Raw genomic sequence first — 54,570 nt, 5'->3', positions numbered from 1 at the left:
TGGTGCATCCGGGAGGATTCGAACCTCCGACCGCTCGGTTCGTAGCCGAGTACTCTATCCAGCTGAGCTACGGATGCAAAATGGCGGTGAGGCGGGGATTCGAACCCCGGATGCAGCTTTTGACCGCATACTCCCTTAGCAGGGGAGCGCCTTCAGCCTCTCGGCCACCTCACCACACAACGCCTCTTTCGAGTGCTTCGAGTTACTCGTTAAGAGCTTCTCGTCGCTGCGTGGCGCATATATTACTTTCTGGGACTTATAAGTCAAACAATTTTCCAAAAGCTTTTATCGTTTGCACAAATCACACGCAATTCGCATGTAAAAGCCGCAAAGAGGGTGTTTTATAAGCGGATTTTGCAGGCATCTTCACAGAAAACCTTTGCAGAAATAGCGGCGTAAGGGCGAGTTTAGGGCAACGGAGTGGTTAAAAAGAGAGCGTTTGAAATTAAACGGTAACGTTGAGCAGGAAAAATGACAGGAGGGTTGCGTCTCGCCCGACAGCGAGACGCGACAATATCAGTAACTGGACTGCTGGGATTTTTCAGCCTGGATACGCTGGTAGATCTCTTCACGGTGGACAGATACTTCTTTAGGAGCGTTAACACCAATACGTACCTGGTTACCCTTTACCCCTAAAACTGTCACGGTGACCTCATCCCCAATCATGAGGGTCTCACCAACTCGACGAGTCAGAATCAGCATTCTTTGCTCCTTGAAAGATTAAAAGAGTCGGGTCTCTTGTATCCCGGCATTATCCATCATATAACGCCAAAAAGTAAGCGATGACAAACACGTAAAGTGTAAGCAGTCACGGCATCACATTCTGTTAAACGTAAGTTTAGCCGATATACACAAACTCAACCTGACTTTATCGTTATCGATAGCACAGTGAACAAGACGCCATAACGTTACCGCTATGGCGTCTGCTTGTGCTTTGTAGTTATTACAGTTTCGCGCTTACCCAGCTTTCAACGCTGGCCAAAGCTTGCGGAAGTGCCGCTGCATCCGTACCACCGGCTTGCGCCATGTCCGGACGACCGCCACCCTTGCCGCCCACCTGCTGAGCGACCATACCAATCAGTTCCCCTGCTTTAACGCGGTCGGTCACATCCTTAGAGACGCCCGCAATCAGAGAAACCTTACCTTCTGCCACTGTCGCCAGCACGATAACGGTAGAACCAAGCTGGTTCTTGAGATCGTCGACCATAGTACGCAGCATCTTAGGCTCAACGCCCGCCAGATCGCTGACCAGCAGTTTGACGCCCTTAATGTCTACAGCCTTGCTGGAGAGGTTTGCACTCTCCTGCGCCGCAGCCTGCTCTTTCAGCTGCTGCAGCTCTTTTTCCAGCTGACGCGTGCGATCCAGCGCAACGCGCACTTTCTCGCCCAGGTTCTGGCTATCGCCTTTCAGCAGCTGCGCGATGTCGTGCAGCTGATCGCTCTGCGCATGCAGGCTGGCGATTGCGCCTTCACCGGTCACCGCTTCAATACGACGCACGCCTGCCGCCGTACCGGATTCGGAAACAATGCGGAACAGGCCGATGTCACCGGTGCGCGATGCGTGCGTACCGCCGCACAGCTCGGTAGAAAAGTCGCCCATGCTCAGCACGCGAACGCGGTCGTCATATTTCTCGCCAAACAGCGCCATCGCACCTTTTTTCTTCGCGTCCTCGAGCTCCATGATGTGGGTCTCGATTGGCAGGTTACGACGGATCTGCGCGTTCACCAGATCTTCCACCGCGCGGATCTCAGACGGTTTCATCGCTTCAAAATGCGAGAAGTCGAAACGCAGCACTTTGTCGTTAACCAGAGAACCTTTCTGTGCAACGTGGGTACCGAGCACGTCGCGCAGGGCAGCGTGCATCAGGTGGGTTGCAGAGTGGTTCAGACGAATGCGCGCGCGGCGAGCTTCATCCACGTTAGCCTGTACGCCCTCGCCCACTTTCAGAGAACCGGAAACCAGTTTGCCCTGGTGACCAATCGCCTGACCGTATTTCTGGGTGTCGCTGACGCTAAAGCTAAAGCCGTTGCCTTTCAGCTCGCCCTTATCGCCAACCTGACCGCCGGATTCCGCGTAGAACGGCGTTTTGTCCAGAATGACAACCGCATCCTGGCCCGCGCTGATGCTGTCCACGGCTTTACCGTCAACAAACAGGGCGGTCACTTTGCCGGTCAGTTCCAGCGCGTCATAACCTTTGAATTCAGACGCGCTATCAACGCGAATCATCGCGTTGTAGTCCGCACCGAAACCGCTGGACTCACGCGCACGACGACGCTGCTCTTCCATCGCGGCTTCGAAGCCAGCTTCGTCAACTTTGATATTGCGCTCGCGGCAAACGTCCGCCGTCAGGTCAACCGGGAAGCCGTAGGTGTCGTACAGGCGGAAAGCGGTTTCGCCATCCAGCGTGTCGCCCTTAAGTTTCGCCAGCTCTTCGTCCAGCAGCGCCAGGCCGCGCTCAAGCGTACGCGCAAACTGCTCTTCTTCGGTTTTCAGAACCTGCTCTACCTGCGCCTGCTGGCGTTTCAGCTCATCACCGGCAGCACCCATCACGCCAATCAGTGGCCCAACGAGTTTATAGAAGAAGGTGTCCTTCGCGCCCAGCATGTTGCCGTGACGGATGGCACGACGAATGATACGACGCAGCACGTAGCCACGGTTTTCATTCGACGGGATAACGCCGTCGGCAATCAGGAACGCACAGGAACGAATGTGGTCCGCGATAACGCGCAGCGATTTGTTGTTCAGATCGGTCGCGCCGGTAACGTTCGCAACGGCTTTGATCAGGGTGCTGAACAGATCAATTTCGTAGTTGGAGTTAACGTGCTGCAGAACCGCTGCAATACGCTCCAGGCCCATACCGGTATCGACGGAAGGCTTCGGCAGCGGCTCCATCGTACCGTCGGCCTGACGGTTGAACTGCATGAACACGATGTTCCAGATCTCAATGTAGCGATCGCCGTCTTCTTCCGGGCTGCCCGGAGGCCCACCCCAGATGTGGTCGCCGTGATCGTAGAAGATCTCGGTGCACGGACCGCAAGGGCCGGTATCACCCATCTGCCAGAAGTTGTCAGACGCGTATGGCGCGCCTTTGTTATCACCGATGCGAATGATACGCTCGCGCGGGATCCCGACTTCTTTTTCCCAGATTTCGTAGGCTTCGTCATCGGTTTCATAGACGGTAACCCACAGACGCTCTTTTGGCAGGTTGAACCAGTTTTCACCGGTCAGCAGTTCCCACGCATATTGAATAGCATCGTGTTTGAAGTAGTCGCCGAAGCTGAAGTTACCCAGCATTTCGAAGAACGTATGGTGACGCGCGGTGTAACCGACGTTTTCCAGGTCGTTGTGTTTACCGCCCGCACGCACGCAACGCTGTGAGGTTGTGGCGCGGGAATAATTACGCTTGTCGAGACCAAGGAACACATCCTTGAACTGGTTCATCCCGGCGTTGGTAAACAGCAGAGTCGGATCGTTGTTCGGTACCAGGGAGCTGCTGGCAACAACCTGGTGTCCCTTACTATGGAAAAAATCGAGAAACGCCTGACGGATCTCAGCGGTGCTCTTGCTCATAATTATCCTGAAATCAAGCTAACGAAATGTCGTAGCCAGCCTGTATCGGTAAACCGTTGGACAGACCAGCTACTGGAAAAAGTGGGAATAAGATAAGTTTTCTTTAGTGGGAAGTAAAATCCCGCATGCGTTCAATCGGCAAAATTACGCCAGATATCCTGAATATCTTCCATCAGAAAGCCGCGGTAGAGCAAAAAGCGCTGGATTTTAACTTTTTCTGAAAACTCACGCGGCAGCGGTTCGCCGTATTTACGAATCGCCTGTTCTCTGGCCAGCTCGCACCAGTCAGTATCGCATTCGCGCATCGCTTTTTCGATGGACTCCCTGGCCACCCCTTTCTGGTTCAGCTCCTGCCGGATGCGCGCGGGCCCATATCCTTTACGGCCGCGGCTGGCGAGAAACCGTGAGGCAAAGCGCTCGTCATCAAGATAACGATGCTCATAGCACCAGGCAATCACGCGGTCATAATCTTCAGCGGTGGCATCAATCTCTTCCGGCCCGTTTTTACTCATCACCGGAGCCGACAGTTTTCGCCGCAGCTCCTGTTCACTGTGGTCACGAACGGCCAGGATGCGCACCGCGCGGTCCAGTAAGCGTGCATACGCGGGTCGACGTGTTGTCGGTTCACTCATAAAAAACCTGCTGATTCAGAAATGCAAAAAGGGCCGCATCAGCAGCCCTTCATTTTTAAACGAAACAATTAAAAGTCTTCGTTAGTTTCTTCAGCATCCGCGGCATCGACCACGAAATCAGGTTTGGAGTCCTGGTTGTTCAGCAGAAGCTCACGCACCTTCTTCTCAATCTCTTTCGCCGCAGCCGGGTTCTCTTTCAGCCAGGAGATCGCGTTCGCTTTACCCTGACCAATCTTGTCACCGTTGTAGCTGTACCAGGCGCCCGCTTTTTCAATCAGCTTCTCTTTCACGCCCAGGTCAACCAGCTCGCCGAGGAAGTTGATCCCTTCGCCGTAGAGGATCTGGAACTCAGCCTGTTTGAACGGCGCAGCAATTTTGTTCTTCACAACCTTCACGCGGGTTTCGCTACCGACTACGTTTTCGCCCTCTTTCACCGCGCCGATACGACGGATATCCAGACGGACAGAGGCGTAGAATTTCAGTGCGTTACCACCGGTAGTGGTTTCCGGGTTACCGAACATCACACCAATTTTCATACGAATCTGGTTGATGAAGATCAGCAGCGTGTTGGACTGCTTCAGGTTACCCGCCAGCTTACGCATCGCCTGGCTCATCATACGTGCCGCGAGGCCCATATGAGAGTCACCGATTTCACCTTCGATTTCGGCTTTTGGCGTCAGTGCGGCTACGGAGTCGACCACGATAACGTCAACGGCACCAGAACGCGCCAGCGCGTCACAAATTTCCAGCGCCTGCTCACCGGTGTCCGGCTGAGAACACAGCAGGTTGTCGATATCCACGCCCAGCTTGCGGGCATAAACAGGGTCCAGCGCGTGCTCGGCATCGATAAACGCACAGGTTTTACCTTCGCGCTGTGCCGCGGCAATCACCTGCAGCGTCAGGGTGGTTTTACCGGAGGACTCTGGCCCGTAGATTTCTACGATACGGCCCATAGGCAGACCGCCAGCGCCCAGCGCGATATCCAGAGAAAGCGAACCGGTGGAGATGGTTTCCACATCCATGGAACGGTCTTCACCCAGGCGCATGATGGAGCCTTTACCGAATTGCTTTTCGATCTGGCCCAGTGCTGCCGCCAACGCTTTCTGTTTGTTTTCGTCGATAGCCATTATTACTCCTGTCATGCCGGGAGAAGCGACTGTGCTTCACCGTGGATTTCTGTTCTGTTGGTGCAATTATACTGTATGGTCATACAGTATCAAGTGTTTTGTAGAAATTGTTGCCAGAGCGTTTTTAACGCATAAACGGTTGCCTGACGACGCACGCTTTCGCGATCGCCGCTGAAGCATTCCCGGCGGGTGATCCCTTCGCCTTTGGAGGTGGCGAACCCAAACCAGACGGTGCCGACAGGCTTCACGTCGCTGCCGCCGTCCGGGCCCGCAATGCCGCTAATGGAAATCGCGTAGTCTGCCCGCGCCTCTTTGAGCGCGCCAATGGCCATCTCGATCACCACCGGTTCGCTGACCGCGCCATGCTGTTCAAGCGTGGATTCACGCACGCCAATCATCTGAGCTTTAGCTTCGTTACTGTAGGTCACAAAACCGCGTTCAAACCAGGCGGAACTGCCGGCAATATCGGTAATCGCTTTCGCCACCCAGCCGCCGGTGCAGGATTCGGCGGTGGTGATTGTCGCGCCACGCTGCTTCAGCGCAAGGCCAACGATCTCGCTAAGCTGCATCAATTCATGGTCAGTCATTCTCGCTCCAGGCATCAGAAAAACGTGCTGCACAAGATAGCACTTTCTCGTCAGATGTGGGGATGGACTTCAGGTTTTACGAGGGGGCTTCAGAAAAAAGCCGGTACGGACGCACCGGCGGTGGAAAGGTTATTTCATGCTGTCAGCGAGAGTGTTCACATTGTGGCGAAACGCCTTAACGTAGGTGTCTGCCACCCCACCTTTTGCCGACAGCGCTTCGGGGTAAAGCTCACCCCCGGGCTGTGCGCCCGTCGCCGACGCAATCTGTTTCACCAGACGCGGATCGAGTTGATTCTCCATGAACCAGGTTTTCACGCCGTCGGCTTTAATCTGATTGATAATCTCAGCGACCTGCGCCGCGCTGGCTTCGCTCTCGGACGACAGCCCCTGCGGCGCCATAAACGTCACGCCGTAAGCGCGGCTGAAATAGCCGAACGCGTCATGGCTGGTCAGCACTTTACGCTTCGCCGGCGGGATCTGGCTAAAGCGCGTTTTGGCCCAGTTATCCAGTTGCGTCAGCTCCGCGATATACGGCTTACCGGTAGCCTCGAGCGCCGCTTTATCTTGCGGATCGGCTTTCACCAGCCCGTTCAGAATATTTTGCGCATAGAGCGCCCCGTTCGCCGCGCTGTTCCACGCATGGGGATCGGTCACAGTCTTTCCATCTTCCTCAAGCGTGTGGGTTTTCACCCCTGTTGAGGCGACAACCAGTTGCCCTTTGAACCCGGAGGCTTTCACCAGACGATCAAGCCAGCCTTCCAGCCCCAGGCCGTTCACCACCACCACATCAGCCTTGCTCAGGGCCGCGCTGTCTTTCGGCGACGGTTCGAAGGTATGCGGATCGCCGTCCGGCCCGACCAGCGTCGTCACGTTCACATGGTCGCCGCCCACCTCCTGCGTGATATCCCCCAGAATCGAAAAGCTGGTCACCACATTCAGCGTTTTCGCCATCACGCCGTGCGACATCATCCCCAGCGCGAGCGCCACTACAAATCCTGTACGTTTCATCGTTTCCCCTTGCGTTAAAAAAGCGCGCGCAGGCTGCCAGCGAGCCTGCTTCGCGTACCCAATAAAATGGAAATAAAGAACAGCGCGCTGGCGGTGAGCACGATGGACGGCCCGGCCGGTAGGCTCATCGCCCAGGAGAGGCTCAGCCCCAGCCATGCGCAGAAGCTACCGCTGATACCCGCCATCAGGAGTAAGGCAGGTAACGTGCGCACCCAGCAGCGTGCCGCCACGGCCGGAAGCATCATCAGCCCGACGGCCATCAGCGTGCCGAGCACCTGAAAACCGGCCACCAGGTTAAGCACCAGCAGCGCCAGAAACAGACCGTGCAGCAGGCCAGGCAGCCAGCGGGCGTTCACCTGCAGCCAGGCGGTATCAAACGCTTCTGTCACCAGCCCGCGATAAAACAGCGCCAGCGTGATAAGGGTGAACATGCAAACGCCCGTGACGAACAGCGCGGCGTCGTTGTCCACGGCGAGGATGGAGCCAAACAGCAGATGCAGCAGATCGACATTCGACCCGCGAAGCGACACCAGCGTGACCCCCAGCGCCAGCGAGCCAAGATAAAACCCGGCAAAGCTGGCATCTTCTTTCAGCGGCGTGCGTCGACTGACCAGACCGGCCAGCAGAGCCACGGTAATTCCCGCGATAAAACCGCCAATACTCATCGCCAGCAGCGACATACCGCTGAGCAGATACCCCACGGCGACACCCGGCAAAATGGCGTGAGAAAGGGCGTCGCCCATCAGGCTCATCCGACGCAGCTGAAGAAACACGCCGAGCGCGGTGGTGCTGACGGAGAGCGCCAGGCAAACCACCAGCGCGCGACGCATAAAGCCGTACTCAATGAACGGCTGAAAAAAGAGATGCCAGATCATGCCACCCTCACCCGCTCGGTTTTCCACTGGGGAACGTCAGCATCCAGCCGCAGCGTCTGCGGGAAATGGCGCGACACGCGCTCGCTGTCGTGCAGTACCGCGAGCAGCGTTTGCCCCTGCATATACATCTCCAGCATCAGATCCATCAGCACGCTGCAGGTGGCTTCATCGACCCCGGTAAAGGGTTCATCCAGCATCACCAGCGGCGCCTGCTGCACCAGGACGCGGGCAAACAGCATGCGCTGAAACTGACCGCCGGAGAGTTCATCAATGGTGGATAACGCCATGGACTCAAGCCCGACGCGCTCAAGCGCGCTGGCAATGCGCAGCCGCGTTTCGTGACGAAACCCGGAAAAAAGCGAAATGCCCGGCCAGCAGCCCATGCTTACCACGTCCTGTACGGTCAGCGGAAACTGCGCCTCCAGCGCGTGACGCTGTGCCAGCCAGCCGATTACCGGCGGCTTCCCCTGCCAGCGGAAGCCGCCGCTGACGGGAGGAATAAATCCCGCCAGCGTTTTCAGCAGCGTGGATTTCCCGCAGCCGTTAGCGCCGATAATGGCGGTCATGCTGCCGCGCTCAATCGTGCCCGAGAGGGGCCGCGTAACGGGCTGACGTTCATATCCCGCGACCAGTTCATTCATCACAATCATGGCAATGCCACCGCCCAGCGCACGGCCAGCCCGATAAAGGCAACAAGCACCAGCGCCAGCAAAAGCCGAACCAGAGCAGACAAAGAAAAAAGGGACGTTGACATTCTGACACCACATTAAATGTTATAACATAACAATAATGAAAGACGGTGAAGATGTAAATGGCGGGTTTGAAAAGGGAGTGTGCCGAAATGTTTCTGCAGGAAATAGGTGCGCGCGGGTGCCCTCACCCCAGCCCTCTCCCACAGGGAGAGGGGGAATAAGATGACTTACTGACTAAACGGAGACGCTGCCGGCACGCGGGCCTGCGATACCGCCAGCCCCAGCTGCCATACGGCCATCGCATAGTGGGTACTGTGGTTATAGCGGGTGATGGCGTAGAAGTTCGGCATGCCGTACCAGTACTGATAGCCCGTCCCGACATCCAGACGCAACAGACTTACCTGATCGACATTGCCCAACGGCTGAGTCGGTGTTAAGCCCGCCGCCGTCAGCTGCGCAACGCTGTATTTGGTTTTGAAGCCGTTTTCCAGCCCAGGCGCCTGACCGTTCGCCTGCACCGCCACCTGGCCGCCCGGCGTCCAGCCGTGCGCTTTGAAGTAGTTCGCCACGCTGCCGATGGCATCCACCGGATCCCACAGATTGATATGACCATCCCCGTTAAAGTCGACGGCATATTGTTTATAGGAGGACGGCATAAACTGGCCGTAGCCCATCGCGCCGGCAAACGACCCTTTCAGATCGAGCGGATCGTCCTGCTCGCTGCGTGCCATCAGCAGGAAGGTTTCCAGCTCGGAAGAGAAATACTCCGCGCGGCGCGGATAGTTAAAGGAGAGCGTCGCCAGCGCGTCCAGGATGCGGGTTTTACCCATCACGCGGCCCCAGCGGGTTTCCACGCCGATAATCCCGACGATGATTTCCGGCGGTACGCCGTACACCTGCCACGCGCGGTTGAGCGCGTCTTCATACTGATTCCAGAACACCACGCCGTTTTGCACGTTGTCCGGGGTAATAAACTGTTTGCGGTAGCGCAGCCACGCGCCGTTCGGCCCGCTCGGCACCTGGGCCGTCGGCGCCTGCCTGTCCATCAGGCGCAGCACGTAGTCCAGTCGCCTGGCCTGAGACAAAATTTCGTGCAGCTGCTGTCTGTCAAAGCCGTGCTTGCTCACCATTTTATCGATGAACTGCTCGGCCGCCGGGTTATTCGCGAAGTCGCCGCCCATCTGCATCATATTGTGCTGCGGCTCCAGCAGGAATCCTCCGGAAGGCGCGCCCGCCGTTTGCTGAACGGCTTCGGTCTTAGGTTTGCTACTACAGGCAGACAGCAGAATAAGCGCAGGCAACAGCGCTGCATAACGACGCTTGAACATGAGACATCCATTTAACGGGTTCGATAAGAACCCAGTATGGTAAAGCATCCGCAACACCTCAAGGAAGCGGTACGCGCCTCCCCCACGCAAATCCGCCCTTTTTTCCACCGAAAATCATTGACCCCATCAATAAACTTTCAAAATAATCCATTTTTCTTTCATTGTGAGATCTAACTAACACTTTAAAACCTTTCAAAGTGATTATTATTAGCCCCGCAAGACAAAAACAAAAAAGCCTTACAGGAGAGAAGAATGATAGAAACCATCACCCACGGCGCCGAGTGGTTCATCGGGCTGTTTCAGAAAGGCGGAGAAGTGTTCACCGGCATGGTGACCGGGATCCTGCCCCTGCTGATCAGCCTGCTGGTGATCATGAACGCGCTGATTAACTTTATCGGCCAGCAGCGCATTGAACGCTTCGCCCAGCGCTGTGCCGGGAATCCGCTGTCCCGCTACCTGGTACTGCCGTTCATCGGCACCTTCGTGTTCTGCAACCCGATGACCTTAAGCCTCGGCCGCTTCATGCCGGAAAAGTACAAGCCGAGCTACTACGCCGCCGCCTCCTACAGCTGCCATTCCATGAACGGCCTGTTCCCGCACATTAACCCTGGCGAGCTGTTTGTCTATCTCGGGATCGCCAGCGGTCTCACCACCCTTGGCCTGCCGCTCGGCCCGCTGGCGGTGAGCTACCTGCTGGTTGGCCTGGTCACCAACTTCTTCCGCGGTTGGGTGACCGACCTCACCACCGCCATTTTTGAGAAAAAAATGGGCATCCAGCTTGAACAGAAAGTCCATCTTTCAGGAGCCACAGCATGAACCGGATCCGCATTGAGAAAGGCACGGGCGGCTGGGGCGGCCCGCTGGAGTTCGACGCCACCGAAGGCAAAAAGATCGTCTACATCACCGCAGGCACGCGCCCGGCGATCGTCGACAGGCTGCGCGAGCTAACCGGCTGGGAAGCGGTCGACGGCTTCAAGGAGGGCGAGCCGCCGGAAGCGGAAATCGGCGTGGCGGTGATCGACTGCGGCGGCACGCTGCGCTGCGGTATCTATCCGAAGCGCCGCATTCCGACGGTGAATATTCACTCCACCGGAAAATCCGGCCCGCTGGCGCAGTACATCCTTGAGGACATTTATGTCTCAGGCGTGAAGGAGGACAACATCACTCTGGTGAATGGCACTGCCGCGCCGCAAAAAGCGACCCCGCGCGAGTACGACACCAGCAAGAAAATCACCGAGCAGAGCGACGGCCTGCTGGCGAAGGTCGGGATGGGCATGGGGTCCGCCGTAGCGGTGCTGTTCCAGTCAGGGCGCGACACCATCGACACGGTGCTGAAAACCATCCTGCCGTTTATGGCATTCGTTTCGGCGCTGATCGGCATCATCATGGCGTCCGGCCTGGGCGACTGGATTGCCCACGGCCTCGCCCCGCTCGCCAGCCACCCGCTCGGGCTGGTGACGCTGGCGCTGATCTGCTCCTTCCCGCTGCTGTCGCCGTTCCTCGGCCCGGGCGCGGTGATCGCTCAGGTGATCGGCGTGCTGATTGGCGTGCAGATTGGTCTGGGGAACATTCCCCCGCACCTCGCCCTGCCCGCCCTGTTCGCCATTAACGCCCAGGCGGCGTGCGATTTCATCCCCGTAGGGCTGTCGCTGGCCGAAGCGCGCCAGGACACCGTGCGCGTGGGCGTGCCGTCCGTGCTGGTGAGCCGCTTCCTGACGGGCGCGCCGACGGTGCTGATTGCCTGGTTTGTCTCCGGCTTTATTTATCAATAAGAGGTTCCTGCGATGACCGTGATTTACCAGACCACCATTACCCGCATCGGCCAGAGCGCGGCGGATGCGCTGAGTGACCAGATGCTGATCACCTTCCGCGAAGGCGCCCCGGCGGATATCGAAGAGTTTTGCTTTATCCACTGCCACGGCGAGCTGAAGGGCGAGCTGAAGGCCGGGAGCCAGCTGGAGCTGGGCGAGGCGCGCTATGCCGTGACCGCCGTCGGCGACGTGGCCGAGCAAAACCTGCGCGAGCTGGGCCACATCACCCTGCGTTTCGACGGCCAGCCGCAGGCCGAATATCCCGGCACGGTTCACGTGGCGGGCCCGGTTCCGCAGGCTGTCACCCCAGGCTGCACGTTAAAATTTGTTGCGTAATTAAGGAGAAACACATGAGTCAGGTTGCCGTTGTCATTGGTGGAGGACAAACCTTAGGCGAGTTCCTCTGCCGTGGGCTTGCCGCAGAGGGCTACCGCGTGGCGGTAGTGGACATTCAGAGTGAAAAAGCCGCCCGCGTGGCGGACACCATTAACACCGAGTTTGGTGAAGGGATGGCGTACGGGTTTGGCGCCGACGCCACCAGCGAACAGAGCGTGATGGCGCTGGCCCGCGGCGTGGACGAGATTTTTGGGCGTACCGACCTGCTGGTCTACAGCGCGGGGATTGCGAAAGCGGCCTTTATCAGCGATTTCGAGCTGGGGGATTTTGACCGCTCGCTGCAGGTGAATCTGGTGGGCTATTTCCTCTGCGCCCGCGAGTTTTCCCGTCTGATGATCCGCGACGGCGTTCAGGGGCGCATCATTCAGATCAACTCCAAATCAGGGAAAGTGGGCAGCAAGCATAACTCCGGCTACAGCGCGGCGAAGTTTGGCGGCGTGGGGCTGACGCAGTCTCTGGCGCTGGATCTGGCCGAGTACGGCATTACCGTGCACTCGCTGATGCTGGGCAACCTGCTGAAATCGCCGATGTTCCAGTCCCTGCTGCCGCAGTACGCCACCAAGCTCGGCATCAAGGCTGAGGAAGTTGAGCAGTACTACATCGATAAAGTGCCGCTGAAGCGCGGGTGCGATTATCAGGACGTGCTGAACATGCTGCTGTTTTACGCCAGCCCGAAAGCCTCGTACTGCACCGGACAGTCGATTAACGTCACCGGCGGGCAGGTGATGTTCTGATCGAGCGGCCTGATGCCCTCACCCTAACCCTCTCCCACCGGGAGAGGGAACAAAACAAGGAGCCGATATGGTCACCGCACTCATCACCGTCGCCGCCCTCGCCTGGATCTGCCAGATGGCGTTTGGCGGCTGGCAGATCCACCAGTTTAACCGCGCGTTTGACGCGCTGTGTCAGAAAGGTCGCGTCGGGGTCGGGCGTTCCGGTGGACGCTTCAAACCGCGCGTGGTCGTCGCCGTTGCACTGGATGAAAACAATCACGTCTGCGATTCCCTCATCATGCGCGGCATGACCGTCTTTGCCCGACCGGTGAAAATCCAGGCAATAAACGGCATTTCGCTGCAGGAATTACGGCCTGATGTGATCTTTCCCCATGATCCACTCTGTCAGAATGCACTATCATTAGCGCTTAATCTGAAACATGGATAATTTCGTTGTGAAAGCTATAGACTTGCGAAATTATCATTTCGCAACCTAAGGAACGAAGCGCCTATGAAACCTCGTCAGCGGCAGGCGGCCATTCTCGAGCATCTGCAAAAGCAGGGAAAATGCTCGGTAGAGGATCTGGCCCACTACTTTGACACCACCGGCACGACAATACGCAAGGACCTGGTATTGCTCGAAAACTCTGGCGCCGTCATTCGAACCTACGGCGGCGTGGTGCTCAATAAGGACGAAGCGGACCCGCCTATCGACCACAAAACGCTGATCAATACCCACCAGAAAGCGCTGATTGCCGAAGCCGCCGTCAAATTTATCCACGATGGCGATTCCATCATTCTGGATGCAGGCAGCACCGTCCTGCAGATGATCCCGCTGCTCAGCCGCTTTAACAACATCACGGTGATGACCAACAGCCTGCACATCGTCAACGCCCTGTCAGAGTTCGACAGCGAGCAGACCATCCTGATGCCCGGCGGCACCTTCCGCAAAAAATCGGCGTCGTTTCACGGCCAGCTGGCGGAGAATGCCTTCGACCACTTCAGCTTTGATAAACTCTTTATGGGCACCGACGGCATCGACCTGAACGCAGGCGTTACGACGTTCAACGAGGTGTTCAGCGTCAGTAAAGCGATGTGCAACGCCGCGCGGGAAGTGATTTTGATGGCCGACTCGTCGAAGTTTGGCCGCAAAAGCCCCAACATTGTCTGTAGCCTTGAAAGCGTTGATAAGCTGATTACCGACGCGGGTATCGACCCGGCGTTCAAGAAAGCGCTGGAAGAGAAAGGAATCGACGTGATCGTAACCGGAGAGAGAGATGAGTGATTTTCTGTTAGAAACGGGCCGCCAGACGCTGATGCTGGAACTGCAGGAAGCCAGCCGCCTGCCGGAACGTCTGGGCGAGGATTTTGTCCGCGCCGCCAACACCATTATCCACTGCGAAGGCAAAGTGATCGTGGCGGGCATCGGTAAATCCGGCCATATCGGCAAAAAGATTGCCGCGACGCTCGCCAGCACCGGCACCCCGGCGTTCTTCGTGCATCCGGCAGAGGCGCTGCACGGCGATCTGGGGATGATTGAAAGCCGCGACGTGATGCTGTTTATCTCCTACTCCGGTTCGGCCAAAGAGCTGGATCTGATTATTCCGCGCCTGCAGGAAAAATCGGTCGCCCTGCTGGCGATGACCGGGAAATCCCGCTCGCCGCTGGCGCTGGCCGCCAAGGCGACGCTGGATATTTCCGTTGAGCGTGAAGCCTGTCCGATGCACCTCGCCCCGACTTCCAGCACCGTTAACACCCTGATGATGGGCGACGCGCTGGCAATGGCGGTGATGCAGGCGCGCGGATTTAACGAAGAAGATTTCGCCCGTTCGCATCCGGCGGGCGCGCTCGGCGCACGCCTGCTCAACAAGGTTCACCACCTGATGCGCACCGACGATGCCATTCCGCAGGTCAAGCTCGATACCAGCGTCATGGACGCGATGCTGGAGCTCAGCCGCACCGGCCTTGGGCTGGTTGCGGTGTGCGATGACGGCGGGAGCGTTAAGGGCGTGTTCACCGACGGCGACCTGCGCCGCTGGCTGGTGGGCGGCGGCAGGCTGGAAACCAAAGTGTCGGACGCCATGACCAAAGGCGGGCTGACGCTGAACGCCGAGAGCCGCGCCATTGAAGCCAAAGAGGTGCTGATGAAGCGCAAAATTACCGCCGCACCGGTGGTGGATGACGCCGGCAGGCTGTGCGGCGCCATCAACCTGCAGGATTTCTATCAGGCCGGGATTATCTAACCCTTCAGTCCCAGACGCTTCGCCAGCCTGTGCAGGTTGGCGACGTCCATCTCCAGCGCCCGCGCGCACGCCGCCCAGCTGCGGTTATTCTGTTCCAGCGCGCGGGTAATCCTCTGACGCTGAAACGCCTCTGTAGCTTCACGCAGATTTTCATTCGCTATCTCTGGCACCGCCTGGGCGATAGCCGGTGCGGTTTCATCCTGCAGCGCAAAATGCCGCGCGTGGAGCACCACTTCATCACCCGAACGCGTCGCCCGCGCCAGCACCACCGCGCGGTGAATCGCATGCTCCAGCTCGCGCACGTTGCCCGGCCAGCCGTAGCTCAGCAGATGCGACCTCGCACCCGGGCTCAGCACCACGCGGGAAAGCCCCATCCTGAGACGGCACTGCTCGCAGAAAAAGCCCGCCAGCAGCAGCACGTCGTCCCCGCGCTCGCGCAGCGGCGGCACGGTAAGCGGGAACACGCTCAGGCGATGGAACAGGTCGGCGCGGAACTGCCCTGCCAGCACCGCTTCACGCAGGTCACGGTTGGTGGCCGCCAGCACACGAACGTCCACTCTGTGGCTGCGGTCATCCCCCACGCGCTGGATGTCGCCGTACTGCAGCACGCGCAGCAGCTTGGCCTGCAGCGACAGGGAGAGCTCGCCGATTTCATCCAGAAACAGCGTGCCGTTATCGGCCATTTCGAACTTGCCGCTGCGGTTGCTGATGGCCCCGGTAAACGCCCCTTTTACGTGACCAAACAGCTCGCTTTCCGCCACGCTTTCCGGCAGCGCGGCGCAGTTGAGGTACACCAGCGGGTTCACCGCGCGCGGCGACGCTTCGTGAATGGCCTTCGCCACCAGCTCCTTGCCGGTGCCGGTTTCCCCGAAGATCAGCACGTTCAAATCTGAGGCGGCGACAATCTCAATCTCTTTTTTGAGCTGCGCCATGCCCGGAGAGAGGCCGATCATCTCCGTGTGCGTCACCTGCTCAAACGCCGCCGGGCTGCCGGGAAGAATGTTCTGGCTCTCCAGCTGTTCAATCAGCAGGGCATTGTTCAGCGCCCCGGCGGCCAGGGCGGCAATCAGGCGCAGCTCTTCGTCGCTAAAGGTGTCGAACTGGTCCGGCGACAGGCCGTCAAGGGTCAGTGCGCCAATCAGGTTTTGTCCGGCAAACAGCGGCAGGCCGATACAGGCATGCACCTTCAGGCTCTCCTGTCCGGGAATAAGCCCGTCGTACGGGTCGGGCAAGTCGCTGTCCGCCGGGAAGCGCACCACGTCACCCGCGCGGGCGATGGTTTCCAGACGCGGATGCCCTTCGAGGGTAAAGCGCCGCCCGAGCACGTCCTTCGCCAGCCCGTCGATAGCCAGCGGAATAAACTGCCGCCCCTCGTAGCGCAGCAGCGCCGAGGCGTCGCACGCCAGCACGTGGCGCAGCGTGGAGATCAGCCGCTGAAAGCGGTCCTGATGGCCGATACCGGTCTGCAGTTCAATGGCGATCTTCGCCAGCACGTCTACGGAAAAGCTCATATTGACCTCGCTGTCATTTTGACAATGGATGTTGTCATATTGACACTGATTTTGATAGTCATAATGACTACCCACTACGGATCATAAAAATATTAATTAAGTTAAATCAATAAATTAAAAACTGGCACGCAACTTGATATAGGCAAACCATCTTATTTGAAAATGCTGTATTACGTAGAGGTTGCTATGTCTATTCTTGTTAAAAATAACATTCATTGGGTGGGTCAACGTGACTGGGAAGTGCGCGATTTCCACGGGACGGAATACAAAACGCTGCGCGGAAGCAGCTACAACAGCTATCTCATCCGCGAAGGAAAAAACGTGCTGATCGATACCGTCGATCACAAGTTCAGCCGCGAGTTCGTGCAGAACCTGCGCAGTGAAATCGACCTGGACGACATCGACTACATCATCATCAACCACGCGGAAGAGGACCACGCCGGCGCGCTGACCGAGCTGATGTCCTACATTCCGAACACGCCGATCTACTGCACCACCAACGCCATCGACTCGATCAACGGCCACCACCACCATCCGGAGTGGAACTTCCACACCGTGAAAACCGGCGACGCGCTGGATATCGGCAACGGCAAGCAGCTGATCTTCGTGGAAACCCCGATGCTGCACTGGCCGGACAGCATGATGACCTACATGACCGGCGACGCGGTGCTGTTCAGCAACGACGCCTTCGGCCAGCACTACTGCGACGAGCGCCTGTTCAACGACGAAGTGGACCAGACCGAGCTGTTCGAGCAGTGCCAGCGCTACTACGCCAACATCCTGACGCCGTTCAGCCGCCTGGTGACGCCGAAAATCACCGAGATCCTCGGCTTTAACCTGCCGGTGGATATGATTGCCACCTCCCACGGAGTGGTGTGGCGTGAAAATCCCACCCAGATTGTGGAGCTGTACCTGAAATGGGCGGCGGACTATCAGGAAGACCGCATCACTATTTTCTACGACACCATGTCCAACAACACCCGCATGATGGCGGACGCCATTGCCCAGGGCATCAACGAAGTGGACCCCAACGTGGCGGTGAAAATCTTCAACGTGGCGCGCAGCGATAAGAACGAGGTATTGACCAACGTCTTCCGCTCTAAGGGCGTGCTGGTGGGCACCTCCACCATGAACAACGTGATGATGCCGAAAATTGCCGGTCTGGTAGAAGAGATGACCGGCCTGCGTTTTCGCAACAAGCGCGCCAGCGCCTTTGGCTCCCACGGCTGGAGCGGCGGCGCGGTAGACCGTCTCTCCACCCGTTTACAGGATGCGGGCTTTGAAATGTCCCTCAGCCTGAAGGCGAAATGGCGTCCGGATATCGACGCCCTGGAGATCTGCCGCCAGCACGGTCGCGACATTGCCCGTCAGTGGGCGCTCGCCCCCCTTCCGCAAGCTGCACAACCATCCGAACAGCAGGAAACCTGCGCCTGCGCCGCCGCGGCAGCCGCCGATCCCGGACCGCGCATGCAGTGCAGCGTCTGCCAGTGGATTTACGATCCTGAACTGGGCGAGCCGCTGCAGGACGTTGCGCCAGGTACACCCTGGAGTGACGTGCCGGACAATTTCCTCTGCCCGGAATGTTCCCTCGGGAAAGACGTCTTTGACGAACTGGGTACGGAGGCAAAATGAGCAACGGGATCGTCATCATCGGCTCGGGCTTTGCCGCCCGCCAGCTGGTGAAAAATATCCGCAAGCAGGACGCCAGCGTGCCGCTGACGGTGATCGCCGCCGACAGCATGGACGAGTACAACAAGCCCGATCTGAGCCACGTCATTAGCCAGAATCAGCGCGCCGAGGACCTCACCCGCCAGACGGCGGGGGAGTTCGCGGAACAGTTTAACCTGCGTCTGTTTCCCTACACCTGGGTCACCGACATCGACGCCGCCGCCCACGTGGTAAAAGCAAAAGAGAAAACCTGGCAGTACGACAGGCTGGTGCTGGCCACGGGTGCCTCTGCGTTTGTGCCGCCGATTGAGGGCCGCGAGCTGACGATCACCCTCAACAGCCAGCAGGAGTATCAGGCCAGCGAAACGGCGCTTCGCGACGCGCAGCGGGTAATGATTGTTGGTGGCGGGCTGATAGGCACCGAGCTGGCGATGGATTTCTGCCGGGCGGGTAAATCCGTGACTCTGGTCGACCATGCGGCGAGCATTCTGTCGTCGCTGATGCCGGCAGAAGTAAGCAGTCGCTTACAGCATCGCCTGACCGACATGGGGGTGCATCTGCTGTTGAAATCGCAGCTGCAAAGCCTGAGCAAAACCGAAGGCGGCATTCGTGCCACGCTCGACCGCAGCCGCAGCGTTGAGGTGGATGTGGTAATCGCTGCAACGGGCCTGCGCCCGGAAACCGCGCTGGCGCATCGCGCAGGCGCCGAAATACAGCGTGGCGTGAAGGTAAATAGCTACCTGCAAACCACGCAACCTGATATTTACGCGTTAGGTGACTGCGCTGAAATTAACGGTCAGGTGCTGCCATTTTTACAGCCAATTCAATTAAGTGCGATGTATCTGGCGAAAAATATGCTCGGCGGCAGCGCGCCGCTGAAATTACCCGCCATGCTGATTAAAGTCAAAACGCCGGAATTACCGCTGCATCTTGCCGGTGAAACGCAGCGTCAGGATCTGAACTGGCAAATTACCCTCGAACCGCAGGGAATGGTCGCGCGCGGCGCGGATAACGAGGGTCAGATTCGCGCTTTTGTGGTTAGTGAAGACCGGATGAAGGAGGCTTTCGCTCTGCTAAAACTGTTACCTGCTTAACCCTCGCTTTGCCGGGCGGCGCTTCGTTTACCCGGCCAACAGCAAGTCTACGCTGTCTTAATCTTTGGATTTTATTATTCACCGCCCCGATATTCCGGGGCTTTTTTTTACGTATTCTATTCATCAAATAAATGCAAAGTAGATATATCATCGCTATCAATACCTTATTTATTATTTTCGTAAATACTTTAATCTGAAACAGATTAAAAACATCATCCAGCTTTATTATTGGCAGCCGACTCAGTCTGAAAAGACATCATCAGCAGGAGGCGAATCATGGCGAATTTTTATAAATAACTCAATTATCTTTCTCGTTATTTCACACAAGCGAAGAATGCGGAATATATTTATTCCGCAAAAGTTCTACATTTCAGCATCTTTTTTATCGGTATGCCGCTATGCGCCAGCCATTGACGAAGTCGCGGAGGTTGCGCCGTGCAGGAGCCGGTTCAGGAACGTACCACCAGCGCGTCGTAGCCACGCCAGCGGTAGTTGACCATGGAGATCAGCCAGCAGGCGACAAACAGCCCAACCACCACAAACCCGGCGTTGCCCAGATTGTCGTTTACCGTGCCAATCAGATCCCACACGCCGCCGCTGAGGGCAAATTTGTCCATCAGCAGACCCAGCGCTTCCAGCCCGCCGATAAACAGCGCCACCACCACGGAGGTGCCGGTGATGGTCATGTTGTAGTAGAGCTTGCGCTGCGGCTTGTTGAACGCCCAGCCGTAGGCGCCGACCATCAGCAGGTTATCGAGGGTATCCACCAGCGCCATGCCGCTGGCGAAGAGCGCCGGGAAGACCATGATTGACCACACCGACATCCCGCTTGACGCGCTGGCGGCAGAGATCCCCAGCACGCCAATCTCGGTGGCCGTGTCAAAGCCGAGGCCAAACAGGAAACCGACCAGGTACATCTGCCAGCTTTTATTCACCAGGCGGAAGGTTTTGCCAAACAGCCAGTTCATGACGCCGCCCTGGGCAGGAAGCGTGATGTCGCCCTGCGCGGGCCTGCCCTGTTTCAGCGCCTGAAAACTGCGCCAGACGCCGCGCAGGATCACCATGTTCAGCAGCGCCATCGCCAGCAGGAAGGTGGCGGAAACGGCGGTGCCAATCAGGCTGCCGGTTTCGTGGAACCATTCCATGTTTTTCTGAAACGCCGTCGCGGTCGCGGCGATAGCAATGGAGGCCAGCACCACGATGGTGGAGTGCCCCAGCGAGAACCACGCCCCCACGCCGGAAGGACGTTTGCCCTGCTGCATCATCTTACGCGTCACGGTATCAATCGCCGCGATGTGGTCAGCGTCCACCGCGTGACGCAGCCCGTAGCACCACGCCAGCAGGCTGGCGGCCATCAGCGCCGTGCTGCCGCTAAAAGCGTGCCATGCCCATCCCCAGGCCAGCAGGTTTGCCATTACCAGAGCCAGCAGCAGAAGCGCGGCGCGAGGTTCATTGCGTAAGAGTCGTAACATTTTAAGTCCTTTGTGAACATGACCGGGCAGCGGCGATCGCCGCCTGCCCGAAGGAGATCGCTCCGTCACCTGCGGGCAGGCGCGAAGGAAAAAGAAGCGTAAAGTCAGAGAGATAATGACGCAGCCGCGCGCGCAGCAGACGGTTGTGTAGCACGCCGCCGCTGAGACAGATTGTCGACAGCGACAGGCGTCGGGCATGGCGCGCGGCGAGTTCCGCCAGCCCTTTTGCCAGCGCGTCGTGAAACGCCCACGCGCGCCCGCAGGATTCCGCCTGCCAGCTCAGCCACTGCTGCCAGAACTGCGCGAGGTTATCCACGTCCAGCGTCACCGGATGGTCGACGCCCGCGCACTGCGCCGCCAGCGCTTCCAGCCGGCAGGCCGCTTCACCTTCCCAGGATTGGGTTTCAATGCCCAGCGCGCAGGCGACCGCATCAAACAGGCGACCACAGGACGAGGCCTGCGGCGCGTTGATGCCGCGCCGGATCGCCGTTGCCATCAGCGGCCAGCTGTGGCGCTGAACCGCGCGCGTTTCCGGGTACTGCTGCCAGTCAGGGACAAACGCCAGGCAGTGGGCGAGTAAATTGCGCCACGGCTGCCGCGCCGCCAGATCGCCCCCCGGCAGCGCAACGGCAGGCAGCCCGCCCAGACGCTCGCACGCGAGATAGCTCACCCGCAGGCACTCCCCGCCCCACAGCGCGCCGTCCTCGCCCATGCCGATCCCGTCCAGCGTCAGGGCAATCACGTCTCCGCCGTCGAGCGGCCAGCCGTTCTCCGCCAGGCACGCCGCCGCATGGGCGTGATGGTGCAGTACGGTTTCGACCGGCAGCCCCTGCGCCTGCGCCCATCGTTGTGTGTGATAGCCCGGATGGGCGTCACACACCACGCGCTTCGGCTGAAAGGCGTAAATTTTCTGCATCAGCGATAGCGCGCCGCGCCACTGCGCTTCGACGCCCTCGTCACCGAGATCGCCAAAATGCTGGCTCAGCACCGCCTGGCTGCCACGCACCAGGCAGAAGGTGTTTTTCATCTCCGCGCCGGTGCATAGCATGGCGGGGATATTCTCAAAACCCGCAGGCAGCGCGACGGCATCGGGCACAAAACCGCGCGCGCGGCGAAGCATCGCGCCGTCGCGATCCACCACCGAATCGTCCATCCGCTGCAGGATATCGCGGTTGTGCAGCAGGAAGCCGTCCGCGACGTCGCCGAGCTCATCCAGCGCCTGCTGGTTGGTCATGGCAGGCGGTCTGCCGCTGAGGTTGGCGGAAGTCATCACCAGCGGGCGCTGGCAGTCCATCATCAGCAGGTGTTGCAGCGGATTAGCGGGAAGCATGATGCCAATACAATCGAGCCCGGGTGCAATCCCTTCGGGAAATCCGGGAAGCGAGGCTTTTGGGGTCAGCACAATCGGCGCTGCGGAGGAGCGTAACAGCGTCTGGATCGCCTCCGGCACGCCGTCCGCATTCGGGATCATTACCGCCAGCGGCTTAGACGGTCGCTGTTTGCGTGCCCGAAGCGTCGCGACCGCCTGCGGATTACGCGCATCGCAGACGAGATGAAAACCGCCCAGCCCTTTGACCGCGACTATGCCGCCGCTTTTCAGCATCGCCACCGCCGCGCTCAGCGCAGCCTCACGGGCAGCGGTGATGTCGCCCGCACGCCATTCCAGCGCGGGCCCACAGTCCGGGCAGGCTACCGGCTGAGCGTGAAAACGTCTGTCAGCCGGGTTACGGTATTCCGTCTCACACGGCAGGCAGAGGGGAAATGCGGCCATTGACGTGGCCGGACGGTCATAGGGCATCGCGCGGATAATGGTAAACCGCGGCCCGCAGTGCGTGCAGTTGATGAACGGATAGCGATAGCGGCGCTCGCCGGGGTCGCGCATTTCAGCCAGGCACGCCGGGCAGGTCGCGGCGTCGGGGACGATCTGCGTGTCCATCGCCCCGCCCGCGCTGTGGCGGATGGTAAAGTCCTCCGGCACCTGCGCCCACGTAAACGGCTGCGTTTCAACGTGGTCAATGCGTGCCAGCGGTGGGCAGTCCTGATGCAGCCTCGCGGTAAAGGCCCCCCCATTACCCGCGAGGCGCACCAGCACGCCCTCTCCATCATTGCAGACGTCGCCGGCCAACTGAAGCGCCTGCGCCAGCTGCCAGACGAAGGGACGAAACCCCACGCCCTGCACTTTACCGCGCACGCGCAGCTGTACGCCGTTACTGCACATACGGTTCAGAACAGCAGCGATGACGACGTGTCGAATGCCGCACGACGGCGCTTTTCGGCGCTCATCTGCTCAAGCTTCTCGCGATCCACGCAGACCAGCGCATGCGTCGGGCAGGCTTCCATGCAGGCCGGACCGGCGTCGCGGTGATAGCAAAGATCGCATTTGTTGGCTTCGGCTTTCTCCGCACGTACGCTCAGACCCATGCCGCTGTTGCGTACCACCGGACGAACAACCACCTCCATCGCGCCGTACGGGCAGGCGACCACGCAGGTTTTGCAGCCAATGCAGCGCTCCTGCATGACGTGCACAAAGCCTTTCTCGCGTTTAATCGCCCCGTTCGGGCAGACGTTCGCGCACGGTGCGTCTTCGCACTGGCGACAGATAGCGGCGGTGGAAATATTCACGCCTTTGATGACGTGGATGCGCGGCAGGAAGGTGTCAGGGGTGAGCGACGCGCAGTCCTGCTCCGCCTGATGGGAAACCACGCACGCCACTTCACAGGTACGGCAACCAATACACTTACTGGCATCGGCCATAATAAAACGGTTCATCTGCTTCTCCAGCATTACAGTTATGCGCGGAGATATTCATAAACCGTGCCAATAATTAACCTGTTGATTTTAGATGAATTTAACAATCACGATGGTGCTGTCATCGTCACTTATGACGATGACAGCTGTCGACATCAGCGGTGCGGGCCGTCAATAACGGAGTCGCGCAGGACAAGCTCGCCGGAGAAGGTCTGCTGATACTTAAACTCACCGCCGTCGAGCATGAAGATCAGGCGGCTGATGGTCTCTTTGATCATCTCCGTCACCGGAATACGCACGCTGGAGAGCGACGGCACGATGTAAGGCGCGATGGCCACGTCGTCGAAACCGATCACCGACACCGCGTCCGGTGCGGCCACGCCGCTGTCGTGGAGCTGCTTCATGGCGCCGATTGCCATATCGTCATTACTCGCCACCAGCGCCGTAAACCGTTCACCGCGCGCAAGCAGTTCGGCAACCGCCGCCGCGCCGCTGGCGGGGTTCCACTTTCCCTGCGCAATCAGCCCCTCGCGCAGCGGAATACCGTGCTGCGCCAGCGCGTCCTTGTAGCCGGAGAGACGCTCAACCCCGGTGGGGGAATCCAGCGAGCCGGTGATAAACGCGATCTCCCGGTGCCCTTTCGCAATCAGCTGCGACACCGCCTCCTGGCTGGAGGCTTTATGATCGGACCAGACGCAGTGGCTGCTGTTTTTCCGCAGGCGGCGGTTGAGCACCATAATCGGCTGTTCGCACTTCTCGACGATCTCATCCATCTCTTCCACGCTTAGAAAACGCGGATAGATAATCACCGCGTCGCAGCGCATATCGAGCAGGTACTGGATCGCCTCGCGCTCTTCATCCGCGCTGTGCTTGCCGTCCGCGAGGATCAGCTGCCGCCCCTTTTCTTCCGTCATGCGCGCGGCGTGAAACAGCAGTTCGCTAAAGTAGACGCCGTGATAGAGGGTGTTCGTCACCACCAGTCCCAGCGTCTGGGTACGTTTGGTTGCCAGGTTTCGCGCCAGCAAATTCGGGCGATAGCCGCTCTCTTCAATGGCCTGAAACACCCGGTCTTTGGTCTCCTGGCTGACGTAGCCATTTCCCGACAGCACCCGGGACACCGTGGCTTTCGAAACGCCTGCCCGCTTCGCCACTTCAAGCATCGTGGTCATAGTGTTATTCCGTCTGAATCTGATGGAGCGCAGTGTACTGCACTGCAAAAAAATTGTCGCAGCGGTGAAATCACGCTTTCGATACCTCATTGCGATCTGCATCACGAAACGAAAAAATGGTCAAAAAGCGATCTTGTTTCATTCACAGAAACTCATGATGATTATGTGGAACCGGTTTCCTACATGTCTCACAACAATAACAGGATCACATCCGATGGCCAAAAATTACGCTGCGCTGGCGAACGACGTTATCAGCGCGCTGGGCGGCAAAGAGAACATCGTCGCCGTCACCCACTGCATGACGCGTCTGCGTTTCGTACTGAAAGACGAAAGCCTGACCGACGCTGCGCGACTGAAAAGCATCAGCGGCGTGCTCGGCGTGGTACGCAACGACAACCAGTGCCAGGTCATTATTGGCAACACGGTTTCACAGGCGTACCGCGAAGTGGTGAGCCTGCTGCCCACGGACCTGCAGCCCGCAGTGCCGGAAGGTCCGCAGAAGATGACCTTACGCCGCATTGGCGCCGGGATCCTCGACGCGCTGATCGGCACCATGTCCCCGCTGATCCCGGCGATCATCGGCGGCTCGATGGTCAAGCTGCTGGCGATGATCCTCGAGATGACCGGCGTGCTGCCAAAAGGCGCGCCGACGCTCACTATTCTGACCGTCATCGGCGACGGCGCCTTCTTCTTCCTGCCGCTGATGGTGGCGGCCTCGGCGGCGGTGAAGTTCAAAACCAACATGTCGCTGGCCATCGCCATTGCCGGCGTGCTGGTGCACCCGAGCTTTATCGAGCTGATGGCGAAAGCCGCGCAGGGCGAGCACGTTGAGTTCGCCTTTATTCCGGTGACGGCGGTGAAATACACCTACACCGTCATCCCGGCGCTGGTGATGACCTGGTGCCTGTCATACATCGAACGCTGGGTGGATCGCATTACCCCGGCGGTGACGAAAAACTTCCTCAAGCCGATGCTGATCGTGCTGATTGCCGCCCCGCTCGCCATCGTGCTGATTGGCCCGCTGGGGATCTGGATCGGTAGCGCCATCTCCGCGCTGGTCTACACCATTCACGGCTACCTGGGCTGGCTCTCCGTCGCCATCATGGGCGCGCTCTGGCCGCTGCTGGTGATGACCGGGATGCACCGCGTGTTTACGCCGACCATCATTCAGACCATTGCCGAAACGGGCAAGGAAGGGATGGTGATGCCGTCGGAAATCGGCGCCAACCTGTCGCTCGGCGGCTCGTCGCTGGCGGTGGCGTGGAAAACCAAAAACCCGGAGCTGCGCCAGACGGCGCTGGCGGCAGCGGCCTCCGCCATTATGGCGGGGATCTCTGAACCGGCCCTGTACGGCGTGGCGGTGCGTCTGAAACGTCCGCTGATTGCGAGCCTGATCAGCGGCTTTATCTGCGGGGCGATCGCCGGCATGGCCGGTCTTGCCAGCCACTCGATGGCGGCACCGGGGCTGTTCACCAGCGTGCAGTTCTTTGACCCGGCCAATCCGATGACCATCGTCTGGGTGTTCGGCGTGATGGGGCTGGCAGTGGTGCTGTCGTTTGTTCTGACCCTGCTTTTAGGGTTTGAGGATATCCCGGTCGAAGATGAGGCTGAAAAAGCACGAGCCCTGCAGACCGCACCGGTACAGAACAACGCAGCAAAAGCATAAATTGAAAGCGAGGTAAGAATGTCTGTTTTTCCACAAGGATTTTTATGGGGCGGCGCGCTTGCCGCCAACCAGAGTGAAGGTGCTTACCGTGAAGGCGGCAAAGGACTGACGACGGTCGATATGATCCCCCACGGCGCGAATCGCCTGGCGGTGAAGCTCGGTAAGGAAAAGCGTTTTTCGCTGCGTGACGACGAGTTCTACCCGAGCCACGAAGCGATTGATTTTTACCATCGCTATAAAGAAGACATCGCCCTGATGGCGGAGATGGGCTTTACGGTGTTCCGCACCTCCATCGCCTGGAGCCGCCTCTACCCGAACGGCGACGAACCGCTGCCGAACCAAGAGGGCATTGCCTTCTATCGCGCGGTGTTCGAGGAGTGCAAAAAGTACAACATCGAGCCGCTGGTGACGCTCTGCCACTTCGACGTGCCGATGCACCTGGTGACGGAGTACGGCTCCTGGCGCAACCGTAAGATGGTCGATTTCTTCGCCCGCTACGCCCGCACCTGCTTCGAAGAGTTTAACGGGCTGGTGAAATACTGGCTGACCTTCAACGAAATCAACATCATGCTGCACAGCCCGTTCTCCGGCGCGGGGCTGGTGTTTGAGGAAGGCGAAAACGAAGACCAGGTGAAATACCAGGCCGCGCACCACGAGCTGGTGGCAAGCGCGCTGGCGACCAAAATCGCCCACGAGGTAAACCCGGAAAACCAGGTCGGCTGCATGCTGGCGGGCGGAAATTTCTATCCGTACTCCTGCAAGCCGGAAGACGTGTGGATGGCGCTGGAGAAAGACCGCGAGAACCTGTTCTTTATCGACGTGCAGGCGCGCGGCAGCTATCCGGCCTACTCCGCCCGCGTGTTCCGCGAAAAAGGCGTGGTGATTGTGAAAGATCCCGGCGACGACGAGCTGTTAAAAAACACCGTCGACTTTGTCTCGTTCAGCTATTACGCCTCGCGCTGCGCATCGGCGGATATGAACGCGGGCAACACCAGCGCGGCGAACATCGTGAAGTCCCTGCGTAACCCGCATATTCAGGTGAGCGAATGGGGCTGGGGCATCGACCCGCTCGGCCTGCGCATCACCATGAACATGATGTACGACCGCTACCAGAAGCCGCTGTTCCTGGTGGAAAACGGCCTCGGGGCGAAGGACGTCATTGATGAAAACGACGAGATCAACGACGACTACCGCATCAGCTACCTGCGCGAGCACATTCGCGCGATGGGCGACGCGATTGAGGACGGCGTGCCGCTGATGGGCTACACCACCTGGGGCTGTATCGACCTGGTGGCCGCCTCAACGGGCGAGATGAGCAAGCGCTACGGTTTTGTGTACGTTGACCGCGACGACGCCGGGAACGGCACGCTGGACAGAAAACTCAAGAAATCGTTCTGGTGGTATAAGAAGGTGATCGCGAGTAACGGGGCGGATCTCGAGTAGCCTGTTGCCCTCACCCCGGCCCTCTCCCACAGGGAGAGGGGTTTGGCACTGCTCAGAGCTGAGAAAAACCGCCGTCCCCAACCCACTCCGCAAGCCGTGAATAGACCCGTTCCACCGCCTCCTTCACCGGCGGCGTCATCGGGTAATAAAATCCAACGATGTCCGGCTGAATCCCCAAAAACAGCACCTCGCCCACGTCGTCTTTAATCTGATCGACCAGGTAGTTCAGCGGCATATTGTGGGTGGTCATCATAAACATCTCGGCGATGTCGTCCGGATCAATCAGGCGGATCTCGCCGGGGTTGAGCCCCATATCGGTGGCATCGACGATTAACAGCTTCTCCGGGCGCAGCTCGCGGATGGCGACCACGTCGTTTTCCGGCGCGCTGCCGCCGTCAATTACCACCCAATTGCCCTGCGGATTCGCGGCGCACATCTCTGCCAGCAGGGGGCCCGCGCCGTCGTCGCCCATCATGCTGTTGCCGACACACAGTAAAACGTCAGTCACGTAATCTCCTCACCATCAGGTAGATGGCGCTCTCCTGATGAATATCGTGCAGCATGCTAAGCAGCGTTTTGCTCCACGCCTGCTGCTCGGGGGTTTGCCTGGCGAGCGCCGCGTCAAAGGCGTTGGCGAGCATTGCAATGTGGTTGGCGTCGATGACGATCTCGCCGTACTTCGGCACGCCCTCCATCTTGCGCCGCGCCGTACTGCCCTCCTCCAGCGTGGCGATCCACGCCAGGTACTCGGGCCACGGGCAGCTCAGCGCCGCCTCCAGGCAGTCAATCACCCCGAGGTGATGCCCAATCGCCAGGCTGTAATAGACCACCTGCTGCGCCGCATCCGGCGTGGCATCGTTCTCATCAATAAACTTACGGCTCAGCTGGCTGAACACCACCGTTTCACTCATCGGATACGCGCCTCATCCACGATGCTGTTCAGGTTCGCCACGATCTCATTGAGACGCGGATCGTTTTCCGCCTCCAGCCAGCGCGCCACCTGATGGTCGCCCTGGCTCAGCAGGCGCAGATAATCGTCGGCAATCTGGCGCCCGTAGCGATAGCCCGCCAGCCTGCGCGCCGTGCGGTCAATCTTCACCCGCAGCGGCTGGACCATGTCCGGGTGCAGGATGGCCGCAGGCCGGTTGTCCAGCTCGCCCGGCTCGCGCGCGTGGATTTTCTGCTCCAGCAGGCCAAGCGCCATGGCAAAGCCGTACAGCGTCGCGGCAGGCGTTGGCGGGCAGCCCGGAATGTAGACGTCCACCGGCACGATTTTGTCGGTCCCGCCCCAGACGCAGTAGAGGTCGTGGAAGATGCCGCCGCTGTTGCCGCAGGCCCCGTACGAGATGCAGATTTTCGGGTCCGGCGCGGACTGCCAGGCGCGCAGCGCCGGCGAGCGCATGGCGCGGGTGACGGCTCCGGTAAACAGCAGGATGTCCGCATGACGCGGGGACGGCACCACTTTGATGCCGAAGCGCTCGGCGTCAAACAGCGGCGACAGCGTAGCGAAGATCTCAATCTCGCAGCCGTTGCAGCCGCCGCAGTCCACGCGGTAGACGTAGGCCGAGCGTTTGATTTTTTTCAGCAGCGACGCCTTCATGCTGGCGATGGACTCCTCCACCGTCATCGGCACCGGAATGCCGTTAGCGTCGCGCGGGCCGAGTAAATTTTCCATCAGCTGGCCTCTCTCATATGGCGGGTGATATCAATGCGGTCGGACGGCAGCAGGCACTTCTGACGCTTGCACTCCGGGCAGGTTTCAAAGCTTTCGCGGTGATGCTCCGCGCGGGCGTCACCGTTGTGCTGCAGCAGCGCGATGGCGTAGTCGATCTCTTTTTGCACGGCGAACGGGCGCTGGCAGACGCGGCAGCGGCACAGGTCAAAGCGCGACTGCTGGAGGAAGTCCTCCTTCTTCCACACCGCCAGCTCGAATTCCTGCGACAGGCGAATGGCGACCGTCGGGCAGACCTCCTCGCAGCGGCCGCAGAAGATGCAGCGCCCGAGGTTAAACTGCCAGGCCAGCTCGCCGGTTTTGAGATCCGTTTCTACCGTTAAGGCGTTCGACGGGCAGGCGTTGACGCAGGCCGCGCAGCCGATGCACTGCTGCGGGTTGTGCTCCGGCTTGCCGCGAAAATTTTTATCCACCGGCATCGGCTCCAGCGGATAGCGGCTGGTCTGAGTGCCGGTTTTGATTACTTTTTTGATAAAGGTAAACATGGCGAGTCCTTATTTCAGCGGCGAGTTTTTACGCTCGATGCTGTAGCGCTCAAGCTCTTTGTACGGCACCACCTGGCTTTTCTTCTTGCGCACGTCCACAACGGTCATGCGGTCGGTGCACGAGTAGCACGGGTCGAGGCTGCCGATGATCAGCGGCGCATCGGAAACCGTGTTGCCGCGCAGCATATAGCGCAGAGTTGGCCAGTTGGCGTAGGTGGCCGCGCGGCAGCGCCAGCGGTAGAGCTTCTGGTTGTCGCCGGTCATGCTCCAGTGGATGTCGTCCCCGCGCGGCGCTTCGGCAAAGCCGAGGGCAAAACGGTTCGGAATGTAGGTGAAGCCTTCCACCATCAGCGGGCCGCCCGGCAGGTTATCGAGGCCGTAGTCGATCATGTTCAGGGCGGTGAACACCTCGTTGATGCGCACCTTGAGGCGCGAGATGACGTCGCAGCCCTGCTCGCTGTGCACGGTCATCGGCAGCAGGCCGTAGCCGACGAACGGGTGATCGGCACGCGTGTCGCGGGCGTGGCCGCTGGCGCGCACCATCGGGCCGACGTTGCTGAAGTCGCGGGCGATCTCCGGGTCAAGGCGGCCGATGCCGACGGTGCGCTGCTCGATGTTTGGCGTGCTGAGCAGCATGTCCACCAGCTCCTGCACGTCGCGGCGCATCTGCTGCGCCAGCTGGCGGGTCTGGATCATGTCGTCCTTCAGCAGGTCGCGGCGGATCCCGCCGATCAGGTTCAGGCCGTAGGTTTTACGCGCCCCGGTGAGGATCTCCGCCATCTTCATTGACGCTTCACGCACGCGGAAGAACTGCATAAACCCGGAGTCAAAACCGACGAAGTGGCAGGCCAGGCCGAGGTTCAGCAGGTGCGAGTGCAGACGCTCCACCTCCAGCAGAATGGCGCGGATCATCTGCGCGCGCTCCGGCACCACGATCCCCATGCCGTTCTCCACCGAGGTGGTGTAGGCGGTGCTGTGGGCGAAGCCGCAGATACCGCACACGCGGTCAGAGAGGAACGTCACTTCGTTGTAGCCCATGCGGGTTTCCGCCAGCTTTTCCATGCCGCGGTGGACGTAGAACAGGCGGTAGTCGGCGTCGATGATGTTTTCGCCGTCGACGAACAGGCGGAAGTGGCCCGGTTCGTCGGAGGTAACGTGCAGCGGGCCGATCGGCACCACGTTGTTCTTCTTGCTGCCCAGCTCGTTGATAAACTCGTAGGTTTCGCTGTCGGTGGTCGGCGCCGGGCGCTGGCGGTAGTCCATGCTGTCTTTGCGCAGCGGATAGAGTTCGTCCGGCCAGTCGTCCGGCAGCACCAGGCGGCGCTCGTCCGGCAGGCCGACCGGCACCAGGCCGTACATGTCGCGCACTTCGCGCTCGCCCCAGACGGCGGCGGGCACGCGCGGCGTGACGGACGGGTATTCCGGCTTAGCCGGGTCGACTTCGACGCGCACGGTGAGCCAGCACTTTTCGCCCTGCTCCATCGACATCACGTAGTACACCGCATAGTTGCCGCACAGCTGGCGCTCGTCGTTGCCGAACAGCACCGACAGCCAACCGCCCTGCTGGTAGTACAGAAACTCCACCACTTCCGGCAGATAGTTCACCTTAATGGTGACGGTTACCTGGTCTTTGGTTTGCCAGGACTCCTCCAGCACCACGCCGGGGAAAGCCTGATGCAACGCGGCGAGATACTGCTGACCTTTCTTTTCTTCAGACATAAATACTCTCTTTAATCACGCCACCAGCAAGGAGACGAACGCTAAAAATGCAAAACCAAAACCGGCCCAGGTGATGCGCGACGTTTCCACAAAACGCAGGCGCGCCATGCTGTTTTCAAACAGGGCAATCACCAGCACGCCTACCAGCAGCTTGAGGGCGGCAACCACGACGGCCAGCACCAGACCGCCTGCGGAGAAGTGCGTCATCTGCCCCCACGGGAAGAAGACGCCGACAAACATCTGCAGCACCACCAGCTGTTTGAGGCTGATGCCCCACTTCAGCACCGCGAATCCATAGCCGCTGTACTCGGTAAGCGGCCCCTCCTGCAGCTCCTGCTCGGCTTCCGCGAGGTCGAACGGCAGTTTGCCCATCTCAATAAACGTGGCGAACGCGCAGGCGCACAGCGCCAGCACCAGCGGGATCGAGCGCGCCACCGGCCAGTGGTAAACGGTGTGGGTGATAAAGCTGATGTGGGTGGAGCCCGCGACCTGCGCGGCGACCCACAGCCCCAGCAGCAGGATCGGCTCCACCAGCACGCCGAGCATTGCCTCGCGGCTGGCACCGATGCCGGTAAACGGGCTCCCGGTGTCCAGGCCCGCAATCGCAAAGAAGAAGCGGGCGATGGCAAAGAGGTAGATAAGCGTGATCAGATCGCCAAGCACGGGCAGCGGCGACGCCACCGTCACCACCGGCAGCGCGGTGGCGATGGTCAGCATCACGCCCACCATCACAAACGGCGTCAGGCGGAAGACCCAGCCTGCGGCGTCCGGCGCGACGCTCTGACGGGAGAGCAGTTTAAAGAGATCGCGGTATTCCTGAAGCACCCCAGGCCCGCGACGGTTATGCATTCGGGCGCGCGCCACGCGCGTGATGCCCGACAGCAGCGGCGCAGCGGCGAACAGCACCAGCGCCTGAAGAATTGCCAGTAACAGACTCATGTCAGGCTCCTCGTGAAATCACAATGACCACCAGCACCGCCAGCTCGATGACCGCCAGACGGCGGAACAGCGCGGGTGCGGCGGCGCTCTGCCAGCCGGGTACCCAGCCTACCGGGTTCAGCCAGTGGCGCAGCTTCAGCACGGCGGCGAAGTTCTCCTTCACCGGCATGGCAAAACCGTGGGCGGTGATGACCATCGACTGTTCGTGTTCGTAGCCGCAGGCCCACGCCGAACCGCGCGAGCGGGAGGCGAGCCGGTCGCGTTTGAAGAACAGCATCAGGACGAGCGGCAGCAGCGGTGCGCCAATCAGCAGCAGCGCGATCATGGGCTGAGAGACGGTGGTATTCGCCACGGTCAGCGGCAGCGGAATGGCGTTGCCCAGCAGCGGCAGCAGCCACGGCGCGGCGATGCCGCCCGCGATGCAGCACAGCGCCAGCGCGACCACGCTGATGCCCATCAACAAGGGTGCGCAGCAGGCGTTTTCCGCTTCGCGGGTGCGCGGCGCGCCGAGGAAGGTCACGCCGTAGACTTTCGCCATACACATCACCGCCAGCGCCCCGGTAATCGCCAGCCCGACCGCCAGCAGCGGGCCGAGCAGGCGTGCGATAAATGCGTCGCTCTGGCCGAGCGCGAAGAAGGACTGATAGATCACCCACTCCCCGGCAAAGCCGTTCAGCGGCGGCAGCGCGGCCATTGCCATCAGCCCGACCAGCATCGCCAGCGAAATCACCGGCATCTTTTTGCCAATCCCGCCCAGCTTTTCGATATCCCGATGACCGGTGCGGAACCAGACGCTGCCCGCGCCGAGGAACAGGGTGCTTTTAAACAGGCTGTGGTTGACGAGGTGATAAAGACCGCCGATAAACCCGGCGGCAATCAGCGCCGGATGATTGAGCGCTAGCCCGGTCACTCCCGCGCCAATGCCGAGCAGGATGATGCCGATATTTTCCAGGGTGTGGTACGCCAGCAGGCGCTGGATATTGTGCTCCATCAGCGCGTACAGGCCGCCGACGAACGCGGTAATCATTCCGGCGACCAGCAGCACGACGCCCCACCACAGCGGCGGCTGTCCGCCGGTCAGCGTAATCGCCAGAATCCCGAACAGACCCACTTTCATCACCACCGCAGAAAACAGCGCGGCGGCGGGCGCGGAGGCATTCGCATGCGCCTGCGGCACCCAGCCGTGCAGCGGGATGATGCCAGCGAGCAGGCCAAAGCCGAGCACGCCCAGCAGCCAGACGTCGTTCCCCAGCGGATGGCCGTTGAGCGCAGCGAAGTCCAGCGTGCCGAAGCGGTGCCACACCAGCCAGCAGGCCAGCGTCAGCAGCAGCGTCCCGAGGCGTCCCAGCGCAAACCACAGCTTGCCGGAGGTGCTGCAGCCGGTCAGGAACACGCCGCACAGCGCCATGATTTCCGCCATCACCACCAGCGCGCCGAGGTTGCTGGCAATAACGGTGCAGACCGCCGCCGCCATCAGCAGGTTAACCAGCAGGCCGTTAGCCCTGGCGTGCGGATGGCGGTGCCAGTCGATATTGAACAGGCTGATAAACAGCCCGCACAGGCCAAACGTCACCAGCCAGATGGCGTTCAGCGGCGTGATCGCAACCGAGTGGCGAATCAGCGGCATCACGGCCTCTGAGGACTGGCCGCCGAGCAGGACATCGCCGCCTGCCGCCAGCGTCATCAGGCTAGCAACCGCCCCGCCGATCCCGGCGATCGCGCCGCTCAGAGTTTTATGGAATGAGAAGATCAGCGCCAGAACAGCGGCGGCAGCAAAACAGGCTACCGCGCTGGTAATCATCATCGCCGCGTTCATTTCGCCCCCTCGTTAAGCGCCTGTAGCAGAGAAAGGTCGCCAAAATCACTGTTGATGGTCAGCTCGCGTTTACGCTTGCTGGTACGGGCGATGTCGCGAATGTTAACCAGAATCAACGCCTTAGTCGGGCAGGTGCGCACGCAGGCCGGGCCCTGCTCATCGAAGCTGCACAGGTCGCATTTCACCGCAACGGCACGGATGCCGGGCACCCAGTCCAGCAGCGTACTTACGCGTGCCGGAGCCGGTGGCGCGGGTGGGGCTTTTGGCGAGTTGGCGTTCGCCGGAATATGCAGCGGACGGCTGCCGGAAAATTCAATCGCGCCGAACGGGCAGGCAATGCCGCACAGCTTGCAGCTTACGCACAGGCTTTCGTTCAGCTGGACAGCGCCATCAACGCGGGTGATGGCATTCACAGGGCAGACACCCGCGCAGGGGGCGTCTTCACAGTGATGGCAGAGCTGCGGGGCAGACTCTTTTTCATTACGCATGACGTGCAGGCGCGGCATGGACTGCAGCCCATGCAGGCGATGCGTTTCCGAGCACGCCGCCTCACAGGTTCGACAGCCAATACAGACCGTCGAGTCAGCAATTACAAAACGGTTCACCGGGTTATCCTCTGGTGATAGTCATTTTTGACGAAAAACTGTCTTGTCGACACTTCTCGACACGCAGGAGTCAGGCCACGTTCGCTGAGGCGTTTCCGTCCATCAGCTGCTTCAGGTTGACCGGGAGATCGTGTTCAACGGCGGCATACAGGCCGTTATAGACCGGCGCGATTTTTTCCAGATAGTGCTCCAGCACCTGCTGGCGATCGCGGTTGCTGACGTGGCCATCCACCATGCCATCAGCCATCAGCTGCGCCTTCGCAATACACTGTTTTTCGCCGTCTTTTGTCTCGAGGTGGTACTCAATGGTGTGGCTGTTGAAGTTGTCCGCCAGGGTAACGTTAATGGTGAAATGGCCGAACAGGACGAAGCGCATGTCGCCCTGCGCCGCGCAGCTCATCGCGTGGTGAAGACGCGCTTTCGAGAGGGTGATGCCCTGAACCAGAGAGTTGCAGTAGAGGTGCCACTGGTCCTGCAGCTGCTGATGACGCTGCGCGATGTAATCCGCTTTTTCGCTGATTTCCCAAATAGTCATAGAAGGTATCCGTTTAATGGAGATAGCGGCTGTTAAGCAGATTCCATGCCAGTTTTTATCCTTATGATTTTAAATGGTTTTAATTGCAAAACCGCTGTCAACGCCGCGGTGTCGACGTGTCATTTCGACAGCGTTGACATCGTCACGCCTTAACAAAAATCAAGCTGGCACCGTTATTGCATTCAATGGCGCAATTCATTGAGGAGGCGTCATGCACGAAATCACCCTCTGCCAGCGGACCCTGGAGCTTATCGAACAGCAGGCAGTGCAAAACCACGCGAAGCGCGTCACCGGCGTCTGGCTGAAGGTCGGGGCATTTTCCTGCGTCGAGACCAGCGCCCTGAATTTCTGTTTTGAGCTGGTGTGTCGCGGCACGCTGGCGGAAGGCTGCGAACTCCATATTGAAGAGCAGCAGGCGGAGTGCTGGTGCGAGCAGTGCCGGCAGTACGTCACCCTGCTGTCATCAAAGGTTCAGCGCTGTCCGCAGTGTCAGAGCACCGGTCTTCGCATCGTGGCGGACGACGGCATGCAGATCCAACGCCTCGAAATCGAGAAGGAGTAAATTATGTGTAGCACCTGCGGTTGCGCCGAAGGCAACCTGTATATAGAAGGGGATGAACACCGTCCCCATTCCGCGTTTCGCTCCGCGCCCTTTTCGCCAGCCCCGCGGCCAGCTGCGGCTTTAACCGGTATCACCTTCTCCCCGCAACGCTCCGCTGCGGGCGATCTGCACTACGGCCATGGCGAAGCGGGTACCCACGCGCCGGGCATCAGCCAGCGCCAGATGCTGGAGGTGGAAATCAACGTGCTGGACAAAAATAACCAGATCGCCGCCCGCAACCGCGCGCGCTTTGCCACCCGCAAACAGCTGGTGCTGAACCTGGTCTCCAGCCCCGGCTCCGGCAAAACCACGCTGTTAACGGAAACGCTCAAACGCCTGAACGGGCGCGTCTCCTGCGCGGTGATCGAAGGCGACCAGCAAACCGTTAACGACGCGGCGCGCATTCGCGAAACCGGCACCCCGGCGATTCAGGTCAATACCGGCAAAGGCTGCCACCTGGATGCGCAGATGATTGCCGACGCCGCCCCGCGTCTGCCGCTGGCGGATAACGGCATTCTGTTTATTGAAAACGTCGGCAACCTGGTCTGCCCGGCAAGCTTCGATCTGGGCGAACGCCACAAGGTGGCGGTGCTTTCGGTGACCGAAGGCGAAGACAAGCCGCTGAAGTACCCGCATATGTTTGCCGCCGCCTCCATCATGCTGCTGAACAAAGTCGACCTGCTGCCGTACCTGAACTTCGACGTGGATAAGTGCCTGTCCTGCGCCCGGGAAGTGAATCCCGAGATTGAGATCCTGCTGGTCTCCGCCACGCGCGGCGACGGCATGGACGCCTGGCTGAACTGGCTGGAGAGTGAACGATGTGCATAGGCGTACCGGGACAAATCCATTCCATTGACGGGAACCAGGCCAAAGTGGAGGTCTGCGGCATCCTGCGCGACGTGGACCTGACGCTGGTGGGCAGCAGCGATGAAACGGGCGCATCGCGTCTCGGCCAGTGGGTGCTCGTCCACGTGGGGTTTGCCATGAGCGTGATTAACGAAGCGGAAGCCCGCGACACGCTGGATGCCCTGCAAAACATGTTCGACGTGGAGCCTGACGTGGGCGCGCTGCTGTACGGCGAGGAGCGTTAGCCATGCGTTACGTTGATGAATACCGCGCGCCCGAGCAGGTGCTGCAGCTTATCGGGCACCTGAAAACGCGCGCGGCGCTGCTGGACTACACCAAAGAGAGACCGCTGCGGATCATGGAGGTGTGCGGCGGACACACGCACGCCATCTTCAAATTTGGCCTCGACCAGCTGCTGCCGGAGAACATCGAGTTTATCCACGGCCCCGGCTGCCCGGTGTGCGTGCTGCCGATGGGGCGCATCGACAGCTGTATCGAAATTGCCAGCCAGCCCGACGTCATTTTCTGCACCTTTGGCGACGCGATGCGCGTGCCGGGGAAAAACGGCTCGCTGCTGCAGGCGAAAGCGCGCGGGGCCGACATCCGGATCGTCTATTCGCCGATGGATGCCCTGACGCTGGCGGAGGACAACCCCGCGCGCAAGGTGGTGTTTTTTGGTCTGGGGTTTGAAACCACCATGCCCGCCACCGCCATCACGCTGCAGCAGGCGAAAGCGCGCGGCGTCGGGAATTTTTTCTTCTTCTGCCAGCACATTACGCTCATTCCCACGCTGCGCAGCCTGCTGGAAGAGCCGGGAAACGGCATTGACGCCTTTCTGGCACCGGGGCATGTCAGCATGGTAATTGGCACAGACGCCTACGGTTTTATCGCTGAACAGTACAATCGTCCGTTAGTGGTCGCTGGTTTCGAACCACTTGATCTACTGCAAGGTGTCACCATGCTGGTTGAGCAGAAAATAGCGGCCCTGAGTGCAGTGGAAAACCAGTACCGCCGCGTGGTGCCGGATGCGGGAAATGAGCGGGCGCAGCAGGCGATAGCTGACGTGTTCAGCGTTGAGGGCGACAGCGAATGGCGTGGTCTGGGGCTGATTGCCGAATCCGGCGTGCGCCTGACGCCAGCCTATCGCGCGTTCGACGCCGAAGCGCATTTCCGCCCGCAGCCGCAGCAGGTTTGCGACGATCCCCGGGCCCGCTGCGGCGACGTGCTCACCGGTAAATGCAAACCGCATCAATGCCCGTTATTTGGCAATACCTGTAACCCGCAAACGGCGTTTGGCGCGCTGATGGTCTCCTCCGAAGGGGCGTGTGCCGCGTGGTATCAGTATCGCAACCAGGAGAGTGAAGCATGAATACGGTTGAAATGGCGCACGGCAGCGGCGGACAGGCGATGCAGCAGCTGATTAACCGGCTGTTTATGGAAGCCTTCAACAACCCCTGGCTCGCCGAACAGGAAGACCAGGCGCGCATTGACCTTGCAACCCTCACCGCGCAGGGCGACAGGCTGGCGTTCTCCACCGACAGCTACGTGATCGATCCGCTGTTCTTCCCCGGCGGCGATATCGGCAAGCTCGCCGTCTGCGGCACGGCCAACGACGTGGCGGTCAGCGGCGCCATTCCGCGCTACCTCTCCTGCGGGTTTATCCTCGAAGAGGGGTTACCGATGGAGACGCTCACGGCAGTGGTCAACAGCATGGCGCACACCGCGCGCGAGGCGGGGATAGCTATCGTCACCGGCGATACCAAAGTGGTGCAGCGCGGCGCGGCCGACAAGCTGTTTATCAACACCGCCGGCATGGGGGCGATCCCCGCCGATATTCACTGGGCGGCACAGCATCTTAGCGTGGGCGACGTGCTGATCGTGACCGGAACGCTGGGCTGCCACGGGGCGACCATCCTAAACCTGCGCGAAGGTCTGGGGCTGGACGGGGAACTGCGCAGCGACTGCGCGGTGCTCACCCCGCTGATCCAGACGCTGAGGGGTATTCCCGGCGTGAAAGCCCTGCGGGACGCGACGCGAGGCGGCGTGAACGCCGTGGTCCACGAATTTGCAGCAAGCTGCGGGTACGGGATTGAACTCACCGAGTGTAGCCTGCCCGTGAAGCCTGCCGTTCGCGGCCTTTGCGAACTGCTGGGCCTTGACCCGCTTAACTTCGCCAACGAAGGCAAACTGGTGATTGGCGTTGAACGCGCGGCCGCGGAAGCCGTTCTTGAACAGCTGCGGGCTCATCCGTCAGGAAAAGAGGCGGCGATGATTGGTGAAGTGGTTGAGCGCAAAGGGGTGCGCCTGGCCGGGCTGTATGGCGTTAAACGGACGCTGGATCTGCCGCACGCGGAACCCTTACCCCGTATTTGCTAGAACCGCGCCAAAAGCGGTCAGCACTGAATCTCTTTTTTGCCAGTTTCTATTGGAAAGCAATATGCCGTATACACCGATGAGCGATCTTGGACAGCAGGGCCTGTTTGACATCACGCGCACACTTTTACAGCAGCCCGATCTCGGCGCGCTGAGCGATGCCCTGACGCGGCTGGTCAGGCAATCGGCGCTGGCGGACAGCGCCGCGATTGTGCTCTGGCATAGCGGAACGCTGCGCGCGAGCTACTACTCGACGCGTGATAATGGCAAAACGTTTGAATACGAAGACGAAACGTATCTGGCGCATGGCCCGGTGCGCCGCATACTCTCCCGGCCTGAAGTGCTGCACTGCAACTTTGCGGAGTTCCGCCAGGCGTGGCCGAAGCTGGCGGAAAGCGACCTCTATCAGCCTTTCGGGCATTACTGCATGCTGCCGCTGGCGGCTGAGGGCCAGATTTTTGGCGGCTGCGAGTTTATCCGCACGACCGACCAGCCCTGGAGCGAGGCGGAATACGAGCGCCTGCACACCTTTACCCAGATTGTGGCCGTCGTCGCGGAGCAGATCCAAAGCCGCGTCACCAATAACGTCGATTACGACCTGCTGAGCCGCGAGCGCGACAACTTCCGCATTCTGGTCGCCATCACCAACGCCGTGCTCTCCCGCCTGGACATGGACGAGCTGGTCAGCGAAGTCTCGAAAGAGATCCACCACTATTTCAAAATCGACGCCATCAGCATTGCGCTGCGCGGCCATCGCAAGGGCAAGCTGAACATCTACTCCACGCACTATCTCGATGAAGCCAACCCGGCGCACGAGCAGAGCGAGGTGGACGAAGCGGGCACCCTTTCCGAGCGGGTCTTCAAGAGCAAAGAGATCCTCCTGCTCAACCTGAACGAGCAGGACCCGGTCGCGCCGTACGAGCGGATGCTGTTTAACACCTGGGGCAATAAAATTCAGACCCTGTGTCTGCTGCCGCTGATGTCCGGCAACACCATGCTGGGCGTGCTAAAGCTGGCGCAGTGCGAGGAGGGCGTGTTTACCACCGCCAACCTGAAGCTGCTGCGCCAGATTGCCGAGCGTATTTCCATCGCGCTGGATAACGCCCTCGCCTATCAGGAAATTCATCGCCTGAAAGAGCGGCTGGTGGATGAGAACCTGGCCCTGACCGAACAGCTCAACAACGTGGACAGCGAGTTTGGTGAAATCATCGGGCGCAGCGACGCCATGTACAGCGTGCTTAAGCAGGTTGAGATGGTGGCGCAAAGCGACAGCACGGTGCTGATTCTGGGCGAAACCGGCACGGGCAAAGAGCTGATAGCCCGCGCAATCCACAACCTGAGCAACCGCAACAGCCGACGGATGGTGAAGATGAACTGCGCCGCGATGCCTGCGGGACTGCTGGAAAGCGATCTGTTCGGCCACGAGCGCGGAGCATTCACCGGGGCCAGCAGCCAGCGGCTGGGCCGTTTTGAGCTGGCCGACAAAAGCTCGCTGTTCCTCGACGAAGTGGGCGATATGCCGCTGGAGCTACAGCCGAAACTGCTGCGCGTCCTGCAGGAGCAGGAGTTTGAGCGCCTGGGCAGCAACAAGCTTATCCAGACCGACGTGCGGCTGATTGCCGCCACCAACCGTGACCTGAAAAAAATGGTCGCCGACCGCGAGTTTCGCAGCGATCTTTACTATCGTCTGAACGTCTTCCCGATCTTCCTGCCGCCGCTGCGCGAGCGCCCGGAAGATATCCCCCTGCTGGTCAAAGCCTTTACCGCGAAGATCGCTCGCCGGATGGGGCGAAACATCGACAGTATTCCTGCCGAGACGTTGCGCACTCTTTCATCGATGGAATGGCCCGGCAACGTGCGCGAGCTGGAAAACGTCATCGAACGCGCGGTGCTGCTGACGCGCGGTAACGTGCTGCAACTCTCCCTGCCTGAGGTTACGCTTCCTGACGTGACCGCGCCCGCCGCCGAGACAGCGAAAGAGGGAGAAGATGAATATCAGCTCATTATGCGCGTGCTGAAAGAGACCAACGGCGTGGTCGCCGGGCCAAAAGGTGCCGCCCAGCGCCTGGGGTTAAAACGCACCACCCTGCTGTCACGCATGAAGCGTCTCGGGATTGATAAAGAGAGCCTCATTTAAGACCTTATTCCGGCGGTGTTTTTCTGACACCGCCTTTTGTTCCCCTGCGTAATTGTCCCTCATTGACACAAAATCGTTTCCTCTGTATAAAATTCCGCCTTAATAATGAGTTTCATTTGCATCAATAATAATTTTAATGAAGGGTAGCGTTTCATGAAAAAGGTCATCTGCGCGTTAGGCCTGGCGATTGCGTCGGTCGGTTCTGCTCTGGCAACCACCTATCCCCTGACGATTGAAAACTGTGGCTACAAAGAGACGTTCACCAAAGCACCGGAACGCGTCGTGGCCCTGGGCCAGAACACCGTCGAAATTTTGCTCCTGCTGGGCCTGGAAGATAAGGTGAAGGCCAGCGCCTTCTGGCCGACCAAAGTGCTGCCGCAGCTGGCGGAACAGAACGCAAAAATCAAAACCCTGACGGTCGAAATCCCGACCCTTGAATCCGTTCTTGCGCAAAATCCTGACTTTGTCCCGGCGCAGTCCCCGCTGCTGCTGGGGCCTGAAAGTAAGGTCGCAAAACGCGAAGACCTGATGACACTGGGCGTGAACAGCTACGTGTCGCCGGGCATGTGCGCGACCAAAAAAGCCACCGGCGATATGTACGGCAGCCGCCAGAAGCTGTGGGATATGACGTATCTCTATAAAGAGATTGAGGATTTCGCCAAAATCTTTAACGTTGAAGACCGCGGTCAGGCCGTTATTGCCGATTTCAAAAACCGCGAGGCCGACCTGCGTAAGGAATTCGGCAAGAGTAAAAAAGACCTTTCGTTTGTCTTCTGGTTCTCCAGTTCATCCCCTTCTGCAGACGCCTACGTCGGCGGTAAAAATAGCCCCTCAGGGTTTATCGCCAGCCTGATGGGCGGCCATAACGCCATTACGTCCGAGACCGAATGGCCAACCGTAGGCTGGGAAAGCATTATTGCCGCCAATCCGGATGTCATTGTGGTGTCCAGCCTGGACCGCAACCGCTGGGCGCTGGATAACGCGGAAGAAAAAATCAAATTCCTGAAGAGCGATCCGGCGGTCAGCCAGCTGGACGCGGTGAAAAAAGGCCATATCGTGATGATGGACGGCCAGGCGATGAACCCGACGATCCGCACGATTTACGGAGCTGAGCAGGTCGGCGAACAGCTCAGAAAGCTGGGGCTGAACTGATGACAACCGCTGTTCTTCAGGCCCGGCAGAGCCTGGTTCTGACGACCTCGGGTTTGCTCGCCCTGGTACTGTTATCTCTGACGATCGCGCTGAGCGTCAGCGTCGGCGAGTTGTCCATCCCGCTGGATAAGGTGTTTTACGCCATCAGCAATAAAATGGGGCTCACCGAGGTTCCGCTCACCCGCATCTATGAGAGCGTGATCTGGGACTTTCGCCTGAGCCGCGCGCTGGTGGCGGCCTGCTGCGGCGCGGGGCTGGCCATCTGCGGTGCCGTATTGCAGAGCCTGCTGAAGAACGCCCTGGCGGAACCTTACGTGCTCGGCGTGTCGGCAGGTGCCTCAACCGGGGCGGTGTCGGTCGTCGTTTTGGGGATTGGCACGGGTGCGGTGTCGTTGTCTGCCGGGGCCTTTGCCGGGGCGTTCGCCGCCTTTGCGTTTGTCGCGTTTCTGACGAACGGCGCGCGCGGGGGAAATGAACGTACCATTCTGGCTGGCGTTGCCGCCTCACAGCTGTTCAACGCCATTACTGCCTACACCATCAGCACCTCCGCCAGCGCCCAGCAGGCGCGCGACGTGATGTTCTGGCTTCTGGGCAGCTTCAGCGGCGTTCGCTGGCCGGAATTCCAGCTGGCGCTGGTGGTGGTGCTGACTGGATTAGCCGTTTGCCTCTACTATTCCCGGGCGCTGGATGCCTTTACGTTCGGTGATGACGCTGCCGCCTCTTTAGGTATTGCTGTCCCGTGGGTGCGCCTGACGCTCTTTACCACTACCGCGCTGATTACCGCGACGATTGTCAGCATGGCGGGCTCAATCGGCTTTGTCGGGCTGGTGGTCCCGCACGTGATGCGTTTCCTGTTCGGGCCGCTGCACCGCACGCTGCTGATTGCCAGCGCGCTGGCAGGGGCGATCCTGATGGTGCTGGCAGACATTGCCTCGCGCATGCTGATTGCGCCGCAAAGCCTGCCCGTCGGCGTGGTCACCGCGCTGGTTGGCGTGCCTTTCTTTGCCGTGATTATCTACCGTTCAAGGAATAAGTGATGAGTATCTGCGCTGAAAATATTACCTGGAAGGTCGGCAAAAAGGTCATCGTTAACGACGTCTCGCTGAAGGTGTCACGGGGCGAAACGGTAGGGCTGCTTGGCCCTAACGGCTGCGGTAAATCATCGCTTCTGCGCATTCTGGCAGGTCTGCGCCGCCCGGATGCTGGCTGTGTGACGCTGGACGGCCAGGACATCTCCCGCATCGCCAAAAAGCAGCTGGCGCGCCGGGTCGCCTTCGTCGAGCAGCACGGCATGACGGACGCCAACATGCGCGTGCGGGACGTGGTGAAACTCGGGCGTATTCCGCACCACTCCGCTTTTTCCAACTGGAGCAACCACGATGACGAAACCGTCACCGCCGCCCTGCAGCGCGTGGATATGCTGGATAAAAGCGGCCAGGGCTGGCTGAGCCTCTCCGGCGGAGAGCGCCAGCGGGTGCATATTGCCCGCGCGCTGGCTCAGACCCCAACGGAAATCCTGCTGGACGAACCGACCAACCACCTGGACATTCATCATCAGATGCAGCTGATGCAGCTGATCAGCGAATTACCGGTCACCAGCATTGTCGCTATCCACGATCTCAACCACGCCTCGATGTTCTGCGACTCGCTGATTGTGATGCAGAAAGGACAAATTGTGGCGACGGGGACACCGCAGGATATCTTATCCGAGTCGCTGCTGTGGGATGTCTTCCGGGTGAAAACCAAAATCGAGACCTCGCCGTTCCATGGCAAAAAACACATCCACTTTATCGTTTAGGGGCGAGTGAACGACGATGCCCCTTCGCCCTGCCGCCACGCTCTGGCCGCCCGTCTTACTGGGTAGCCAGTTTGTTTTCAACATTGGCTTTTACGCCGTCGTTCCCTTCCTGGCGATATTCCTGCGCGACGACATGCTGCTCTCCGGCGGACTGATCGGGCTGATCCTGGGCCTGCGTACCTTCTCGCAACAGGGGATGTTTATCGTTGGCGGTGCGCTCTCGGACCGGTTTGGCGCGAAAGTGATTATCCTGAGCGGCTGTATTGTTCGTGTTTCAGGCTATCTGCTGCTGGCCTTCGGGGAATCCCTGTGGCCGATTATTCTGGGCGCGTGTCTGACGGGCGTTGGCGGCGCGTTATTCTCCCCCTCGATTGAGGCACTGCTGGCAAAAGCAGGCACTCACAGCGAGGCAAAAGGCAAACGCAGCCGCGCGGAGTGGTTTGCGCTCTTTGCCGTCTGCGGAGAGCTCGGCGCGATACTGGGCCCGGTTGCTGGCGCCCTGCTCACCGGCCTCGGCTTTCGTCAGGTGGCGCTGGCGGGAGCTGGCGTCTTTATCATTGCGCTAGTGGTGCTCTACTTTTGCCTGCCTGCTGCTGGCCACCGTTCACAGACGCTGAAAATACAGCCCTGGTGGACAACGTTCCGTCAGCCGCGCTTTGTCGCCTTTATCATTGCCTACAGCTCGTGGCTGTTAAGCTATAACCAGCTTTATCTGGCGCTGCCGGTGGAGATCCAGCGTTCTGGCGGTAACGAGAAAGATCTCGGCCCGCTTTTTATGCTGGCCTCCGTTCTGATCATCACCTTACAGCTGCCGCTGGCGCGCTTCGCCCGTCGCGTGGGCGCGGTGAGAATTTTGCCGGTGGGATTTTTGCTCCTTTCAGCCGCCTTTGCGAGCGTGGCGACGTTTGCCCCGATGACGCCGCCGGAAGGCTGGCTGCGCTTACTGCCTTCTGTCTGTTTTGTGACGCTGTTGACGCTGGGGCAAATGCTGCTGGTGCCCTCGGCTAAAGATCTGATCCCTCGGTTTGCGGAGGAATCCACGCTTGGCGCGCACTACGGCGCACTCGCCACCGCCGGAGGCATAGCGGTACTGGCGGGAAACCTGGTGTTTGGCAGCCTGCTGGACCGCGCGCTGGTGCCCTCTACGCAGGCGATGTATCCCTGGCTGCTGCTGGCCCTCTTCCCGCTCTGCAGCGCGCTGGCCCTGAAGGTGATTTGCCGTCCGCTGAGACGCTGAACCGATCACTTTTTCGGACGGTACTTCTCCGGCAGTTCCGGCACGGGACGGCGGTCATCCATCAGATGGCGAACGGTAAGAATAGGATGACGCCATAACATACGCGGGCCTGCCCAGCGCATAACCTGCTTCATCTCTTCACGTCTGGCAGGCTGGTAGCAGTGTACGGGGCACTGCTTGCAGGCCGGCTTTTCCTCACCGAAAACGCATTTATCCAGGCGCTTATCGGCATAAGCGTTGAGCGCCTGATAATACCCTTCCTCCTGAGAGGCCTGCGGGCACTGCTTTTCATACAACGCGATCATTTTCGCGATGGTCTCTTTTTCTCGTGAGATGCGTTTACCGGACATAGCGGATTACCGAATAATAAAGTGCATCAATAATACACCTTTCAACGCTGGATTTCAGCGGTTGCATTTCGTTTCCTGAAGGCTGATTCCAGTTTTAGTCCTGCACCGGCGAACAATCACTGGTATTTTATACAGTCATCAGAAATGACCTTTGTCCGTGTTGTCTGGAGACCCTATGCAAGAGCTCACGATCGGCAAACCCTATCGCCATTTGAAAGTGGGATATTTTAGAAAGCGCCATGAAGACCGCAATACCAAGATACCGAAGCGCTACAGCGTGCATGCGGCGCTGAGCTTGAAAGGTGACTGGCTTGAAAAGGCGGGATTTACAACCCATTCCCGAGTCAGGGTGGGCGTGGAGCATGGAAAAATTGTCATCGAATTAATGGCGGAAGATGCCTCGTAAAGCCACGACATTTTTCTGCGCCGGACCTTTTTTTCATGCGACAATAGAAGGAACAAACGGCCATTGAGCCCATCAAAACGGTTTATTTTCAAAGAAATGGACATCATAACTCCATGAGCACAATCGACAATTTCGACGCACATACGCCGATGATGCAGCAGTATCTGAAGCTGAAAGCACAGCATCCGGAAATCCTGCTGTTTTACCGTATGGGCGATTTTTACGAGCTGTTTTATGACGATGCTAAGCGTGCATCGCAGCTGCTCGACATCTCGCTGACCAAACGTGGCGCATCGGCAGGCGAGCCCATTCCTATGGCAGGTATCCCGCACCACGCGGTAGAAAACTACCTGGCGAAGCTGGTGAATCAGGGCGAGTCCGTTGCCATCTGCGAACAGATCGGCGATCCGGCGACCTCAAAAGGCCCGGTGGAACGCAAAGTCGTGCGCATCGTTACGCCCGGCACCATCAGTGATGAAGCCCTGTTGCAGGAGCGCCAGGATAACCTGCTGGCAGCGCTGTGGCAGGACGGTAAAGGGTTTGGCTACGCGACGCTGGATATTAGCTCCGGACGTTTTCGTCTGAGTGAACCGGCTGACCGTGAAACGATGGCCGCCGAACTGCAGCGCACCAACCCGGCAGAATTGCTCTATGCCGAAGATTTCGCCGAAATGGCGCTGATTGAAGGTCGTCGCGGGTTGCGCCGTCGTCCGCTGTGGGAATTCGAAATTGATACCGCGCGCCAGCAGCTGAATCTGCAGTTTGGCACCCGCGATCTGATTGGCTTTGGCGTTGAAAACGCCCCGCGCGGGCTATGTGCGGCCGGTTGTCTCCTGCAGTACGTGAAAGATACCCAGCGCACCGCACTGCCGCATATCCGCTCTATCACCATGGAGCGCCAGCAGGACAGCATCATCATGGATGCCGCCACGCGCCGTAACCTGGAGATCACGCAGAACCTGGCGGGTGGCGTAGAAAATACGCTCGCGTCGGTCCTCGACAGTACGGTAACGCCAATGGGCAGCCGCATGCTGAAACGCTGGCTGCATATGCCGATCCGCGATACCGAGACGCTGGTTTGCCGTCAGCAGACGATTGCCGCGCTGCAGGATCGCTATACCGAACTGCAGCCGGTTCTGCGCCAGGTGGGCGATCTGGAGCGTATCCTTGCGCGTCTGGCACTTCGAACAGCACGACCACGCGATCTCGCGCGGATGCGTCATGCTTTCCAGCAGCTGCCGGAACTGCGCGCGCAGCTGAGTGACGTTGACAGCGCGCCGGTACAGAAACTCCGCGAAACCATGGGCGAATTTACCGAGCTTCGCGAAATGCTGGAGCGCGCTATTATCGATGCGCCTCCGGTTCTGGTGCGTGATGGCGGCGTGATTGCCCCGGGCTACAACGAGGAGCTGGACGAATGGCGCGCACTGGCCGACGGTGCGACGGACTACCTCGATAAGCTGGAAATCCGCGAGCGCGAACGTCTTGGGCTCGACACCCTGAAAGTGGGGTATAACGCGGTACACGGTTACTACATTCAGATTAGCCGCGGGCAGAGCCACCTGGCGCCGATCCACTACGTGCGTCGCCAGACGTTGAAAAACGCCGAACGCTATATCATTCCTGAACTGAAAGAGTACGAAGACAAAGTCCTCACCTCGAAAGGCAAGGCGCTGGCCCTGGAAAAACAGCTGTATGAAGAGCTGTTCGACATGCTGATGCCGCACCTGGGCGACCTGCAGCAGAGCGCCAGCGCGCTGGCGGAGCTGGACGTGCTGGTCAATCTGGCAGAACGCGCTGAAACGCTGAACTACACCTGCCCAACCTTTACCGACAAGCCCGGCATTCGCATAACCGAAGGCCGTCATCCGGTGGTAGAACAGGTGCTCAACGAACCGTTCATCGCCAACCCGCTGAGCCTGTCACCGCAGAGAAGAATGTTGATCATTACCGGTCCGAACATGGGCGGTAAGAGTACCTATATGCGTCAGACGGCGCTGATTGCGATGCTTGCGTATATCGGCAGCTACGTCCCGGCGCAAAATGTGGAGATTGGCCCCATCGACCGTATCTTTACCCGCGTCGGGGCAGCGGACGATCTGGCGAGCGGTCGTTCAACCTTTATGGTCGAGATGACCGAAACGGCAAACATTCTGCATAACGCGACGGAGCACAGCCTGGTGCTGATGGACGAGGTCGGGCGCGGAACGTCAACCTATGACGGTCTGTCGCTGGCATGGGCCTGTGCGGAAAGCCTTGCGAATAAAATCAAGGCCATGACGCTGTTTGCCACCCACTATTTCGAACTGACGCAACTGCCGGAGAAAATGGAAGGGGTTGCGAACGTTCATCTGGATGCGCTGGAGCACGGCGATACCATTGCCTTCATGCACACGGTGCAGGATGGCGCGGCGAGCAAGAGCTATGGCCTGGCCGTCGCGGCGCTGGCTGGTGTGCCGAAAGAGGTGATCAAGCGCGCGCGTCAGAAACTGCGTGAACTGGAAAGCCTGTCACCGAATGCGGCGGCGACGCAGATTGATGGTACGCAGATGTCGCTGTTGGTGCCTGCGGAAGAGACGTCGCCTGCGGTGGAAGCGCTGGAGAACCTCGACCCGGATTCACTGACGCCGCGTCAGGCGCTGGAGTGGATTTACAGGTTGAAGAGTCTGGTTTAGTTTTCTGCGGTCTGTTTTGTCGGGTGGCGGCTTCGCCTTACCCGACCTACAAAACCGTAGGCCCGGTAAGCGCAGCGCCACCGGGCAAAAGACCGCACGATGTTATCGCCCGGTAAGCGCAGCGCCACCGGGCTTTTTTTTACAGCAGCGGCGGGATCGTCGGCACCTGCGGCGCCTCGTCAATATCCTTCTGCGTCATGCGGAACGCTTCCGGGTAATGCTCGCGGCTGGTACGGCGCAGCGGTTCAGTATTACGCCAGGTATACAAACAATGCTGGCACTGGTAAACGGTCCAGACCCCTTTTACCGGCGACGTCGCCATCACTTCAATATGCTCATCGGCACAACGTGGACAAATCATCTTTTCCTCCTTATTGGCGTGCTGCCAGCATCGCGGTCAGTTTTTCAGCCCAGGCTTTGGTTTCAGGCAGATCCTGTACCGGCTGGCTGTAGTGGCCCCGGGTGTCCGGCGCGACAGGCGTGGTGGCATCGATAATCAGTTTGTCGGTAATGCCAGCCGGGCTGGAGCCAGGATCGAGTTCAAGGACCGACATGTTCGGCAGCTGCACCAGATCCCCTGCCGGGTTCACTTTCGACGACAGCGCCCACATCACCTGCGGGAGGTTGAACGGATCGACATCCTCATCCACCATAATTACCATCTTCACGTAGCCCAGACCATGCGGCGTGGTCATGGCGCGTAAACCCACCGCGCGGGCAAAACCGCCGTAGCGTTTTTTGGTGGAGATAATCGCCAGCAGACCATGGGTGTACATCGCGTTCACCGCCTGCACTTCCGGGAATTCCGCTTTCAGCTGCTGGTAGAGCGGCACGCAGGTGGCCGGTCCCATCAGGTAGTCAATCTCGGTCCACGGCATGCCGAGGTAAAGGGATTCGAAAATCGGCCTGGTGCGGTAAGAGACTTTGTCGATACGGACCACCGTCATGTTACGGCCACCGGAATAGTGTCCGGTAAACTCGCCGAACGGCCCCTCGATTTCACGCTTGCGGCCTTCAATAACCCCTTCCAGGATCACTTCAGACCCCCACGGCACATCGAAGCCGGTCAGCGGCGCGGTGGCAATAGGGTACGGGCTTTCACGCAGCGCGCCGGCCATTTCATACTCGGACTGATCGTATTTCAGCGGCGTGGCGCCCATCAGGGTGATGATCGGGTCGTTGCCCAGCGTAATCGCAATCGGCAGGTCTTCACCGCGCTCTTCCGCCTTGTGCAGATGCAGGGCGATATCGTGCATCGGAACCGGCTGGAGGCCGAGCTTGCGCTTGCCCTTCACTTCCATACGGTAGATCCCGACGTTCTGCTTGCCGAAGTTGTCCGGGTCGAGCGGATCGCGCGAGACAACGCACGCTTTATCGAGATAAAAACCGCCGTCACCGTCGTTCAGGCGAAACAGCGGCAGGATATCGAACAGGTTAATGTCCTCCCCGTCGACCGTATTCTGCGCCCAGGCCGGGTTGGCGCGGCGCTCCGGCGTGACGGGAAATTTATCCCAGCGGCGGATAAATTCGTCGATCTGTTTTTTTACCGGAGTGTTCGCAGGCAGCCCCATCGAAATGGCGTGGTTCTGCCAGGAGCCGATGGTGTTCATCACCACGCGGGCATCGGTAAAGCCACGAATGTTGTCGAACCACAGCGCGGGCGCGCCGTCGCCAATGCGGCCGGTCGCGTTGGCTGCCGCCGCCAGATCGGGCTCGGCGTTAACCTCTTCCTCAATTTTCAGCAGCTGCCCTTGCTCATCGAGCGCCTGCAGGAAGCTTCTCAAATCATCAAATGCCATTTTTATTCTCCTGTGAAAAATGTTTCGCCTCCCGCAGCCCGTTCCAGCGGCGCGCCTTTTTATGCTCCAGCCCGAACTGATCGAGCACGCGGGTCACGATGTGCTGGGTAATTTCATCTGCGGTTTGTGGGTGGTTGTAATACGCAGGCATGGGCGGCACCATCGACACGCCCATGCGGGAAAGTGCGAGCATGTTCTCAAGATGAATGGTGCTGAGCGGCGTTTCACGGGGAACCAGCACCAGCTTGCGCCCCTCTTTCAGCACCACGTCAGCCGCGCGTCCCACCAGCCCTTCGGCGTAGCCCGCGCGGATCCCCGCGAGCGTTTTCATGCTGCAGGGAATGACGATCATACCGTCGGTGCGAAACGAGCCGGAGGAGATGGTGGCGGCCTGGTCAGCCGGACTGTGGACAACGTCAGCCAGGGCAGCAACGTCCTGCGCGGTGTAGGGCGTTTCCAGCTCAATGGTGGTTTTTGCCCACTTAGACATGACCAGATGCGTCTCCACCTCCGGCATTTCCCGCAGCGCCTGCAGCAGCGCTACGCCCAGCGGTGCACCCGTTGCCCCCGTCATTCCCACTATCAATCTCATTCATCACCTCAATATTTTGTTCGTATACGAACATTATAAATAAGCTACTCCAGGATCGTTTACCTGACAAGATCGTTCGCATACGATCACACGAATGGCTAAAAGATGCCGCGTTAAAATTGAGAGCAATAGCGGCTATCATAGGGGAGAGATTTTTTCCGTCGGAGTGTTCATGGAACTAAGACAAGAGGCGTTCCACCTGTTACGTCAGCTTTTTCAACAGCATACCGCGCAGTGGCAACATGCCTTACCGGAACTGACCAAGCCACAGTATGCGGTGATGCGCTCTATTGCCGAGCATCCGGGTATTGAACAGGTGGCGTTGACCGAAGTGGCGGTCAGCACGAAAGCGACCCTGGCGGAGATGCTCAGCCGCATGGAGGCGCGCGGTCTGGTCAAACGCGAGCACGATCCGGCCGATAAGCGCCGCCGGTTTGTCTTCCTGACGCCGGAAGGAGAAGCCCTGCTTGCAGGCTGTAAACCGGTTGGCAACGAGGTGGATGAGGCGTTTTTAGGACGTCTTAACAAGGCCGAGCGGGAGCAGTTCTCCGCGCTCGTCAAAAAGATGATGCACGATTAATTCACGCTGGTGCGCATAAAATCAATAAAGGTGCGCACTTTCGCTGACACATGCCGGGCATCGGGATAAACCGCATAGATGCCCTGCTGTGCAAAGGTATATCCCGGTAAAACCGGGACCAGTTTTCCCGCATCAAGCGCATCGCGCACCAGCCATTCCGGCAGTAACGCCACACCTCCGCCAGCAAGTGCAAAGGTCATAAGGGCCTGCGCGCTGTCGGCAAACAGGCGCGGCGCTTTTTTTATTTCCAGCGTTTCAGGCGCGCCGCTGGCATCCTTCACCTGCCAGCGCAGCGGCGAGGCCAGGCGCTCGTGAATAATCCAGTCGGCGTTGGCAAGGTGCGCAAGCGTTTCGATCGGATGGTTAACGAGCCACCCGGGCGTCGCGACGGGGAGAATCGAGAAGTGTGAAATCAGCGCGGCGTGGTTGCGCGAATCGGCAAGCGTTCCCAGCCGGATAGCTACGTCAAAGCGCTCCGAGATAAGGTCGGCGTGCAGGGAGGACGAAACATGCCGCACGCGAAGATCCGGGTGTTGCTGGCTAAACCTGGCCAGCAGCGGTACCACCACCTGTGAGCCATACTCGGGCGTCGTCGTGATCCGCAGTTCGCCAGTGAGCCCCGCATGATTCGCGCGGACATCATCCTGCAGCCGTTCCGCATCCTTCAGAAGCGCCACGCTGCGTTGATGAAAGAGCGCGCCCGCCTCGGTTAACGTCAGACGACGGGTGGAGCGCAGCAGCAGCGTAACGCCCAGCTCATCTTCAAGTTGGCGAATATTGAAGCTGACCACGGCTTTTGTCAGCCCCATTGCCTCGGCTGCGGCAGTGAAACTGCCGGTGTCGGCCACCGCGACAAACATCTGAGCCCGCTGCAGGTTAATCATCATCACGCCTTTTACTGTCAAAATTTTTTTGACAGTATATCGCGCTTTGTCAGGTTTATCCCTGCTTTCCGGATCGATACGATACGCCACCTCACCGGAGGATCCACCATGACGTATCGCAGCAAAGTCGCCGTTGTTTATCTGCTGGGCTTTTTTCTTGATTTAATCAATATGTTTATTGCCAGCGTCGCCTTCCCGGCAATGGCTCACGCCTTTAACACCACACCTTCAGCCCTTGCCTGGGTCAGTAACGGGTACATTGCCGGCCTGACGCTGGTGATCCCGTTCAGCAGCGTGCTCACGCGCCGCATCGGGCCAAAGCGCGTCATCCTGCTCTCGCTTTTTCTGTTCAGCACAGCCTCCGCAGCGGCGGGCTTGTCTGCAACGCTTGAAAGTCTGATCGCCTGGCGAGTACTCCAGGGCGTGGGAGGGGGCTTACTGATCCCCGTCGGACAGGCGCTGACCTGGCAACAGTTTAAACCTCACGAGCGTGCCCGACTCTCCTCGGCGGTGATGCTGGTCGCGTTGCTTGCCCCGGCCTGCTCCCCTGCTATCGGAGGCCTGCTGGTGCAGACGCTCAGCTGGCGATGGATATTTTTCGCCACGCTACCGGTCGCTGTCGTGACCTTTGTTCTGGCCTGCCTGTGGCTAAAACACGAGATGCCCGCGATGAAAGCGGCCAGACTGCTAAACCTGTCGTTGCTCGCGGACCCGCTTTTGCGTTTTTCCATGCTTGTCTATATCTGCGTACCCGGCATGTTTATTGGGGTGAACGTCACGGGCATGTTTTATCTTCAGCACGTGGCGAACATGAGCCCAGCCGCAACGGGGATGCTCATGCTGCCGTGGTCCGTGGCATCGTTTATCGCCATCACGGCAACGGGACGCTATTTTAACCGTATCGGCCCCCGACCGCTGATCGTCATCGGCTGCCTGCTGCAGGCGACGGGTATTCTGCTTTTGATTAACGTCAGTTCGGCGACGCTGCTGCCTGCCGTTGCGTTTACCCTGATGGGCGCGGGGGGAAGCCTGTGCAGCAGTACGGCTCAGAGCAGCGCTTTTCTGACGACGCGCCGGGAAGAGATGCCGGATGCCAGCGCGCTGTGGAATCTTAATCGTCAGCTGAGCTTTTTTGCCGGCGCCCTGCTGCTGGCGCAGACGCTGAACCTGGCGCAGGTCTGGCTGCCACCGCTCGCGGCCTGGCACGGGATGTTTATTTTTGCCGCAGGCATGACCTTTCTGCCTGTACCGTACGTTTTTCGTCTTAACAATACGCAGGTGCTCACCCAGCTGCGACAGGAGAATTCATGACGCCTTTCGAACACGACATTATCGACCTCCACATTGCGCTTGAAAACTGGTTAGGCAAAGGTGAAGGAGATCCCGACGCCCTGCTCGCCCGCTTCAGCCCGGATTTTCTGATGATCCCGCCGGGCGGCGTTCAGATCGACTATATCGGTCTTGCCAGTTTTCTGGAAAACCAGCGCGGAAGCCGTCCAGGACTGAAGATCGTCATTGACGAATTGTCCACGATCCAGCGCTGGGATCGTGGCGC

At 59.4% G+C, this 54,570-nt stretch carries 54 protein-coding genes and 2 tRNA genes (1 of these 56 running past the window's edge); 26 read left to right on the top strand and 30 right to left on the bottom strand.

The features are described from left to right. From HCH49_RS16990 to mltB, 11 genes are all read right to left on the bottom strand, one after another. Nucleotides 1-77: transfer RNA gene (locus tag HCH49_RS16990), tRNA-Arg, on the bottom strand. Between the two features lie 4 nt (nucleotides 78-81). After that, nucleotides 82-174: transfer RNA gene (locus HCH49_RS16985), tRNA-Ser, on the bottom strand. A 342-nt stretch (nucleotides 175-516) separates the two neighbouring features. Further along, nucleotides 517-702: a carbon storage regulator CsrA gene (gene csrA / locus HCH49_RS16980; protein WP_000906486.1), complete on the bottom strand. Its 186-nt coding sequence runs from the start codon at nucleotides 700-702 to the stop codon at nucleotides 517-519. 241 nt (nucleotides 703-943) lie between these two features. Then, nucleotides 944-3,571, bottom strand: a complete 2,628-nt coding sequence (gene alaS, locus HCH49_RS16975) for an alanine--tRNA ligase (protein WP_045888112.1) — start codon at nucleotides 3,569-3,571, stop codon at nucleotides 944-946. Nucleotides 3,572-3,702: 131 nt separating this feature from the next. Next, the gene (gene recX / locus HCH49_RS16970; protein ID WP_033146366.1) at nucleotides 3,703-4,203 is read right to left on the bottom strand and encodes a recombination regulator RecX; all 501 of its coding nucleotides are present in this window, start codon (nucleotides 4,201-4,203) and stop codon (nucleotides 3,703-3,705) included. Nucleotides 4,204-4,271: 68 nt separating this feature from the next. Then, nucleotides 4,272-5,330: a recombinase RecA gene (recA, locus tag HCH49_RS16965; protein ID WP_023308943.1), complete on the bottom strand. Its 1,059-nt coding sequence runs from the start codon at nucleotides 5,328-5,330 to the stop codon at nucleotides 4,272-4,274. Between the two features lie 89 nt (nucleotides 5,331-5,419). Beyond that, complete coding sequence (gene pncC, locus HCH49_RS16960; RefSeq protein ID WP_023308944.1) at nucleotides 5,420-5,917, bottom strand: nicotinamide-nucleotide amidase; 498 nt, start codon at nucleotides 5,915-5,917, stop codon at nucleotides 5,420-5,422. Nucleotides 5,918-6,046: 129 nt separating this feature from the next. Next, entirely contained in the window at nucleotides 6,047-6,925 is an 879-nt protein-coding gene (locus HCH49_RS16955) for a metal ABC transporter substrate-binding protein (protein WP_033146367.1), read from the bottom strand. A 14-nt stretch (nucleotides 6,926-6,939) separates the two neighbouring features. Further along, complete coding sequence (locus tag HCH49_RS16950; RefSeq protein ID WP_033146368.1) at nucleotides 6,940-7,800, bottom strand: metal ABC transporter permease; 861 nt, start codon at nucleotides 7,798-7,800, stop codon at nucleotides 6,940-6,942. Next, nucleotides 7,797-8,450: a metal ABC transporter ATP-binding protein gene (locus HCH49_RS16945; RefSeq protein WP_087823292.1), complete on the bottom strand. Its 654-nt coding sequence runs from the start codon at nucleotides 8,448-8,450 to the stop codon at nucleotides 7,797-7,799. Before HCH49_RS16945 ends, HCH49_RS16950 begins: the two co-directional genes overlap by 4 nt. 269 nt (nucleotides 8,451-8,719) lie before the next feature. Beyond that, a complete protein-coding gene (gene mltB / locus HCH49_RS16940; RefSeq protein ID WP_221703041.1) occupies nucleotides 8,720-9,820 on the bottom strand; it encodes a lytic murein transglycosylase B in 1,101 nt (366 codons plus the stop codon). Between the two features lie 252 nt (nucleotides 9,821-10,072). Here mltB and srlA point away from each other — a divergent pair, with 252 nt between their 5' ends. From srlA to gutQ, 7 genes are all read left to right on the top strand, one after another. Then, the gene (srlA, locus tag HCH49_RS16935) at nucleotides 10,073-10,636 is read left to right on the top strand and encodes a PTS glucitol/sorbitol transporter subunit IIC (protein WP_023333189.1); all 564 of its coding nucleotides are present in this window, start codon (nucleotides 10,073-10,075) and stop codon (nucleotides 10,634-10,636) included. Beyond that, nucleotides 10,633-11,592, top strand: a complete 960-nt coding sequence (locus HCH49_RS16930) for a PTS glucitol/sorbitol transporter subunit IIB (RefSeq protein WP_214538878.1) — start codon at nucleotides 10,633-10,635, stop codon at nucleotides 11,590-11,592. The genes srlA and HCH49_RS16930 overlap by 4 nt, the downstream gene beginning before the upstream one ends. A 12-nt stretch (nucleotides 11,593-11,604) precedes the next feature. Beyond that, the gene (gene srlB, locus HCH49_RS16925; protein ID WP_023308951.1) at nucleotides 11,605-11,967 is read left to right on the top strand and encodes a PTS glucitol/sorbitol transporter subunit IIA; all 363 of its coding nucleotides are present in this window, start codon (nucleotides 11,605-11,607) and stop codon (nucleotides 11,965-11,967) included. 14 nt (nucleotides 11,968-11,981) lie between these two features. Next, nucleotides 11,982-12,761, top strand: coding sequence for a sorbitol-6-phosphate dehydrogenase (gene srlD, locus HCH49_RS16920; protein WP_033146371.1), 780 nt, complete (start codon nucleotides 11,982-11,984; stop codon nucleotides 12,759-12,761). A 67-nt stretch (nucleotides 12,762-12,828) separates the two neighbouring features. Then, nucleotides 12,829-13,188: a transcriptional regulator GutM gene (gene gutM / locus HCH49_RS16915; RefSeq protein ID WP_045404213.1), complete on the top strand. Its 360-nt coding sequence runs from the start codon at nucleotides 12,829-12,831 to the stop codon at nucleotides 13,186-13,188. Nucleotides 13,189-13,251: 63 nt separating this feature from the next. Further along, complete coding sequence (locus HCH49_RS16910) at nucleotides 13,252-14,025, top strand: DNA-binding transcriptional repressor (protein WP_032640855.1); 774 nt, start codon at nucleotides 13,252-13,254, stop codon at nucleotides 14,023-14,025. After that, nucleotides 14,018-14,983: an arabinose-5-phosphate isomerase GutQ gene (gene gutQ, locus HCH49_RS16905; protein ID WP_033146372.1), complete on the top strand. Its 966-nt coding sequence runs from the start codon at nucleotides 14,018-14,020 to the stop codon at nucleotides 14,981-14,983. Before HCH49_RS16910 ends, gutQ begins: the two co-directional genes overlap by 8 nt. On the opposite strand, the gene norR is transcribed toward gutQ, so the two are convergent. Next, a complete protein-coding gene (gene norR, locus HCH49_RS16900; protein WP_221703040.1) occupies nucleotides 14,980-16,494 on the bottom strand; it encodes a nitric oxide reductase transcriptional regulator NorR in 1,515 nt (504 codons plus the stop codon). The genes gutQ and norR overlap by 4 nt on opposite strands. Nucleotides 16,495-16,680: 186 nt before the next feature. Here norR and norV point away from each other — a divergent pair, with 186 nt between their 5' ends. Beyond that, complete coding sequence (norV, locus tag HCH49_RS16895) at nucleotides 16,681-18,126, top strand: anaerobic nitric oxide reductase flavorubredoxin (RefSeq protein WP_221703039.1); 1,446 nt, start codon at nucleotides 16,681-16,683, stop codon at nucleotides 18,124-18,126. Then, a complete protein-coding gene (gene norW, locus HCH49_RS16890) occupies nucleotides 18,123-19,256 on the top strand; it encodes an NADH:flavorubredoxin reductase NorW (RefSeq protein ID WP_221703038.1) in 1,134 nt (377 codons plus the stop codon). The genes norV and norW overlap by 4 nt, the downstream gene beginning before the upstream one ends. Nucleotides 19,257-19,705: 449 nt before the next feature. Here norW and HCH49_RS16885 read toward each other — a convergent pair whose 3' ends face one another. The 4 genes from HCH49_RS16885 to HCH49_RS16870 form a co-directional block, all read right to left on the bottom strand. Then, nucleotides 19,706-20,728 carry a HoxN/HupN/NixA family nickel/cobalt transporter gene (locus HCH49_RS16885; protein WP_221703037.1) on the bottom strand — a complete coding sequence of 341 codons (1,023 nt, stop codon included), beginning with the start codon at nucleotides 20,726-20,728 and terminating at the stop codon, nucleotides 19,706-19,708. Between the two features lies 1 nt (nucleotide 20,729). Then, the gene (gene hypF / locus HCH49_RS16880) at nucleotides 20,730-22,946 is read right to left on the bottom strand and encodes a carbamoyltransferase HypF (RefSeq protein WP_221703036.1); all 2,217 of its coding nucleotides are present in this window, start codon (nucleotides 22,944-22,946) and stop codon (nucleotides 20,730-20,732) included. 5 nt (nucleotides 22,947-22,951) lie between these two features. Further along, nucleotides 22,952-23,497, bottom strand: a complete 546-nt coding sequence (gene hydN / locus HCH49_RS16875) for an electron transport protein HydN (RefSeq protein WP_039263391.1) — start codon at nucleotides 23,495-23,497, stop codon at nucleotides 22,952-22,954. 134 nt (nucleotides 23,498-23,631) lie between these two features. Next, on the bottom strand, nucleotides 23,632-24,645 hold the full coding sequence (locus tag HCH49_RS16870; protein ID WP_045888102.1) for a LacI family DNA-binding transcriptional regulator: 1,014 nt from the start codon (nucleotides 24,643-24,645) through the stop codon (nucleotides 23,632-23,634). Nucleotides 24,646-24,859: 214 nt separating this feature from the next. On the opposite strand from HCH49_RS16870, the gene ascF reads away from it, so the two are divergent. Continuing rightward, complete coding sequence (gene ascF, locus HCH49_RS16865; RefSeq protein WP_221703035.1) at nucleotides 24,860-26,311, top strand: PTS cellobiose/arbutin/salicin transporter subunit IIBC; 1,452 nt, start codon at nucleotides 24,860-24,862, stop codon at nucleotides 26,309-26,311. 18 nt (nucleotides 26,312-26,329) lie between these two features. Then, nucleotides 26,330-27,754: a 6-phospho-beta-glucosidase gene (locus HCH49_RS16860; RefSeq protein WP_221703034.1), complete on the top strand. Its 1,425-nt coding sequence runs from the start codon at nucleotides 26,330-26,332 to the stop codon at nucleotides 27,752-27,754. Between the two features lie 52 nt (nucleotides 27,755-27,806). Here HCH49_RS16860 and hycI read toward each other — a convergent pair whose 3' ends face one another. The 9 genes from hycI to hycA all read right to left on the bottom strand — a co-directional run bounded on the left by hycI (nucleotide 27,807) and on the right by hycA (nucleotide 35,585). Beyond that, complete coding sequence (gene hycI, locus HCH49_RS16855; RefSeq protein WP_039263387.1) at nucleotides 27,807-28,262, bottom strand: hydrogenase maturation peptidase HycI; 456 nt, start codon at nucleotides 28,260-28,262, stop codon at nucleotides 27,807-27,809. Next, nucleotides 28,255-28,665, bottom strand: coding sequence for a formate hydrogenlyase maturation HycH family protein (locus HCH49_RS16850; RefSeq protein ID WP_039263385.1), 411 nt, complete (start codon nucleotides 28,663-28,665; stop codon nucleotides 28,255-28,257). Before HCH49_RS16850 ends, hycI begins: the two co-directional genes overlap by 8 nt. Then, nucleotides 28,662-29,429, bottom strand: coding sequence for an NADH-quinone oxidoreductase subunit B family protein (locus HCH49_RS16845; protein WP_033146382.1), 768 nt, complete (start codon nucleotides 29,427-29,429; stop codon nucleotides 28,662-28,664). Before HCH49_RS16845 ends, HCH49_RS16850 begins: the two co-directional genes overlap by 4 nt. Continuing rightward, the gene (locus HCH49_RS16840; protein WP_182071570.1) at nucleotides 29,429-29,971 is read right to left on the bottom strand and encodes a formate hydrogenlyase complex iron-sulfur subunit; all 543 of its coding nucleotides are present in this window, start codon (nucleotides 29,969-29,971) and stop codon (nucleotides 29,429-29,431) included. Before HCH49_RS16840 ends, HCH49_RS16845 begins: the two co-directional genes overlap by 1 nt. Nucleotides 29,972-29,980: 9 nt before the next feature. Further along, a complete protein-coding gene (gene hycE, locus HCH49_RS16835) occupies nucleotides 29,981-31,690 on the bottom strand; it encodes a formate hydrogenlyase subunit HycE (protein ID WP_047059952.1) in 1,710 nt (569 codons plus the stop codon). 15 nt (nucleotides 31,691-31,705) lie between these two features. Further along, on the bottom strand, nucleotides 31,706-32,629 hold the full coding sequence (locus tag HCH49_RS16830; protein WP_047059954.1) for a respiratory chain complex I subunit 1 family protein: 924 nt from the start codon (nucleotides 32,627-32,629) through the stop codon (nucleotides 31,706-31,708). Nucleotide 32,630: 1 nt separating this feature from the next. Next, nucleotides 32,631-34,445, bottom strand: coding sequence for a formate hydrogenlyase subunit 3 (gene hycC / locus HCH49_RS16825; RefSeq protein ID WP_221703033.1), 1,815 nt, complete (start codon nucleotides 34,443-34,445; stop codon nucleotides 32,631-32,633). Continuing rightward, entirely contained in the window at nucleotides 34,442-35,050 is a 609-nt protein-coding gene (locus tag HCH49_RS16820; RefSeq protein WP_023308971.1) for a 4Fe-4S dicluster domain-containing protein, read from the bottom strand. Before HCH49_RS16820 ends, hycC begins: the two co-directional genes overlap by 4 nt. A 70-nt stretch (nucleotides 35,051-35,120) precedes the next feature. Continuing rightward, entirely contained in the window at nucleotides 35,121-35,585 is a 465-nt protein-coding gene (hycA, locus tag HCH49_RS16815; RefSeq protein ID WP_029739532.1) for a formate hydrogenlyase regulator HycA, read from the bottom strand. A 211-nt stretch (nucleotides 35,586-35,796) separates the two neighbouring features. Here hycA and hypA point away from each other — a divergent pair, with 211 nt between their 5' ends. The 10 genes from hypA (at nucleotide 35,797) to HCH49_RS16765 (ending at nucleotide 45,729) form a co-directional block, all read left to right on the top strand. Next, the gene (gene hypA, locus HCH49_RS16810) at nucleotides 35,797-36,147 is read left to right on the top strand and encodes a hydrogenase maturation nickel metallochaperone HypA (protein ID WP_033146387.1); all 351 of its coding nucleotides are present in this window, start codon (nucleotides 35,797-35,799) and stop codon (nucleotides 36,145-36,147) included. A 3-nt stretch (nucleotides 36,148-36,150) separates the two neighbouring features. Further along, nucleotides 36,151-37,014 (top strand): hydrogenase nickel incorporation protein HypB, encoded by an 864-nt coding sequence (gene hypB / locus HCH49_RS16805; protein WP_167818889.1) that lies wholly within the window; start codon nucleotides 36,151-36,153, stop codon nucleotides 37,012-37,014. Further along, entirely contained in the window at nucleotides 37,005-37,277 is a 273-nt protein-coding gene (locus HCH49_RS16800; RefSeq protein WP_023308975.1) for a HypC/HybG/HupF family hydrogenase formation chaperone, read from the top strand. The genes hypB and HCH49_RS16800 overlap by 10 nt, the downstream gene beginning before the upstream one ends. Before the next feature lie 2 nt (nucleotides 37,278-37,279). Further along, entirely contained in the window at nucleotides 37,280-38,401 is a 1,122-nt protein-coding gene (gene hypD, locus HCH49_RS16795) for a hydrogenase formation protein HypD (RefSeq protein ID WP_167818888.1), read from the top strand. After that, entirely contained in the window at nucleotides 38,398-39,408 is a 1,011-nt protein-coding gene (gene hypE, locus HCH49_RS16790) for a hydrogenase expression/formation protein HypE (RefSeq protein ID WP_167818887.1), read from the top strand. Before hypD ends, hypE begins: the two co-directional genes overlap by 4 nt. Nucleotides 39,409-39,469: 61 nt before the next feature. Then, nucleotides 39,470-41,542: a formate hydrogenlyase transcriptional activator FlhA gene (flhA, locus tag HCH49_RS16785; RefSeq protein WP_167818886.1), complete on the top strand. Its 2,073-nt coding sequence runs from the start codon at nucleotides 39,470-39,472 to the stop codon at nucleotides 41,540-41,542. Between the two features lie 153 nt (nucleotides 41,543-41,695). Further along, nucleotides 41,696-42,694, top strand: a complete 999-nt coding sequence (locus HCH49_RS16780) for an ABC transporter substrate-binding protein (RefSeq protein ID WP_221703032.1) — start codon at nucleotides 41,696-41,698, stop codon at nucleotides 42,692-42,694. Next, complete coding sequence (locus tag HCH49_RS16775) at nucleotides 42,694-43,731, top strand: FecCD family ABC transporter permease (RefSeq protein ID WP_033146393.1); 1,038 nt, start codon at nucleotides 42,694-42,696, stop codon at nucleotides 43,729-43,731. The genes HCH49_RS16780 and HCH49_RS16775 overlap by 1 nt, the downstream gene beginning before the upstream one ends. Further along, nucleotides 43,731-44,492, top strand: coding sequence for an ABC transporter ATP-binding protein (locus tag HCH49_RS16770; protein WP_033146394.1), 762 nt, complete (start codon nucleotides 43,731-43,733; stop codon nucleotides 44,490-44,492). Before HCH49_RS16775 ends, HCH49_RS16770 begins: the two co-directional genes overlap by 1 nt. A 16-nt stretch (nucleotides 44,493-44,508) precedes the next feature. Further along, nucleotides 44,509-45,729: an MDR family MFS transporter gene (locus HCH49_RS16765; protein ID WP_221703031.1), complete on the top strand. Its 1,221-nt coding sequence runs from the start codon at nucleotides 44,509-44,511 to the stop codon at nucleotides 45,727-45,729. Between the two features lie 5 nt (nucleotides 45,730-45,734). Here the strand turns inward: HCH49_RS16765 and HCH49_RS16760 are convergent, their stop codons facing one another. Beyond that, complete coding sequence (locus HCH49_RS16760) at nucleotides 45,735-46,079, bottom strand: nitrous oxide-stimulated promoter family protein (RefSeq protein WP_048979264.1); 345 nt, start codon at nucleotides 46,077-46,079, stop codon at nucleotides 45,735-45,737. Nucleotides 46,080-46,254: 175 nt separating this feature from the next. Here HCH49_RS16760 and HCH49_RS16755 point away from each other — a divergent pair, with 175 nt between their 5' ends. Then, a complete protein-coding gene (locus HCH49_RS16755; RefSeq protein ID WP_023333217.1) occupies nucleotides 46,255-46,485 on the top strand; it encodes a SymE family type I addiction module toxin in 231 nt (76 codons plus the stop codon). A 113-nt stretch (nucleotides 46,486-46,598) separates the two neighbouring features. After that, the gene (gene mutS, locus HCH49_RS16750) at nucleotides 46,599-49,160 is read left to right on the top strand and encodes a DNA mismatch repair protein MutS (protein ID WP_221703030.1); all 2,562 of its coding nucleotides are present in this window, start codon (nucleotides 46,599-46,601) and stop codon (nucleotides 49,158-49,160) included. 139 nt (nucleotides 49,161-49,299) lie between these two features. Here mutS and HCH49_RS16745 read toward each other — a convergent pair whose 3' ends face one another. The 3 genes from HCH49_RS16745 to HCH49_RS16735 are packed head-to-tail and all read right to left on the bottom strand — an operon-like array spanning nucleotide 49,300 to nucleotide 51,551. After that, nucleotides 49,300-49,521, bottom strand: a complete 222-nt coding sequence (locus tag HCH49_RS16745; RefSeq protein WP_033146398.1) for a non-oxidative hydroxyarylic acid decarboxylases subunit D — start codon at nucleotides 49,519-49,521, stop codon at nucleotides 49,300-49,302. Nucleotides 49,522-49,531: 10 nt separating this feature from the next. Beyond that, nucleotides 49,532-50,959 carry a non-oxidative hydroxyarylic acid decarboxylases subunit C gene (locus HCH49_RS16740; protein WP_048976002.1) on the bottom strand — a complete coding sequence of 476 codons (1,428 nt, stop codon included), beginning with the start codon at nucleotides 50,957-50,959 and terminating at the stop codon, nucleotides 49,532-49,534. Continuing rightward, entirely contained in the window at nucleotides 50,949-51,551 is a 603-nt protein-coding gene (locus HCH49_RS16735; protein WP_221703029.1) for a non-oxidative hydroxyarylic acid decarboxylases subunit B, read from the bottom strand. The genes HCH49_RS16740 and HCH49_RS16735 overlap by 11 nt, the downstream gene beginning before the upstream one ends. A gap of 172 nt (nucleotides 51,552-51,723) precedes the next feature. On the opposite strand from HCH49_RS16735, the gene HCH49_RS16730 reads away from it, so the two are divergent. Continuing rightward, nucleotides 51,724-52,131, top strand: a complete 408-nt coding sequence (locus HCH49_RS16730; RefSeq protein ID WP_221703028.1) for a MarR family winged helix-turn-helix transcriptional regulator — start codon at nucleotides 51,724-51,726, stop codon at nucleotides 52,129-52,131. Here HCH49_RS16730 and HCH49_RS16725 read toward each other — a convergent pair. Then, nucleotides 52,128-53,015 carry a LysR family transcriptional regulator gene (locus HCH49_RS16725; RefSeq protein ID WP_221703103.1) on the bottom strand — a complete coding sequence of 296 codons (888 nt, stop codon included), beginning with the start codon at nucleotides 53,013-53,015 and terminating at the stop codon, nucleotides 52,128-52,130. The two genes, HCH49_RS16730 and HCH49_RS16725, sit on opposite strands and share 4 nt — an antisense overlap. Before the next feature lie 108 nt (nucleotides 53,016-53,123). On the opposite strand from HCH49_RS16725, the gene HCH49_RS16720 reads away from it, so the two are divergent. Together HCH49_RS16720 and HCH49_RS16715 are read left to right on the top strand one after the other, a co-directional pair. Continuing rightward, nucleotides 53,124-54,326, top strand: a complete 1,203-nt coding sequence (locus HCH49_RS16720; RefSeq protein ID WP_221703027.1) for an MFS transporter — start codon at nucleotides 53,124-53,126, stop codon at nucleotides 54,324-54,326. Next, on the top strand, nucleotides 54,323-54,570 hold the 5' portion of the coding sequence (locus tag HCH49_RS16715; protein WP_221703026.1) for a DUF4440 domain-containing protein. Its footprint extends 130 nt past the window's final position; the window shows 248 of its 378 coding nt (coding positions 1-248); it begins with the start codon at nucleotides 54,323-54,325; its stop codon lies beyond the right edge, outside the window. The genes HCH49_RS16720 and HCH49_RS16715 overlap by 4 nt, the downstream gene beginning before the upstream one ends.

The sequence above is a fragment of the Enterobacter sp. Y17 genome, assembly GCF_019730495.1.
Lineage (GTDB): Bacteria > Pseudomonadota > Gammaproteobacteria > Enterobacterales > Enterobacteriaceae > Enterobacter > Enterobacter asburiae_B.
Note: the sequence above shows the minus strand (reverse complement) of the source record. Positions and strands in the feature narration are given on the sequence as shown.

Coding starts and splice junctions, on each gene's coding strand:
- csrA (WP_000906486.1), bottom strand. CDS start 702: ATGCTGATTCTGACTCGTCGAGTTGGTGAGACCCTCATGATTGGGGAT.
- alaS (WP_045888112.1), bottom strand. CDS start 3,571: ATGAGCAAGAGCACCGCTGAGATCCGTCAGGCGTTTCTCGATTTTTTC.
- recX (WP_033146366.1), bottom strand. CDS start 4,203: ATGAGTGAACCGACAACACGTCGACCCGCGTATGCACGCTTACTGGAC.
- recA (WP_023308943.1), bottom strand. CDS start 5,330: ATGGCTATCGACGAAAACAAACAGAAAGCGTTGGCGGCAGCACTGGGC.
- pncC (WP_023308944.1), bottom strand. CDS start 5,917: ATGACTGACCATGAATTGATGCAGCTTAGCGAGATCGTTGGCCTTGCG.
- HCH49_RS16955 (WP_033146367.1), bottom strand. CDS start 6,925: ATGAAACGTACAGGATTTGTAGTGGCGCTCGCGCTGGGGATGATGTCG.
- HCH49_RS16950 (WP_033146368.1), bottom strand. CDS start 7,800: ATGATCTGGCATCTCTTTTTTCAGCCGTTCATTGAGTACGGCTTTATG.
- HCH49_RS16945 (WP_087823292.1), bottom strand. CDS start 8,450: ATGATTGTGATGAATGAACTGGTCGCGGGATATGAACGTCAGCCCGTT.
- mltB (WP_221703041.1), bottom strand. CDS start 9,820: ATGTTCAAGCGTCGTTATGCAGCGCTGTTGCCTGCGCTTATTCTGCTG.
- srlA (WP_023333189.1), top strand. CDS start 10,073: ATGATAGAAACCATCACCCACGGCGCCGAGTGGTTCATCGGGCTGTTT.
- HCH49_RS16930 (WP_214538878.1), top strand. CDS start 10,633: ATGAACCGGATCCGCATTGAGAAAGGCACGGGCGGCTGGGGCGGCCCG.
- srlB (WP_023308951.1), top strand. CDS start 11,605: ATGACCGTGATTTACCAGACCACCATTACCCGCATCGGCCAGAGCGCG.
- srlD (WP_033146371.1), top strand. CDS start 11,982: ATGAGTCAGGTTGCCGTTGTCATTGGTGGAGGACAAACCTTAGGCGAG.
- gutM (WP_045404213.1), top strand. CDS start 12,829: ATGGTCACCGCACTCATCACCGTCGCCGCCCTCGCCTGGATCTGCCAG.
- HCH49_RS16910 (WP_032640855.1), top strand. CDS start 13,252: ATGAAACCTCGTCAGCGGCAGGCGGCCATTCTCGAGCATCTGCAAAAG.
- gutQ (WP_033146372.1), top strand. CDS start 14,018: ATGAGTGATTTTCTGTTAGAAACGGGCCGCCAGACGCTGATGCTGGAA.
- norR (WP_221703040.1), bottom strand. CDS start 16,494: ATGAGCTTTTCCGTAGACGTGCTGGCGAAGATCGCCATTGAACTGCAG.
- norV (WP_221703039.1), top strand. CDS start 16,681: ATGTCTATTCTTGTTAAAAATAACATTCATTGGGTGGGTCAACGTGAC.
- norW (WP_221703038.1), top strand. CDS start 18,123: ATGAGCAACGGGATCGTCATCATCGGCTCGGGCTTTGCCGCCCGCCAG.
- HCH49_RS16885 (WP_221703037.1), bottom strand. CDS start 20,728: ATGTTACGACTCTTACGCAATGAACCTCGCGCCGCGCTTCTGCTGCTG.
- hypF (WP_221703036.1), bottom strand. CDS start 22,946: ATGTGCAGTAACGGCGTACAGCTGCGCGTGCGCGGTAAAGTGCAGGGC.
- hydN (WP_039263391.1), bottom strand. CDS start 23,497: ATGAACCGTTTTATTATGGCCGATGCCAGTAAGTGTATTGGTTGCCGT.
- HCH49_RS16870 (WP_045888102.1), bottom strand. CDS start 24,645: ATGACCACGATGCTTGAAGTGGCGAAGCGGGCAGGCGTTTCGAAAGCC.
- ascF (WP_221703035.1), top strand. CDS start 24,860: ATGGCCAAAAATTACGCTGCGCTGGCGAACGACGTTATCAGCGCGCTG.
- HCH49_RS16860 (WP_221703034.1), top strand. CDS start 26,330: ATGTCTGTTTTTCCACAAGGATTTTTATGGGGCGGCGCGCTTGCCGCC.
- HCH49_RS16850 (WP_039263385.1), bottom strand. CDS start 28,665: ATGAGTGAAACGGTGGTGTTCAGCCAGCTGAGCCGTAAGTTTATTGAT.
- HCH49_RS16845 (WP_033146382.1), bottom strand. CDS start 29,429: ATGGAAAATTTACTCGGCCCGCGCGACGCTAACGGCATTCCGGTGCCG.
- HCH49_RS16840 (WP_182071570.1), bottom strand. CDS start 29,971: ATGTTTACCTTTATCAAAAAAGTAATCAAAACCGGCACTCAGACCAGC.
- hycE (WP_047059952.1), bottom strand. CDS start 31,690: ATGTCTGAAGAAAAGAAAGGTCAGCAGTATCTCGCCGCGTTGCATCAG.
- HCH49_RS16830 (WP_047059954.1), bottom strand. CDS start 32,629: ATGAGTCTGTTACTGGCAATTCTTCAGGCGCTGGTGCTGTTCGCCGCT.
- hycC (WP_221703033.1), bottom strand. CDS start 34,445: ATGAACGCGGCGATGATGATTACCAGCGCGGTAGCCTGTTTTGCTGCC.
- hycA (WP_029739532.1), bottom strand. CDS start 35,585: ATGACTATTTGGGAAATCAGCGAAAAAGCGGATTACATCGCGCAGCGT.
- hypA (WP_033146387.1), top strand. CDS start 35,797: ATGCACGAAATCACCCTCTGCCAGCGGACCCTGGAGCTTATCGAACAG.
- hypB (WP_167818889.1), top strand. CDS start 36,151: ATGTGTAGCACCTGCGGTTGCGCCGAAGGCAACCTGTATATAGAAGGG.
- HCH49_RS16800 (WP_023308975.1), top strand. CDS start 37,005: ATGTGCATAGGCGTACCGGGACAAATCCATTCCATTGACGGGAACCAG.
- hypD (WP_167818888.1), top strand. CDS start 37,280: ATGCGTTACGTTGATGAATACCGCGCGCCCGAGCAGGTGCTGCAGCTT.
- hypE (WP_167818887.1), top strand. CDS start 38,398: ATGAATACGGTTGAAATGGCGCACGGCAGCGGCGGACAGGCGATGCAG.
- flhA (WP_167818886.1), top strand. CDS start 39,470: ATGCCGTATACACCGATGAGCGATCTTGGACAGCAGGGCCTGTTTGAC.
- HCH49_RS16780 (WP_221703032.1), top strand. CDS start 41,696: ATGAAAAAGGTCATCTGCGCGTTAGGCCTGGCGATTGCGTCGGTCGGT.
- HCH49_RS16775 (WP_033146393.1), top strand. CDS start 42,694: ATGACAACCGCTGTTCTTCAGGCCCGGCAGAGCCTGGTTCTGACGACC.
- HCH49_RS16770 (WP_033146394.1), top strand. CDS start 43,731: ATGAGTATCTGCGCTGAAAATATTACCTGGAAGGTCGGCAAAAAGGTC.
- HCH49_RS16765 (WP_221703031.1), top strand. CDS start 44,509: ATGCCCCTTCGCCCTGCCGCCACGCTCTGGCCGCCCGTCTTACTGGGT.
- HCH49_RS16760 (WP_048979264.1), bottom strand. CDS start 46,079: ATGTCCGGTAAACGCATCTCACGAGAAAAAGAGACCATCGCGAAAATG.
- HCH49_RS16755 (WP_023333217.1), top strand. CDS start 46,255: ATGCAAGAGCTCACGATCGGCAAACCCTATCGCCATTTGAAAGTGGGA.
- mutS (WP_221703030.1), top strand. CDS start 46,599: ATGAGCACAATCGACAATTTCGACGCACATACGCCGATGATGCAGCAG.
- HCH49_RS16745 (WP_033146398.1), bottom strand. CDS start 49,521: ATGATTTGTCCACGTTGTGCCGATGAGCATATTGAAGTGATGGCGACG.
- HCH49_RS16740 (WP_048976002.1), bottom strand. CDS start 50,959: ATGGCATTTGATGATTTGAGAAGCTTCCTGCAGGCGCTCGATGAGCAA.
- HCH49_RS16735 (WP_221703029.1), bottom strand. CDS start 51,551: ATGAGATTGATAGTGGGAATGACGGGGGCAACGGGTGCACCGCTGGGC.
- HCH49_RS16730 (WP_221703028.1), top strand. CDS start 51,724: ATGGAACTAAGACAAGAGGCGTTCCACCTGTTACGTCAGCTTTTTCAA.
- HCH49_RS16725 (WP_221703103.1), bottom strand. CDS start 53,015: ATGATTAACCTGCAGCGGGCTCAGATGTTTGTCGCGGTGGCCGACACC.
- HCH49_RS16720 (WP_221703027.1), top strand. CDS start 53,124: ATGACGTATCGCAGCAAAGTCGCCGTTGTTTATCTGCTGGGCTTTTTT.